The organism is Marinococcus sp. LNSP9103-4 (assembly GCF_056034345.1).
This window is the reverse complement of record NZ_JBQLIA010000009.1, coordinates 1-56,860: the sequence shown is the minus strand read 5'-3', so window position 1 is coordinate 56,860 and position 56,860 is coordinate 1. Positions and strand designations below refer to the sequence as shown.

General features: G+C 47.0%; 60 protein-coding genes. 22 read left to right on the top strand and 38 right to left on the bottom strand.

The annotated features are described in order from the left end of the window. Nucleotides 1-357: 357 nt before the first annotated feature. Nucleotides 358-993 (bottom strand): FMN-dependent NADH-azoreductase, encoded by a 636-nt coding sequence (locus ACTRXG_RS08260; protein ID WP_474277585.1) that lies wholly within the window; start codon nt 991-993, stop codon nt 358-360. A gap of 248 nt (nt 994-1,241) precedes the next feature. Between ACTRXG_RS08260 and ACTRXG_RS08255 the strand changes: the two genes are divergently transcribed. Beyond that, nucleotides 1,242-1,601, top strand: coding sequence for a winged helix-turn-helix transcriptional regulator (locus ACTRXG_RS08255; protein ID WP_474284595.1), 360 nt, complete (start codon nt 1,242-1,244; stop codon nt 1,599-1,601). A gap of 57 nt (nt 1,602-1,658) precedes the next feature. Here ACTRXG_RS08255 and ACTRXG_RS08250 read toward each other — a convergent pair whose 3' ends face one another. Then, a complete protein-coding gene (locus tag ACTRXG_RS08250) occupies nt 1,659-2,546 on the bottom strand; it encodes an SDR family oxidoreductase (RefSeq protein WP_474260698.1) in 888 nt (295 codons plus the stop codon). 252 nt (nt 2,547-2,798) lie between these two features. Between ACTRXG_RS08250 and ACTRXG_RS08245 the strand changes: the two genes are divergently transcribed. Continuing rightward, complete coding sequence (locus tag ACTRXG_RS08245; protein WP_474260697.1) at nt 2,799-3,233, top strand: VOC family protein; 435 nt, start codon at nt 2,799-2,801, stop codon at nt 3,231-3,233. A gap of 93 nt (nt 3,234-3,326) precedes the next feature. Here ACTRXG_RS08245 and ACTRXG_RS08240 read toward each other — a convergent pair whose 3' ends face one another. From ACTRXG_RS08240 to uxaC, 10 genes are all read right to left on the bottom strand, one after another. Beyond that, nucleotides 3,327-4,655 (bottom strand): TrkH family potassium uptake protein, encoded by a 1,329-nt coding sequence (locus ACTRXG_RS08240; protein WP_474284593.1) that lies wholly within the window; start codon nt 4,653-4,655, stop codon nt 3,327-3,329. 284 nt (nt 4,656-4,939) lie between these two features. Further along, a complete protein-coding gene (locus ACTRXG_RS08235; protein WP_474284660.1) occupies nt 4,940-5,569 on the bottom strand; it encodes a class F sortase in 630 nt (209 codons plus the stop codon). Then, nucleotides 5,538-6,374 (bottom strand): DUF4397 domain-containing protein, encoded by an 837-nt coding sequence (locus ACTRXG_RS08230; RefSeq protein WP_474284592.1) that lies wholly within the window; start codon nt 6,372-6,374, stop codon nt 5,538-5,540. The genes ACTRXG_RS08235 and ACTRXG_RS08230 overlap by 32 nt, the downstream gene beginning before the upstream one ends. Before the next feature lie 237 nt (nt 6,375-6,611). Beyond that, entirely contained in the window at nt 6,612-8,564 is a 1,953-nt protein-coding gene (locus ACTRXG_RS08225) for a fructose-specific PTS transporter subunit EIIC (protein WP_474284591.1), read from the bottom strand. A gap of 58 nt (nt 8,565-8,622) precedes the next feature. Beyond that, nucleotides 8,623-10,569 carry a BglG family transcription antiterminator gene (locus ACTRXG_RS08220; RefSeq protein ID WP_474284590.1) on the bottom strand — a complete coding sequence of 649 codons (1,947 nt, stop codon included), beginning with the start codon at nt 10,567-10,569 and terminating at the stop codon, nt 8,623-8,625. 338 nt (nt 10,570-10,907) lie between these two features. Then, nucleotides 10,908-11,912: a sugar kinase gene (locus ACTRXG_RS08215; protein ID WP_474284589.1), complete on the bottom strand. Its 1,005-nt coding sequence runs from the start codon at nt 11,910-11,912 to the stop codon at nt 10,908-10,910. Nucleotides 11,913-11,915: 3 nt separating this feature from the next. Continuing rightward, nucleotides 11,916-12,545 carry a bifunctional 2-keto-4-hydroxyglutarate aldolase/2-keto-3-deoxy-6-phosphogluconate aldolase gene (locus ACTRXG_RS08210; protein WP_474284588.1) on the bottom strand — a complete coding sequence of 210 codons (630 nt, stop codon included), beginning with the start codon at nt 12,543-12,545 and terminating at the stop codon, nt 11,916-11,918. 11 nt (nt 12,546-12,556) lie between these two features. Then, nucleotides 12,557-13,402, bottom strand: a complete 846-nt coding sequence (locus ACTRXG_RS08205; protein ID WP_474277556.1) for an SDR family oxidoreductase — start codon at nt 13,400-13,402, stop codon at nt 12,557-12,559. Nucleotides 13,403-13,405: 3 nt separating this feature from the next. Then, nucleotides 13,406-14,443: a mannonate dehydratase gene (gene uxuA, locus ACTRXG_RS08200; RefSeq protein ID WP_474284659.1), complete on the bottom strand. Its 1,038-nt coding sequence runs from the start codon at nt 14,441-14,443 to the stop codon at nt 13,406-13,408. A gap of 14 nt (nt 14,444-14,457) precedes the next feature. Beyond that, complete coding sequence (gene uxaC / locus ACTRXG_RS08195; RefSeq protein WP_474284587.1) at nt 14,458-15,855, bottom strand: glucuronate isomerase; 1,398 nt, start codon at nt 15,853-15,855, stop codon at nt 14,458-14,460. Between the two features lie 113 nt (nt 15,856-15,968). On the opposite strand from uxaC, the gene ACTRXG_RS08190 reads away from it, so the two are divergent. After that, a complete protein-coding gene (locus ACTRXG_RS08190) occupies nt 15,969-17,141 on the top strand; it encodes an ROK family transcriptional regulator (RefSeq protein WP_474284586.1) in 1,173 nt (390 codons plus the stop codon). Nucleotides 17,142-17,149: 8 nt separating this feature from the next. Here ACTRXG_RS08190 and ACTRXG_RS08185 read toward each other — a convergent pair whose 3' ends face one another. From ACTRXG_RS08185 to ACTRXG_RS08165, 5 genes are all read right to left on the bottom strand, one after another. Further along, a complete protein-coding gene (locus ACTRXG_RS08185; RefSeq protein ID WP_474260686.1) occupies nt 17,150-18,448 on the bottom strand; it encodes a TRAP transporter large permease in 1,299 nt (432 codons plus the stop codon). Beyond that, entirely contained in the window at nt 18,445-18,939 is a 495-nt protein-coding gene (locus tag ACTRXG_RS08180; protein ID WP_474284584.1) for a TRAP transporter small permease, read from the bottom strand. The genes ACTRXG_RS08185 and ACTRXG_RS08180 overlap by 4 nt, the downstream gene beginning before the upstream one ends. Nucleotide 18,940: 1 nt before the next feature. Next, complete coding sequence (locus ACTRXG_RS08175; protein ID WP_474284583.1) at nt 18,941-19,930, bottom strand: TRAP transporter substrate-binding protein; 990 nt, start codon at nt 19,928-19,930, stop codon at nt 18,941-18,943. Nucleotides 19,931-19,966: 36 nt separating this feature from the next. Next, a complete protein-coding gene (locus ACTRXG_RS08170) occupies nt 19,967-22,321 on the bottom strand; it encodes a glycoside hydrolase family 31 protein (protein ID WP_474284582.1) in 2,355 nt (784 codons plus the stop codon). Nucleotides 22,322-22,528: 207 nt separating this feature from the next. Next, nucleotides 22,529-22,720, bottom strand: a complete 192-nt coding sequence (locus tag ACTRXG_RS08165) for a hypothetical protein (protein WP_474284581.1) — start codon at nt 22,718-22,720, stop codon at nt 22,529-22,531. Between the two features lie 186 nt (nt 22,721-22,906). Between ACTRXG_RS08165 and ACTRXG_RS08160 the strand changes: the two genes are divergently transcribed. From ACTRXG_RS08160 to ACTRXG_RS08140, 5 genes are read left to right on the top strand one after another with little or no spacing between them, the layout of a single operon-like run. Continuing rightward, complete coding sequence (locus tag ACTRXG_RS08160; RefSeq protein WP_474284580.1) at nt 22,907-23,707, top strand: hypothetical protein; 801 nt, start codon at nt 22,907-22,909, stop codon at nt 23,705-23,707. Nucleotides 23,708-23,711: 4 nt separating this feature from the next. Continuing rightward, on the top strand, nt 23,712-24,092 hold the full coding sequence (locus tag ACTRXG_RS08155) for a GntR family transcriptional regulator (protein WP_474284579.1): 381 nt from the start codon (nt 23,712-23,714) through the stop codon (nt 24,090-24,092). Beyond that, on the top strand, nt 24,079-24,783 hold the full coding sequence (locus tag ACTRXG_RS08150; protein ID WP_474284578.1) for an ATP-binding cassette domain-containing protein: 705 nt from the start codon (nt 24,079-24,081) through the stop codon (nt 24,781-24,783). Before ACTRXG_RS08155 ends, ACTRXG_RS08150 begins: the two co-directional genes overlap by 14 nt. 2 nt (nt 24,784-24,785) lie before the next feature. Next, on the top strand, nt 24,786-25,709 hold the full coding sequence (locus tag ACTRXG_RS08145) for an ABC transporter ATP-binding protein (RefSeq protein ID WP_474284577.1): 924 nt from the start codon (nt 24,786-24,788) through the stop codon (nt 25,707-25,709). 5 nt (nt 25,710-25,714) lie between these two features. Further along, nucleotides 25,715-26,644 (top strand): ABC transporter permease, encoded by a 930-nt coding sequence (locus ACTRXG_RS08140; RefSeq protein ID WP_474284576.1) that lies wholly within the window; start codon nt 25,715-25,717, stop codon nt 26,642-26,644. Nucleotides 26,645-26,944: 300 nt separating this feature from the next. Here the strand turns inward: ACTRXG_RS08140 and ACTRXG_RS08135 are convergent, their stop codons facing one another. Beyond that, a complete protein-coding gene (locus tag ACTRXG_RS08135) occupies nt 26,945-27,952 on the bottom strand; it encodes a class F sortase (protein WP_474284575.1) in 1,008 nt (335 codons plus the stop codon). A gap of 30 nt (nt 27,953-27,982) precedes the next feature. After that, nucleotides 27,983-29,365 carry a copper amine oxidase gene (locus ACTRXG_RS08130; protein ID WP_474284574.1) on the bottom strand — a complete coding sequence of 461 codons (1,383 nt, stop codon included), beginning with the start codon at nt 29,363-29,365 and terminating at the stop codon, nt 27,983-27,985. Between the two features lie 336 nt (nt 29,366-29,701). On the opposite strand from ACTRXG_RS08130, the gene ACTRXG_RS08125 reads away from it, so the two are divergent. Then, nucleotides 29,702-30,325, top strand: a complete 624-nt coding sequence (locus ACTRXG_RS08125; protein WP_474284573.1) for a CHRD domain-containing protein — start codon at nt 29,702-29,704, stop codon at nt 30,323-30,325. Between the two features lie 261 nt (nt 30,326-30,586). On the opposite strand, the gene ACTRXG_RS08120 is transcribed toward ACTRXG_RS08125, so the two are convergent. After that, nucleotides 30,587-31,258: a DUF1129 family protein gene (locus ACTRXG_RS08120; RefSeq protein WP_474284572.1), complete on the bottom strand. Its 672-nt coding sequence runs from the start codon at nt 31,256-31,258 to the stop codon at nt 30,587-30,589. After that, nucleotides 31,259-31,585: a PadR family transcriptional regulator gene (locus ACTRXG_RS08115; RefSeq protein ID WP_474284571.1), complete on the bottom strand. Its 327-nt coding sequence runs from the start codon at nt 31,583-31,585 to the stop codon at nt 31,259-31,261. Between the two features lie 439 nt (nt 31,586-32,024). Here ACTRXG_RS08115 and ACTRXG_RS08110 point away from each other — a divergent pair, with 439 nt between their 5' ends. The 4 genes from ACTRXG_RS08110 to ACTRXG_RS08095 all read left to right on the top strand — a co-directional run bounded on the left by ACTRXG_RS08110 (nt 32,025) and on the right by ACTRXG_RS08095 (nt 33,580). Then, entirely contained in the window at nt 32,025-32,318 is a 294-nt protein-coding gene (locus tag ACTRXG_RS08110) for a hypothetical protein (RefSeq protein ID WP_474284570.1), read from the top strand. A gap of 34 nt (nt 32,319-32,352) precedes the next feature. After that, nucleotides 32,353-32,529, top strand: a complete 177-nt coding sequence (locus ACTRXG_RS08105) for a hypothetical protein (RefSeq protein WP_474284569.1) — start codon at nt 32,353-32,355, stop codon at nt 32,527-32,529. Nucleotides 32,530-32,683: 154 nt separating this feature from the next. Then, complete coding sequence (locus tag ACTRXG_RS08100; protein WP_474284568.1) at nt 32,684-32,878, top strand: bacteriocin-like WGxF protein; 195 nt, start codon at nt 32,684-32,686, stop codon at nt 32,876-32,878. A 114-nt stretch (nt 32,879-32,992) separates the two neighbouring features. Then, a complete protein-coding gene (locus ACTRXG_RS08095) occupies nt 32,993-33,580 on the top strand; it encodes a hypothetical protein (RefSeq protein ID WP_474284567.1) in 588 nt (195 codons plus the stop codon). A 31-nt stretch (nt 33,581-33,611) separates the two neighbouring features. On the opposite strand, the gene ACTRXG_RS08090 is transcribed toward ACTRXG_RS08095, so the two are convergent. The 5 genes from ACTRXG_RS08090 to ACTRXG_RS08070 form a co-directional block, all read right to left on the bottom strand. Then, entirely contained in the window at nt 33,612-34,085 is a 474-nt protein-coding gene (locus ACTRXG_RS08090; RefSeq protein WP_474284566.1) for a peptide-methionine (S)-S-oxide reductase, read from the bottom strand. Between the two features lie 138 nt (nt 34,086-34,223). Then, a complete protein-coding gene (locus ACTRXG_RS08085; RefSeq protein ID WP_474284658.1) occupies nt 34,224-34,442 on the bottom strand; it encodes a GNAT family N-acetyltransferase in 219 nt (72 codons plus the stop codon). A gap of 116 nt (nt 34,443-34,558) precedes the next feature. Further along, nucleotides 34,559-34,681 carry a hypothetical protein gene (locus ACTRXG_RS08080; protein WP_474284565.1) on the bottom strand — a complete coding sequence of 41 codons (123 nt, stop codon included), beginning with the start codon at nt 34,679-34,681 and terminating at the stop codon, nt 34,559-34,561. 194 nt (nt 34,682-34,875) lie between these two features. After that, nucleotides 34,876-35,013, bottom strand: coding sequence for a hypothetical protein (locus ACTRXG_RS08075; protein WP_474284564.1), 138 nt, complete (start codon nt 35,011-35,013; stop codon nt 34,876-34,878). A gap of 519 nt (nt 35,014-35,532) precedes the next feature. Beyond that, entirely contained in the window at nt 35,533-35,886 is a 354-nt protein-coding gene (locus tag ACTRXG_RS08070; RefSeq protein WP_474284563.1) for a helix-turn-helix transcriptional regulator, read from the bottom strand. Nucleotides 35,887-36,294: 408 nt separating this feature from the next. On the opposite strand from ACTRXG_RS08070, the gene ACTRXG_RS08065 reads away from it, so the two are divergent. Then, nucleotides 36,295-36,729: a universal stress protein gene (locus ACTRXG_RS08065; protein ID WP_474284562.1), complete on the top strand. Its 435-nt coding sequence runs from the start codon at nt 36,295-36,297 to the stop codon at nt 36,727-36,729. Between the two features lie 73 nt (nt 36,730-36,802). Beyond that, on the top strand, nt 36,803-37,696 hold the full coding sequence (locus ACTRXG_RS08060) for a diacylglycerol/lipid kinase family protein (protein ID WP_474284561.1): 894 nt from the start codon (nt 36,803-36,805) through the stop codon (nt 37,694-37,696). A 218-nt stretch (nt 37,697-37,914) separates the two neighbouring features. On the opposite strand, the gene ACTRXG_RS08055 is transcribed toward ACTRXG_RS08060, so the two are convergent. Then, nucleotides 37,915-38,343, bottom strand: coding sequence for a DMT family transporter (locus ACTRXG_RS08055; RefSeq protein WP_474284560.1), 429 nt, complete (start codon nt 38,341-38,343; stop codon nt 37,915-37,917). A gap of 28 nt (nt 38,344-38,371) precedes the next feature. After that, complete coding sequence (locus ACTRXG_RS08050; protein ID WP_474284559.1) at nt 38,372-38,734, bottom strand: hypothetical protein; 363 nt, start codon at nt 38,732-38,734, stop codon at nt 38,372-38,374. Between the two features lie 114 nt (nt 38,735-38,848). Between ACTRXG_RS08050 and ACTRXG_RS08045 the strand changes: the two genes are divergently transcribed. The 3 genes from ACTRXG_RS08045 (at nt 38,849) to ACTRXG_RS08035 (ending at nt 41,490) form a co-directional block, all read left to right on the top strand. Beyond that, a complete protein-coding gene (locus ACTRXG_RS08045) occupies nt 38,849-39,718 on the top strand; it encodes a LysR family transcriptional regulator (protein WP_474284558.1) in 870 nt (289 codons plus the stop codon). Nucleotides 39,719-40,064: 346 nt separating this feature from the next. Further along, the gene (locus ACTRXG_RS08040; protein ID WP_474284557.1) at nt 40,065-40,634 is read left to right on the top strand and encodes an HD-GYP domain-containing protein; all 570 of its coding nucleotides are present in this window, start codon (nt 40,065-40,067) and stop codon (nt 40,632-40,634) included. Nucleotides 40,635-40,665: 31 nt separating this feature from the next. After that, nucleotides 40,666-41,490: a GGDEF domain-containing protein gene (locus ACTRXG_RS08035; RefSeq protein ID WP_474284556.1), complete on the top strand. Its 825-nt coding sequence runs from the start codon at nt 40,666-40,668 to the stop codon at nt 41,488-41,490. A gap of 196 nt (nt 41,491-41,686) precedes the next feature. Here the strand turns inward: ACTRXG_RS08035 and ACTRXG_RS08030 are convergent, their stop codons facing one another. The 8 genes from ACTRXG_RS08030 to fadX form a co-directional block, all read right to left on the bottom strand. Further along, a complete protein-coding gene (locus ACTRXG_RS08030) occupies nt 41,687-41,881 on the bottom strand; it encodes a hypothetical protein (RefSeq protein ID WP_474284555.1) in 195 nt (64 codons plus the stop codon). Nucleotides 41,882-42,042: 161 nt separating this feature from the next. Beyond that, a complete protein-coding gene (locus ACTRXG_RS08025; RefSeq protein WP_474284554.1) occupies nt 42,043-42,567 on the bottom strand; it encodes a hypothetical protein in 525 nt (174 codons plus the stop codon). A 108-nt stretch (nt 42,568-42,675) separates the two neighbouring features. After that, nucleotides 42,676-43,119, bottom strand: a complete 444-nt coding sequence (locus ACTRXG_RS08020; protein ID WP_474284553.1) for an Lrp/AsnC family transcriptional regulator — start codon at nt 43,117-43,119, stop codon at nt 42,676-42,678. A gap of 824 nt (nt 43,120-43,943) precedes the next feature. Further along, nucleotides 43,944-45,131 (bottom strand): thiolase family protein, encoded by a 1,188-nt coding sequence (locus ACTRXG_RS08015; RefSeq protein ID WP_474284552.1) that lies wholly within the window; start codon nt 45,129-45,131, stop codon nt 43,944-43,946. Between the two features lie 32 nt (nt 45,132-45,163). Further along, complete coding sequence (gene fadB / locus ACTRXG_RS08010; protein WP_474284551.1) at nt 45,164-47,422, bottom strand: 3-hydroxyacyl-CoA dehydrogenase/crotonase FadB; 2,259 nt, start codon at nt 47,420-47,422, stop codon at nt 45,164-45,166. 46 nt (nt 47,423-47,468) lie between these two features. Beyond that, nucleotides 47,469-48,674, bottom strand: a complete 1,206-nt coding sequence (gene fadE, locus ACTRXG_RS08005; RefSeq protein WP_474284550.1) for an acyl-CoA dehydrogenase FadE — start codon at nt 48,672-48,674, stop codon at nt 47,469-47,471. 44 nt (nt 48,675-48,718) lie between these two features. After that, a complete protein-coding gene (fadD, locus tag ACTRXG_RS08000; RefSeq protein WP_474284549.1) occupies nt 48,719-50,242 on the bottom strand; it encodes a long-chain-fatty-acid--CoA ligase FadD in 1,524 nt (507 codons plus the stop codon). Continuing rightward, the gene (gene fadX, locus ACTRXG_RS07995; RefSeq protein WP_474284548.1) at nt 50,232-51,830 is read right to left on the bottom strand and encodes a fatty acid degradation protein FadX; all 1,599 of its coding nucleotides are present in this window, start codon (nt 51,828-51,830) and stop codon (nt 50,232-50,234) included. Before fadX ends, fadD begins: the two co-directional genes overlap by 11 nt. A 367-nt stretch (nt 51,831-52,197) precedes the next feature. Here fadX and ACTRXG_RS07990 point away from each other — a divergent pair, with 367 nt between their 5' ends. Then, nucleotides 52,198-52,575 (top strand): tubby C-terminal domain-like protein, encoded by a 378-nt coding sequence (locus ACTRXG_RS07990; RefSeq protein WP_474284547.1) that lies wholly within the window; start codon nt 52,198-52,200, stop codon nt 52,573-52,575. A gap of 1,142 nt (nt 52,576-53,717) precedes the next feature. On the opposite strand, the gene ACTRXG_RS07985 is transcribed toward ACTRXG_RS07990, so the two are convergent. Continuing rightward, nucleotides 53,718-54,308 carry a TetR/AcrR family transcriptional regulator gene (locus tag ACTRXG_RS07985; RefSeq protein ID WP_474284546.1) on the bottom strand — a complete coding sequence of 197 codons (591 nt, stop codon included), beginning with the start codon at nt 54,306-54,308 and terminating at the stop codon, nt 53,718-53,720. Nucleotides 54,309-54,466: 158 nt separating this feature from the next. Between ACTRXG_RS07985 and ACTRXG_RS07980 the strand changes: the two genes are divergently transcribed. The 3 genes from ACTRXG_RS07980 (at nt 54,467) to ACTRXG_RS07970 (ending at nt 56,432) form a co-directional block, all read left to right on the top strand. Next, on the top strand, nt 54,467-55,462 hold the full coding sequence (locus tag ACTRXG_RS07980) for an acrylyl-CoA reductase family protein (protein ID WP_474284545.1): 996 nt from the start codon (nt 54,467-54,469) through the stop codon (nt 55,460-55,462). Nucleotides 55,463-55,565: 103 nt separating this feature from the next. After that, entirely contained in the window at nt 55,566-56,015 is a 450-nt protein-coding gene (locus ACTRXG_RS07975; RefSeq protein ID WP_474284544.1) for a hypothetical protein, read from the top strand. A gap of 63 nt (nt 56,016-56,078) precedes the next feature. Continuing rightward, complete coding sequence (locus ACTRXG_RS07970) at nt 56,079-56,432, top strand: hypothetical protein (protein WP_474284543.1); 354 nt, start codon at nt 56,079-56,081, stop codon at nt 56,430-56,432. 218 nt (nt 56,433-56,650) lie between these two features. On the opposite strand, the gene ACTRXG_RS07965 is transcribed toward ACTRXG_RS07970, so the two are convergent. Then, on the bottom strand, nt 56,651-56,860 hold a 210-nt coding region (locus ACTRXG_RS07965; protein WP_474284542.1), incomplete at its 5' end, for a hypothetical protein.

Here is a 56,860-nt window from a genome sequence, read left to right as displayed (position 1 = left end):
CCATGTCGCTTCAGCCCCATTGATGCTTTCCTTTGCCCCACCGTTGTAATTCCATATGAGCAAAACATTGGCTATCAATAATAACGGGAAGGATAGGGCGGTGTTACCCAGATAGCTTTGTCAGGTGAAATTCAAAATGTTGATGACAAAAACCCAAATAAAAAATCAGACCATTAAACAAGAATATCAGCGTCGTGCGTATTCGATTGTGCCCCGATTCCGTGCCCTCCCCCTACTTTTTATAACCTAAAATATTACAAAGTATTGCAGCAAAAATTTTCTTTTCTTCCTACCTCTCCTATGCTTTCCCATAAAAAAACCGCCGGCAGTTTCCTGCCGGGCGGATTGATTGATTCGTTATACTTTTTGGTACGCCACGCGGGAAGCAGCTTCCGCAACTTCCTTGAGTCCAGCGTCGATGATTTCCTCTGCCTGATCCGGGTTGGCATTATGGCCTTCGATTACTACTTCATCCACGATATCCATACCGTACAGACCGCCAAAAATGTTCTGCATGTACGCAAGCGCCATGTCCATGCCGGCCATTTCCGGAGCGGAATACACGCCGCCGCGGGCGTTCAGAAAGATTACTTTTTTCTCCGGCATCAGCGGAATCAACGCACCTTCCGGGCTGTATTTAAACGTGTAGCCGGCTTCAGCGATATAGTCAATAAAGGTCTGAAGCTTAGCAGGAATTGTCAGGTTCCACAGCGGAAAGGCAAATACGACCAGATCAGCAGCGCTGAAGGCGTCCTTTGCCTTCTGCTTGGCAGCAAGCACCCGGCGGTCCATCTCGGTTGGCTCGCCGTCTGTCGCAAGGCGGCCGAAAGCGTCAAAGAAGTCCTGGCCGAAATACGGGGTATCCTCTTCAAACACGTCGTAGGTCTCGACGTTCAATGCGCCCGCATTCTGGACGTTTTCCAGAAACGTTTCGTACATTTTCGTGGAAATGCCATCCGGGCGGTTATTTGCTTTTACTAGTAATACGTTCACAGCTATCCCTCTTTTTCTTAAATGTTTAATTTTTCTCTGCTCCTATTATTTTAGTTGCTCCGTTCGCGAAAACAAGTACGCACTTAAAAGTGGTATAGTTCCCTTGAGGGTACCAATGACGGATTTCAAAGAGCTTAAGCAAAAAAGTTCGCTTTCATGGTGGAACATGGTAGTATGTACATACTGAATTGCATGCAAGAAAATACTTACATACCTGCTTTGTAAAATCATACTAAGGAGTGGCATTAATGAAAAAAGAAGTTGAATTCTGTCAGTTTCAGGAGGCGCTCGGTATCCTAGTCGGAAAATGGAAGCCTGTCATCCTTGTGCATCTGCTTAATGACGGTACGCAGCGCTTCAGCGTATTAAAACGAAAAATGCCGGGCATCACCCAGCGCATGCTCACCAAGCAGCTGCGCGAGCTCGAGGATGAAGATATTATCCAGCGCGTCATTTATCCGGAAATTCCGCCCAAGGTAGAGTATTCCATTACCGAATACGGCCGGAGCCTGGAGCCGATACTCGAAGCGATGCACGAGTGGGGCAGCTCCCACGTTGCCCGCAAGCAGGCAGAAGAGCCTGAGACCCAGGAGGCAAAACTCTCCTAAAAATTAAGCACCCATCTCCCGCTAATCCGGGAAATGGGTGCTTTTCGTCTGTATTTATTAATTTGCGTTCAAGCCGCCGGTCGCGCTGTATACGTGACCGGTCACATAGCTTGCCTGGTCGGAGGCGAGGAATACGTAGATGCCGGAAAGCTCCGCCGGCTGACCGGCACGTCCAAGCGGTGTCTCCGGCGTTTCTTCCCCAAATTTCGGGATGTTTTCGGCCGGCTGGCCGCCGGAAATCTGGAGCGGAGACCAAAACGGTCCCGGCGCGACCGAGTTTACCCGGATGCCCTGGGAGGCTACCTGCTTGGCCAGTGCTTTCGTAAATCCGATGATAGTGCTTTTGGTCGCCGCATAATCCAGAAGCATTGGCGACGGATCGTAGCCTTCAACGGACGTCGTTGTGATGATCGATCCTCCCTCCGGCATATGCGGCAGTGCTTCCTGTGTCATCCAGTACATGGAAAACACGTTCGTTTCAAACGTGGAAACAATCTGTTCGGTCGTAAGGTCTGCAATGTCTTTCACGGCCTGCTGTTTGCCGGCAACAAGCGCGAGAATGTCCAGTCCGCCGAGTTCATCCACTGCGGACTGTACGAGTTCGCGGGAGAACGTTTCGCTTCTCAGATCTCCCGGCAGAAGAACCGCTTTACGCCCGGCCTGTTCAATCATTTCTTTTACGTCCTGGGCGTCCGGCTCCTCGTCTGGCAGATAGTTGATCGCCACATCAGCACCTTCACGGGCGTACGCAATCGCCGCCGCCCGGCCGATGCCGGAATCGCCGCCGGTAATGAGCGCTTTTCGCCCCTTCAGCTGTCCGGTGCCCTCATAGCTGCTTTCGCCGCAGTCCGGCTGCGGATTCATATATTTCTGCACACCAGGCGGGTCCTGGTACTGCTTTGGATAATCGTCATGATAATACTGTTTACGTGGATCCTGTGTCATGCTGAAAATCTCCTTTATTTACATAACTTATTTACATGGTTTTTCATTTCCTTTTCATGACAAATTGAAACATTCAATAGTATTTTCACCAAAAAATTTACATAATGTCTGCTATGCAGCATCCTCCAAATGAGTTTTTTAGGAATAACCTGAAGAAGAAAGGGAATGTAATATCAAGAGCAGAAATAAGTCATATACATGCGATTACCTATTCGAAAAGCAGCCTATTAACCTATAGAGGGAGTGTGTACTATGGTTAGTGTTGAAATCGATATGGTAGTAACTGATAGTTTAAAAGCCCTGGAGCTGTACGAAAAAATATTTGAGATTGAAACAATGGAGGTGTCAGACTTTCCCCGGGGTGAAAATGAAGTACTTTTCACTCTGTATGATGTCCCGTTCCATCTATTGGATGAAAACCCGGCCTTCCATTTGACCGCTCCCACCCTGGATGACCCGAAAACACTCTGGTTCAACATCACGGTCCCAGATATCGAGGCGACATACGAAAAAGCCATCAACGCTGGCTGCAGTGAAGTACAGCCGGTCACGAATCTGCCTGATCACGGCGTAGCAAATGCTGTTTTTATGGATACCTTTGGTTATATCTGGATGCTGCATCAGGTGTATGAGGAAGTGAGTATTGAGGAGCGTAAGCGGCTCTGGGAGGAAAAACGTGCGAATTAACAAACAACGAATCAACAGTTATTCTGCAAAATAAGCAGCCGCTTCCTGAAAATTAACAGGAAGCGGCTTTTTTTATATTCCTAGGCTTCAGGCTTATCCGGTAAAAATATCGCCCTGCGGGTAACGCACGTGCGTTTTTTTCGGTTTGGCCAGTGAAAAGGCGAGCGTCACTGAGCCTATCCGGCCGACAAACATAATGAGGATAATTACTACTTTTCCAATCATGCTTAGGTCCTCGGTGAGTCCCATTGTAAGGCCGACCGTACCAAATGCTGAGAACACTTCAAATACGATGTATTCAAATGAAGCCTGCTCGGTGAGCGATAAAATAAATATCCCCGAAAACACGACGGCAAATCCAAGTACAGTAATCGCGAGCGCCCGTTCAATAATGGACGGAGCGATGCGGCGGCGGAAGGCGGTTAGATCTTCCTCTCGTTTAATGTATTTCACCGCAGCCAGAATGATTACCAGAAATGTTGTCAGTTTAATCCCGCTTGCGGTCGAAGCGCTGCCGGCACCGATGAACATAAGCATCATAATGAATACGATTGTCTGAATCTGCATATCGGCAATGTTGACGGTATTAAATCCGGCAGTCCTCGGCGATACCGCCTGGAAATAGGATGTCCACAGCTGCTCCCCGAGCGAAAGTGATGTTGTTGTCTGTGGATTAATATATTCAAACAAAAATACAATAGTTACGGCTGCAACGTTCAGTGCCAGTGTACCGACGATCATCAATTTCGAATGCAGCGTCAGAGTGCGGAATTTTCGTTTTTCCCACACATCATACAGTACCGTGAACCCGATACCGCCGATAATAAACGAGGAAGAGATCGCAATATTCACCGCCGGATTGCCGGCGTACTGCATCAGATTGCTGTCCCAGAGCGCGAAGCCGGCGTTGTTAAAGGCAGAAACCGCGTGAAACACGCTGTAGTACAGGCCTTTGCTCCACCCGTACTCCGGCACCCACTGGGTGGCAAGTGCGGCGGCTGCGAGCGATTCCACGCTCAAAGAAAAAATCACAAGAATCTGCACAAGCTTCACGATTCCGCCCATCGCCGGCTGATTCAGTGACTCCTGAACGAGGAGCCGGCTGCGCAGACCAATGCGTTTACCGAGCAGAAGCACAATAAACACCGTAACCGCCATAAACCCAAGCCCGCCAAGCTGGATCATGACCATAATTACGGTCTGGCCGAACACCGTAAACCCGTTTCCCGGGCTGACCGTTACCAGGCCGGTTACGGTCGTTGCAGAGGCTGCCGTAAACAACGCATCAATTACGCTGATCGGGCTCGTGACGGATACAGGAAGCATTAACAGCGCCGTCCCCAGGGTAATGACAACAAGAAAGCCCGAGGCAAGAATCTGCGGAGGCGTCATGCTCCGCATTAACCATGATAGAAAATTCATTTCACATCGCTCGATTCTGCAAAAGGTAGTACTGCGGTTGAGAAACTATTTCTGGCTTGAAAAATATTCCTTCTGTTTTTTCTATCATACAAAAATCTCTGCTGTTTAACTATCTTTTTTTATCTGCTTTTACTCTCTCTTCGATTCCTACTTGCGCCCCTCCCCGCCACCGGGTGTAACCTTCCAAAATAGAACAACTGTCGTTAAAAACAAAAAACCCGAATCGTGGACACTGGTTACTGTGTCCACGATTCAGGCTTTGTTTAACCAAAAGCAGGCTTTCATTATTCATCCACCACCGAGGCGGTGACCACCAGTCTCTCCCGATGAGTGCCGGCGTCATTGTCAAACTCTCCAGTGCATGTGATCAGCTGCAGCGTCCGTTCGCTGGAGGCGCCAAAAATCTGCTGGATGGGAGCATCGTCATACGGATAAGATGCGGCTGATTCCACTTCAAACGTAATCGTTTCTCCGTTATCACCGGTTACTTCGATTAAGTCTCCCTTCTTGAGTTTATCGAGATGGTAAAATACCGCAGGACCGGAGCGGTCATTCACATGGCCTGCGATGACCGCATTTCCCTGCTGTCCCGGTTTAAATCCCGGCGAAAACCAGCCGGTGTCCTCCCCGTTATCCGGTACTTCCATGCCGCCGTTTTCCGTGTATCCCATATCATTCACTGCCGCTTTTAGGTCAATTGAGCTTATTCTGATTTCTGCCGGTGAAATCGACTGCGCTGATGAAACTGTTTGTGTTTCTGTCCGCTTCCCGATTCCCGAAGCTTTTTCCCCTTCTATCGACGCTTCTGAATATGCCGTTTCCGCTTCCGTAAATTCCTCTGAGCTTCCGGTTAAAAAAAGAATCAGGATAGCGAAGAGAATGCTATGAAGAAGCGCCCGCGCGGCGGCGTGCATAGTATCCAACCCCGAGACCAGCTGCCAGCAGGCCAGCCAATCCATACATTATCATGTTATCTGTTCCAGCTGCTCCAGTCTGTGGCATTTCAGATGGCATACTTTCACTGGAAGGGGTTGCCAGTATAATTGCATCAAGTTCCGGATCGCCCTCTGCAAAACCAACCGCAAGCACGGAATAGTTCATGCCTTCTTCAAGCTCTGTTCCAGCAAGGTCGAGTACTACATCCTCGGTTCCTGTCGGACGTACTTCGAGATCATAGGATCCGGCTTCCACTTCCATATAATCCGTCACTCCGGTAAACGGAGCGTCTTCAAACAAAATGTCTCCGTCTGTTACCGCGACATCAACATTTGGAGCGTCAGGAGAAAAGTGTGCGACTCTTACGTTCGCCATTCCCTCTGCTGCTTCCTGATTGTCCTCGAGCACGCTCAGCTCAATGTCTTCCAGCGTGTTTATGGCTGCTGCTGTGTAAGCTTCGCCCTCTTCCACATCAAGTGTGCCGGACAATACAGGATCGCCTTCGCCTTCTTCACCAGCAGCAAATATTTCTACCTCGCGCTCACCTTCCGGTACTTCCAGATAATCAGTTGCATCCTTGAAGGCCGCCCCTTCGACTACAGCCTCTCCATCAACGTAAACATCAACCTCGGGTGCATCAGGAGAAGCGTGAACAATTCTTACCATCCCGCTGTCTTCCGAGGCGCCTTCCTCCGTATCATGACTGTCGGCCAACGCTGTGCCTCCTCCAGCTAAACTAAACACCAGCGCACCAGTTAACATGGATCCAGCAACCTTTTTCATTTCTCCGCCTTCTTTCCAAATAGGATGTGTTTCTCCGGGGCGGGTACTATGCAACCAATTATCAGAAGCATAGTTGGTTTTACTATATCCTTTTTTGCTAAGCTTCAAACGTTGATTTCACAATTTTCAAACAAATATTTCTGCATAAATATAAAAAGAGGCATCGACTGCCAATGGAATGAAAAAAGCACCCTGCTGCCAGGATGCTTTTCTCAGGTTGGACTTATTTAATTGCCATTATTGGATCGTTTTTAACAGCTCGTAAGCCTCCTCGTCAGAAGCAGTATTTAATAACTGCTCCCGGAAGGAATCATCCATCAGCTTTCTCGACAGCATCTGGAGTATTTTCAGATGATCCTCTCCCTGTCTTTCTACAGGGACAGCAATCATAAAGATGAGATTGGCTTCTGTCTTATCCGCACTGTCCCAGTCGACGCCCTTCGTCTGTCTTCCAAAGGCTACCGCAGGCTCCTTCACAGTATCCGATTTTCCGTGAGGTATAGCAATTCCCATTCCAAGTCCTGTACTGCTTTCTTCCTCTCTCGCCAGAATCGCGTTTTTGAACATTTCCTCTGATTCTACTATCCCCTGCCGGTCGAGCATGTGTATCATTTCATCCACTACTTCATTTCGCGTCTGGCCATGCAGGTTTGTATTTACAAGATCAGGCGTCATAATATCTTTTAACTGAGTAATCTGCTTATCCTTATTATGATTCGTTTCCGGAGCAGGAGCCGCTTCTGCAGAAGTTCTTTCAGCGACCTCCGTGGAATCATTTTCCTCAGGGATCCCGGCGTACGCTACATCCCGTTTCAGGGTGTTAATCAGCAGCGCCGTCACGATGGTACCGACAATCGCAGCTACGAAGAACATGAGAATGTTATCCACCGCGCCGAGCACGGCAACGATAGGACCGCCGTGGGCCACCCGGTCGCCGACTCCGGATAGCATAGCAATTACAGAGCCAGTCATCGAACCGACAACGATACTCGGTATTACCCGAAGCGGATCCTGAGCCGCGAATGGAATGGCCCCTTCCGTGATCCCAAACAGACCCATCGTAAACGAGGCTTTTCCTGTTTCGCGTTCGGCCTGCTGGTATTTCCTTTTGTTTAAAAATGTCGCAAGCCCCATGCCAAGCGGTGGAATACAAATGGCTACAGCAATGGCCCCCATGATTTCGTAATTTCCTTCGGCAATCATGGCAGCTCCAAATAGAAATGCTACTTTATTAAAAGGTCCACCCATATCGACGGCAATCATTCCGCCCAGTATCAGTGCAAGCAGAAAGGAGCTGGCCCCCTGCATGCCCTCAAGCCACTGGGTCAATCCTTCAAAAATGCTCGCAACCGGTGCTCCGATAATGAAAATGAACAGCAGTCCGACCGCTAGTGAAGCAAGTATCGGAATGAAAATAATAGGCATTACAGGCTGTATGGCCTTTGGCACCTTGATTTTCTTAATACCGAGGGCGATATACCCGGCGAGAAAACCAGCAATAATACCGCCGATGAATCCGGCCCCGGCCTCACTTCCGTAGAAGCTCCCGTTAACGGCAATGTAGCCTCCGATAATCCCCGGAGCCAGTCCCGGCCGGTCCGCAATGCTTACTGCGATAAAGCCGGCCAGTATAGGAACCATAAAACTGAAGGAGGCTGCCCCGAGATTTTCAATCTGTTTCCAGAAGGAATCTTCAGGAATTTGTATCCCTTCCGGGGTCTGGTTGCCGCCTAAAGCTAAAGAAATAGCAATAAGCAGCCCCCCGACCACAATAAACGGAATCATATAGGAAACACCATTCATTAAGTGCTTATAAACGGGGTTTTCCTTATCTTTCTTTTTGGCTTTCACTGTTTCCGCATTTGGCATCGCACCTTTGTAAACGGATACATTTCCTTCCATAATTCGCTCAATTAAATCCTTTGGCTGGCGTATCCCGTCCTGCACGCCTACCACCAGTAAAGGCTTTCCGCCGAAACGCTCTTTGGAGACTTCCTTGTCACTGGCAATAATAATGCCGTCTGCTTCCGCAATATCCTGCTCTGTTAGTTCATTTTCCACACCGATAGAGCCCTGGGTTTCCACTTTGATTTCAACGCCAAGCTCGCTTCCGGCTTTCTGTAGATTTTCAGCCGCCATGTATGTATGGGCAATGCCAACCGGACAGGCGGTGACCGCTAGTACCTTCATCCGTTTCCCTCCTTCGTAATTTCTGTTTTCATCATAAAACGGAAATTACAAAAAATAATCATTCATTTTTACCGCTGCTCCGGTAATACGAATGATTATTAAAGATGCTCTCTACTTCTTCGAGCGTTTGTGCCTGGTTCAGCTGCTCAAGAATGCTCGCATCCGTGCCCATTCTCGAAATCATATGCATAAGCGAGCGTATGCTCCCCTGGTCCTTTTCGGCAATCGCAAGCAGGAAAACAATCGTCACCTGTTCCTTTCCCCATTCAATCGGTTTATTAAAAATTGCAAGAGACACCGATGACTCGTAGATCTCCTCCGGCGGGGCGTGCGGAATCGCAATCCCGTTGCCAAGCGACGTGGAGGATGTTCTTTCCCTCATTACCGCCCGCTGTGGAAAATCTTCCGACACGGTGCCCTTCCTCACGAGCTCCCGGCCGAGCTTCTCGATCAGCTCGTACCGGTGCACCGGCTCTATACCGATCGCTGTTTCCCCCTTTTTCAGCCAATCTGCCATGGAGCTGGAAAACAACGGCTTTTGCTCTTCGTATTGAAGATAGTTATCCAATTTCCTCCGGTCCTCCGCCTGGAGTAATGGAGAGATAACCAATACAGGCACCCTTTGGTTCGTCAGTTCTCTCGTGGATAAAACGAGATCAACCGAATAGGTTTCGAGCATATCATCAAGCTTCTGCGCTGCGATGCTGCCGATCACCTCCATCCCTTTATAGTTCTGTTCAAGCTTCGCTTCAAGCAGATGGGACATACCGACTCCCAGTTCACAAACGATCAGGACTTTCTTTTTCTGCTCCCGTTTTTTCTGAAGACGTTCAACAGACGCCTGGAAATGAAGCACCAGATAGGCAGCTTCATCCTCCGGAATGTAAATGCCATAGCTGTCATTCACTTCTTCAAGCGCCATCACCACCATACTGAACATATAGGGGTACATTTTCTTTATTTCCTCAAGCATCGGATTTCTGATCGCAAGCCCATGCATGACGCGATGGATGGTCGAAGGCAAATGAACCTTCAGCCCCTCTAGAAGAATTAAATCCTCTTTAAAATTGGTCATCGTCAAAATCTGCAGCTGGGTCGTGAGCTGTTCGAGAATACCTTTCATTAATGCTTCTTTATTGCTGTTTTTCCGCAAAAAGTAGGAATCCGAGCAGCTGATCAAATGAAGCGTAAAGTATACCTTCTCCGATTCAGGAAGCGATAATTTCAACTTGTCTTTGATAACCTCTGCGAGCTCTTCCGCCATCGTATATTCCCCGGCATCTCTAGCCTCTTTTCGCTCATTTTCCTTCATCACAATTGTCGAAGACTGCCTCACACGCTTCATCATGATGAGCGCATGGATCATCAGGTTTTCCCGTTTTTCGGCTGATATCTCCCAGTTCCATGCGTTTAGCCTGTCAGCAATTGCTTTTCTTATAAAGCTGACCTCATGCTGAGGGAAAAGCCGGACAAGCGAGTCCGAAGCCGTTTTATCCTTTGCTACAAGCTCAGATAAATGAGCAACAGCACTTCGTCGCTTCAATTCGTCTCCCGCGATGGTGAGGCCGAGCCGCTGTCTCGATATCAGTTCAAGCCCAAACGTTGCCAGCCAGTCCGAAATGACCGCCATGCTTTCTTTAATTTCTTTGACTGACATAAAGAATTCTTTTGCCAGCCCCTGTATGGTCTGGGGCTTTTCTTCGACGAGCAGACGGTAGCCTATTTCCACCAGGTGATCGGTCTCTTCATGCGAGGATCTTTTATGTAAAAGGCTTAAAATATGATGTTTTTCTTCTTCCGTAATGACTACTTGAACGCCGAGACCGGGTTTTCGCAGAAGCTCAGCCTCCGAGTGCTCACCGAGAAAATAGTGCAGCGTTTTCAAATCATTCCGTACGGTTTTTTCCGAGCAGTGTAACTCTTCTGCCATCGTCTGAATATGCGTAAAAGCCTCCGAATAAAGTAATAGTTTCTGCAGCAGCTTTATCTGTCTTTCATTGAGCATCGCTTTATCCCCCCTTCATCTGTTTTTTTCAGGTTCATCCATCCTTAATATATCATCCATTATAACTTTAGTTTTTTTGTTTGGGAGAGTAAGGTTAATTAAATTTTGGCATCATCCCTTCGGCTGTCTTTAAAAAAAAGACTGTGGACCCATGCCCTGCACCACTATATTAAAGACGATGGATGTTTTAAAGCAGGGCCTGTTACAAAAAACAGCCTGTTCAGGACCCGGCACCGGGCCGGGTCCTGAACAGGCTATGATTCAAAGCCGCTTACATCGGCAAACCACTTTACGTTAAAAAATCAGCAGAAACATGGGCCGTTTATTTTTCCGCTTTTTTACCGTTTCACATCATTTCCCTGGTTCTGTACAAACTGAAGCACGTAGGCCTCGTCAAACTGGTTGCTGTCACCGTATACCATATGCTTGAGCACGCTTGAACCGGTCGCAAATTCAACGACCTGCTGCGGCTCCCAGTCCTCCTGCAGTACCCCGTGCAGAATGCCGGAGGCAAAGCTGTCGCCGCCTCCGACCCGCTCCAGCAGATCAAACGAATGCGTGGCACTGGCATGCAGCCCGCTTCCATTATAGTAGTAGCCGGTCAGGCTGTTCGAACTGGCCGATGCCGCCGTCCGGTGGGTGCTTGCCATCAGGGATATATTATACGTACGGGCAGCCTCTTCATAGAACCGTTCGAGCTGCTCCGGCGAAAACGCTTCGTGCCCGTCCATCCCTAACAGATACACAAAATCCTTATGGCCGATGAAGCAGACATCCACATACGGCAAAATTTCTTCAAAGGAGGCTTTCGCTTCCTTCGGGGACCACAGCTTCGCGCGGAAGTTGCAGTCAAAGCTCACATGCACCCCGCGACTTGAAGCCTCCTGTACGGCGGTCATCGTCAGGTCATGCATCGCCCGGCCGAGCGCGGGCGTAATGCCGCTCACGTGAAACACCTCCACCCCGGCAAGCAGCTGCTCCCAGTCGAGATCAGCATCTGTAAGCTCCCACACGGATGAATCCTCCCGGTCGTACATGACTTCCGCGGGCTTGACGGAATAGCCAGCTTCCACGTAGTACAGCCCGAGACGACGGCCCTGATCCACAATCGTGTTCGTGTTGACGCCAGCTGTACGGAGACGGCGTTTGGCGGCCTCCCCCATCGCATTTGCCGGGAGCGCCGTCAGAAACGCGGTCTCGTGCCCGAACTGGCTCATGTTCATCGCCACGTTGGCTTCGGCCCCGCCAAAATACACGTGAAAATCGTTGGTCTGGACCAGCCGCTGGTGGAACGGAGGTGTGAGACGCATCATCAGTTCGCCCATCGTCAGGATTCGCGCCATCGGTTACACCTCCTCCGCGAGCCGCTGGAATTCGGCGGCAAGGCGGGTGACTTCGTCGTAATCGCCAGTCTTGGCCGGTCCGGTAATCGATCCCCCGGCCCCTATCATGATGGCACCGGCCTGCAGCCAGTCCTGTACGTTATCCAGGTCCACCCCGCCGGTCGGCATCAGCTGCACGTGCGGGAGTGGTCCGCGGATCGTCTTGATGAACGAGGGCGCATACATTTCTCCCGGAAACAGCTTCACCACCTGCGCACCGTAGCTAAGTGCTTCCGTGGCCTCCCGAACGGTCATCACGCCCGGCAGATATGGTACCGCATAGCGGTTGCAAAGCTTCGCCACCTCAGAATCAAAGGACGGGCTCACGATAAACGACGCTCCCCGGACAATGGCGAGTCGGGCGGTTTCGCTGTCGAGTACCGTTCCCGCCCCGACTACCACGTCCGGATACTTCTGTCGCAGCTTCCGCAACACATCATCGGCCTCCGGCACGGTGAAGGTGACTTCAAGCGTTTTAGAACCGCCCTTCACGCAGGCATCTGCGGTTGTCAGCGCCTGGTCCGGACTGTCGCCGCGAACGACGACCGCTACTTTGTTTTCGATCATTTGATTTAGGATATGAAATACTCTCATTATTTTCTCCTTTATACTCCAGAATAAGCGGAAAACCCACCGTCAATTGGTACGACAATGCCGTTCACAAAGCCCGAGGATTTTTCATCAACGAGCCACAGCAGGGTGCCCACCAGCTCCTCTGGCTCCCCGAAGCGCTCCTGCGGCGTCTGGGACAGGATTTTTTCCGCTCTCGCACTCAACACGCCTTCTTCCGAAAACATCAGCTCCCGGTTCTGGTCCGTCAGGAAAAAGCCCGGTGCCATGGCGTTTACCCGCACGCCGGATTTGGAAAAATAGACGGCAAGCCACTGCGTGAAGTTGCTGACAGCCGCCTTTGCCCCGCTGTAGGCAGGGATTTTTGTGAGCGGCCGGTACGCATTCATCGATGAAATGTTAATGATCGAGCCCGGCCGGTCATACACCATGTCGCGGGTAAATACCTGCGACGGAATCAGTGCCCCGAGAAAGTTCAGCGAAAACAGCTGATCCACCGCAGCAGGATCCAGGTCAAAAAACGTGCCTCCGCTGTCTGGCGCTTCCGGATCGAAGTATTCCTGTCCGGTTGTCGCCTTCGGATTATTACCGCCCGCTCCGTTCACGAGAATATCACACGGCCCGAACCGGCTTTTTACATCTTCGTAAATGGTCTCCATCGCCTGCTTATCCGTTACATCGCCGCTGTAGCCGGCGGCTTCTCCCCCGCCTTCGATGATCCGTTCGGCCACCTCTTCGACCTTTTCTTTGTTGCGGGCGATAATCGCCACCTTGGCTCCATTGGCAGCCAGCGCCTCTGCCATCACAGAGCCGAGCACGCCGCTACCGCCTGTGATGACGACAACCTTATCCTCCAGTGGAATTTGAAATGGTGTTTGCATCGTTTATCTCCTTTCCCGCTCAGCATCGATAATGCCATTAAGATATACTGCCCCAAGCGCGCGGTCGTACAAACCGTAGCCCGGCCGACCTTCTTCGCCCCAGATCATCCGTCCGTGATCCGGCCGGATCGGGCCTTCGTAGCCTACTTCGATCAGCTTCTGCATAACGCCGACCATATCGAGTGATCCGTCGTGCACGGAATGCGACGTTTCCTGGAACGATTTTTCGCTTGTCCATCGTACGTTTCTGGCATGCACAAAATGAATGCGGTCCTTCAGATGTTCAATCATGCTGATTAAATCATTATCCCGGTCCGCGCCGTAGGAGCCGGTACAGAAGGTAATCCCGTTGTGCCTGCTGTTGACACGCTTCAGCATCGTCATGACATTGGCTTCGTTTGTAATAATGCGCGGCAGGCCGAAAATATCCCAGGGTGGATCGTCGGGATGGATCGCCATCAGCACGTCTTCTTCCTCCGCAACCGGAATGATGCGCTCCAGAAAGTAAATCAGGTTTTCCATCAGATCCTCTTTGGTTATTTCCTTATATTCCTCCATAATGACCCGCAGATCATCCTTCTGGTAGGACAAATCCCATCCGGGAAGCGTCAGGCTCCCGTCGAGCGGATCAATCTGCTGAATCAGTTCTTCATCATACATTAGGGAATGGGATCCATCCGGGAGCGGGGCGTCGAGCTTGGAGCGGGTCCAGTCAAACACCGGCATAAAATTGTAGCAGATGGTCTTAATGCCTTCCTGGGAAAGGTTGCGGATCGTTTCCTGATACTTTTCAATCCAGCTGTCTCTCGTGCTTTTGCCCATTTTAATGTCTTCATGGACCGGTACGCTTTCCACCACGTTCCATACGAGCCCGCGCTGTTCGATTTCTTCTTTTACTTCACGGATTTTCTCCCGCGGCCACGTTTCGCCCGGCGGCAGATCATAGATTGCAGACACTATCCCCTTCATCGCAGGAATCTGCTTGATTTGTTCGAGCTTGACGGGGTCTTCGGTCCCGTACCAGCGAAAGCTCATCTCCATCATTCATTCCTCCTTTAAATTGAAAAATATTTTTTCGCGTTATAGTAGCAGATATTTTCAACATACGTACGTAATAGCTTCAAGTCATGCGGCGCTTTTCCTTCTTCCACCCAACTACCAATTAAATTGCATAGAATGCGCCGGAAATATTCATGGCGTGAAAATGACAAAAAGCTTCTCGAATCGGTCAGCATACCAATGAAATTGCTGATTAAGCCGATATTTGCCAGAGACTTCATATGGCTTTCCATTCCGTCAATATGGTCATTGAACCACCAGGCGGTGCCCACCTGCACCTTGCCGGGAATGTCACTGTTTTGAAAGCTGCCGGCAATTGCCGCGAGCGTGTTGTTATTATTGGCATTGACGCTGTACAACACTGTTTTGGGAAGCGCATTGCTGCTTTCCAGATGATCCAGAAAAGCAGCAAGCGGACGGGCAGGCAGCTGGTCATGAATCGCGTCAAAACCCGCGTCCCCGCCGAGCTTCTGAAACATAGTGGTATTGGTATTGCGAAGCGGATGCAGGTGGAGCTGCATTACCCATTCTTTTTCCGCATACCTTTCAGCCAGATGCAGCAGCGTATACGTTTTGTATTGGGCTGCCTCCTGCGCCGTAACCGCCTCTCCGTTCAATCGTTTTTGGAAAACGGCTGCTGCTTCCGCTTCGCTCGCTGGTTCATACACCATTTCGGTCAGCCCGTGATCGGAGCTGCGGGTGCCGAGCGCATCAAACGCTTCGATTCTTTCATCAAGCGCGGCTAAAAGCTCACCGTAGGAGGAGATGCTTTTCCCTGTCAAATCTGCCAGCTGCCCGACCCAGCCTGGGAAGCTGTCCTTTTCCAGGTGCAGTGCCTGATCGGGGCGATAGGAAGGAGAGACCTCAAATGGCAAATCGCTTCGCCCGAGCTGCTCGTGGGGGGTTAACGCGTCTGCCGGGTCGTCTGTCGTTCCCAGGAACACGACGCTGTCCTTCTGGAGAAGCGACTGGGTGGAAAACTCCGGTGACTGCAGCTTTTCCCGGGTTTCGTTCCAGATTCCCTCCGCCGTGTCCTGGTTTAACAGCGTATGGATGCCGAAGTACGAGGACAGCTCCAGGTGCGTCCAGTGGTACAGCGGGTTCCCAAGCGTATTCGGCACCGTTTCTGCCCATGCCAGAAATTTTTCGTAGTCGCTTTTGTTTCCGGTAATGTATTCCTCCGAAATCCCGTTCGCCCGCATGGCTCGCCACTTGTAGTGGTCTCCGCTCAGCCAGATCTCGGCCAGGTTATCAAAATTTTTGTCGTTTAATATTTCGCCTGGCGGCAGGTGATTGTGATAATCGATGAGCGGCAGATGCTTCGCATAATCATGATACAGCGTGCGTGCCACTGGTGACCGAAGCAAAAAATCTTCGTGAATAAACGCAGTCATGGTCTCATCTCCTAATTAATTTGTTTACTATGCAAACTATTAAATTTATACTTTTAACACAGAAGCATTCGTATTACTACCATACACAGCACGAATAGAAAGAGGGATCTACCTTGCATAAAGGTGACTGGAACTATATCCGAAACTTAAACCGCCGGCTGATTCTTGAGGAAATCGTGAAGAATGCTTCCCTTTCCCGGAGTGAGCTTGCAAGAATTACCGGTTTAAATAAAGCAACCATTTCCACGCAGATTCATGATCTGCTCGAGCAGGGACTCGTGATTGAAACAAGAACCGAAGCACTCGAGACTCCCGGCCGGAAGCCCATTATTATCGAAATGAACGAACGAGCCGGCTTTACGATCGGCATTGATATTGATGAACTGAGCACCAATATCATTTTTTGTGACCTGAAGGGCCGCCGGCTTCATCAAAAGCAGTTGCACCTGGACACATATCATTTTGAAAGCATGCTTGAAGAATTAATTCGACAGCTGCAGACAGAAATTGACGTATTCCGGAGCGGCACCTCTGATGCCCCCCTTGCTGGAATCGGCATCGGTATTCACGGCATCGTAAATAACGACAGCCAGATCGTTTACACCCCGAAGCAGGAATGGGTGGATCTCGACGTGAAGACCCGGCTCGAAGAAGCATTTGACACCCCCGTTCACGTGGACAACAGCGCCAATTTGGCGGTGTATGCCGAACATGTTTACGTAGAACACGTACCGGACCTGTTCTGCCTGACCCTGTATTCCGGCATCGGGCTTGGCATGGTCAAGGATTCGGTCATTTACCGCGGGCATCAGGGCTTTGCGGGTGAAATCGGCCATATGATTATTGAGCCAAACGGCAAGCCCTGCCCTTGCGGCAATCATGGGTGCTGGGAGCTGTACGCTTCCAATAAAGCGTTTTTTAAAATGCTTCACGATAACGGCACAGACTTTCATACCCAGGAGCAGGTGCAGAAGCATTTGGAAACGGCAAACGCCGAACAGATGATTAACGACTACATTTTCTACCTTTCAATCGGGGTAAATAATGTGATTAACATTTTCAACCCGGAGCGCATCATCATTAACAGCCCGTTGTTTGCCTCTAAGCCGGAGCTTTTAGACCGGGTCGAGGCATCTCTGCAGTCCAAGTTCAACAACTACGAGCAGCTGAAAGTCTCGAGCCTGAACGAAGATGCCTGCGCTCTCGGCGCCGCAGCGCTTGCGTTCAAAAAGTTTCTCGGCGTGCACCACGTGGACCACTCCGCCTCCTTTATCAAAAAGCAGTAAATATAAAGCTACATCAGATCAAACAGCTGAGGCAGGAACAGGCTGAGCTGCGGGATAAAGGTAATGGCTAGCACCATGACAATCAGTATGATGAAATACGGCACCAGCGCTTTGATGACGCTTTCGAGTCTTGCGTTAGCTACACTTGTACCAACAAATAATACGCTTCCGACCGGAGGAGTAATGTTGCCGATACAAAGGTTGAACGCAATAATAATGCCAAAGTGAACGGGATCGATGCCAAGCTCGGTAACGACCGGTAAAAAGATCGGTGTGAAAATAAGCACGGCCGGCGTAATATCCATAAAGGTTCCCATGACGAGCAAAATCACGTTGATGAGCAGAAGAATGACGATCGTATTCGCGCTGATTGAAAGAAGCGCGCTGCTGATCCCTGCTGGAATCTCGGTATAGCTCATTACGAGCGAAAACAGGGATGATGCCGTAATTAAAAGCAGAATCATACCGGTAATTTCAATGGTTTCCTTGAAAATGTTTTTAAATTGCTCTTTTTTCAGCTGCTTGTATAAAAGCGACAGCAGCAGGGCGTAAATTACGGCTACCGCCGCGCCTTCGGTGGCGGTAAAAATACCGGCAACGATCCCGCCGATAACGATGATAATCAAAAGCAGACTTGGAATTGCGTCAAAGATGATAAACATTTTATTCTTCCAGCTGACTTTCTCGGATACTGGATATTTATGTTTTCTGGCATATACGTACGCAATCGCCATCACAGAGAGGCCCCATAAAATGCCTGGAATGTAGCCGGCCATAAACAGCGCTGCAATCGAAGTTCCTCCGCTGACCAGGGAATACACAATCAGCATCGAGCTCGGCGGAATTAAAAGTCCTGCCGGTGCCGACGCGATATTTGTCGCGGCAGAATAGCTCAGGGAATATTTCTGTCTCATTTCCATCGGGGTCATGATTTTCCCCATCGCAGCCGCCGCTGCTACACTTGAGCCCGAAATCGAGCCAAACAGCATATTTCCGACGACGTTCGTATGGGCGAGCGACCCTGGCAGCCTTCCCACAATAATTTTTGCCAGGTTAATGAGCCTAAACGCGATGCCTCCGTTGTTCATAATAATACCTGCAAGCACAAACAATGGAATCGCCAGAATGGTAAAGTTGTCTACGCCTGTTGCAAGGCGCTGGGCGGTAATAATGATACTGACGTCAAATGGAATGACAAGTGAAATGGTTACCATCGCACTCAGCAGAATCGCGAGCGCAATCGGCACTCCGAACACGAGCAGTATCCCGAGCGATGCAAATAATAAAATTCCGGCTGTAACTGTCATCCTTTTTCCCCCTCACTGGCAGTGCCGATCCGGCTGCTGCCACGAAGCATATCAATCAGCGCGTACAAAACGATACATACGCCTGAAACCGGCACGGCGCTGTAGACAAACAGCATGGACATCCCTGTTGCCGGGGCCGTTTCCGAGTATGTATACGTAAGCAGAATGATGCCGCCGATGATCATCGGTACTATCCCTAAAAACGCCCATAAGACATTGATCGCAAGGTTAATCAAGCGCTGCGAACGTTCCCGGAACTTTTCCACCAGAAACACAATGGCAATGTGCTTTTTCTGTCCAAACACGTAAGCAGCCGTCAGCAGCGTAAACCAGATGAGCATAAAGCGTATGATTTCTTCGCTTGTGGTACTCGGCGCATCCAAAACGTACCGGGTAAACACCTGCCAGATCGAAAGTAAAGCCATGCAGGTAATTAATACGGCGTTAACAATTAATAGCGCACGGTCGAGAATCATTTTGACCTTTTGCATCCTACTCGGCCTCCTTTATTTTATTGTAAATATCAGAGGTGTCCGGGTCGTTCTGGAATTCTTCATGCAGCGGCTGAACCTCGTCAATAAACGATTGTTTATCTACTTCATAAAACTCTACGTTCATTTCCTCTTCGGCCGTAGCCTTGGCTTTTTCTACTGTTTGATTCCAAAGATCTTCATGGTAGCTGGTTGATTCTTCTGCAGCCTCTTCAATGACCTCTAGTTCACTATCTGAGAGGTCTTGCATCGTATTTTCATTAGCAATCAGCACGTCGGGAACGATAGCGTGTTCGGTGTAGAAATAGTTTTTCGCCACTTCCCCGTGGTTGCTGTTCGTAAGCGCCGTCGCATTGTTTTCGGCGGCATCAATGACACCTGACTGCAGCGCGGTGTATACTTCCCCGTAGCTCATCGGCGTTGGGGTGCCTCCCATCGCTTCGATCATCTGTACACTCGTCTGACTCGGCTGCACTCTCGTTTTTAAGCCGCTCATATCCTCACTTGTTTCGAGCATCGTATTTTTCGTATAAACGTTGCGGACACCTGCATCATAATACGTCAGCCCGCGGAACCCTTTATCAGCAGATTCCATGTAAATGTCGCTGGTCACTTCTTCATCGTTCATGACACGCTTAAAGCTTTCCTGGCTTTCAAATAAATACGGCAGGCTGAAGACCGAATACGCCGGTTCAAAGCTTTCGAGAGCACTCCCGCTCACCTTGCTGAAATCCACGGCGCCGGTCTGAGTCCCTTCAATTACTTCCCGCTCGCTTCCAAGCTCCCCGTTCGGGTAAATTTTAATGCTCATGTCTCCATCCGATTTTTCCTCCACAAGCTCGGCAAACCGTTCAAGCGATTGGTGCACCGGATGGTCCGTCGGCTGGTTGTGTGCGAGCGTGAAGGTCTGTTCTTCCTCCCCGCTTGCACTCTGGCAACCTGTCAAAGCAATCAGGGCCGTCATCGTGGCAAGACTTATCCATTTTTTCACTGTTGTTTCCCTCCTTTAATTAACGTTCAGCGATACTCACTTCCATGAAAACCACGTGTCTGCTTTTCCGTTAATAATAACCTGCCTCGTTTCATCCTCCGGAAGCTGGAAGTGCATAGACGTAAAACCATTCCTGTACGACCCTTCCTGAAGGACTTCAATGTAAATACCGCCTTCGCCAGGCGTCATGGTACATGTAATCGAAAGCTCGTCGGTATCGTGAAGCTTGTCGTTGTCGTCGTAATACGTAAACGATGTCTGTTCACCGTTTTGGCCCGGATACACCTGCATGTCGATCCGGCTTTCGGCATCGTTTTCCACCGGCAGCAGGCTGCCGCCCTTTACCATCACCGGCGTATACTCGAGCGGAGCAGGAACCGTGACCCTGCGTCCCCCTTCGTACCACTGCCCGGTATACATGTCGTACCACCCATGCAGATGAGCAGGCAGGTACACTTCACGTTCACGCTCTCCCGGACGTACAATGGTGCATACTAGCAGCTCTTCGCCCAGCATAAACTCGTCGTTTTCGACATGCGTCGCTGCATCGTCGCCAAAGTCAAAGAAGGTTGGCTTGATCACCGGCTCGTAGCTGGCCGACGACTTGTGAAGAAGCGAGAATATATACCCGGACAGCTTCTGGTGCCAGTGAATGGCGTCGGAAACCTTGTCGACAATCTCCGGGTACATCCACGGTTCGTTCACCGTCTGGTCGTCATTCCAGGAATGTATTGTAAACCGCGGATAATAAATGTTGCTCTGAATCCAGCGTAGAAACAGCTCCGGCTCCGGCGCGTCGCCGGAGAAACCGCCCGTGTCATGTCCGAAATTGTAAATGCCGGAAAGACTTAAGCCGATCGCCATTTTAATGTTGTACTGGAGCGTTTCCCAATTAGAGTAGTTGTCTCCGGTCCACGTCTGGGCGTACCTGCTGAGGCCCGCGCTTCCTGCCCGGCTGATCAGGTACGGGCGTTTTTCACTGTCAAACTCGGTCTGGGCTTCGAGCGAGCTTTTCGTCATCAGCATCGGGAAAATTGCGCGGTAGTCCTGAAACCTTCCGCCCTGGCCAAACAAATGAATCACTGCTTCGGGATCCCAGATTTCAAATTCGTTGTTGTCATTCCAGGTAGCGTCGATCCCGTTTGCGAGCAGCTCCTTTTTCACGTTTTCCTTCCACCACTCGATGGTCTGCTTGTTGGTAAAGTCCAGGTAGACGCCCATATCGTCCCAGAACTGCTGCAGGAGCGGACGGTGTTTGTTGTCTAGAACAATGTAGTCGTTGTTAAGTACTTCTTCATGCTTCGGGTGATCGATCAACAGGCTCGGTTTAATGTTGGCAATGATGCGGACGCCGTTCGCATGAAAATCTTCAGTAAATTTTACTGGATCCGGGAATTTTTCATAGTTCCAGTTGAAGACGTATCGTTTATGGCCAATAGATGTATATCCCGAGGAGAGATGAAAGGATTCGCATGGTATGTCGTGTCTCTGGCAGTCCTCCACAAAGTTCATCAGACGCTCCTGAGACTTTTCTTCATCGGTATAGGTCATCGTCGACCCGGAGTAGCCGATGCTCCATTTTGGCATAAGCGCCGGCCGGCCGGTCATCCAGGAAAAGCTGCGGGTGACCTCGGCTACCGTTGGCCCGAGAATGAAGTAGCAGTCCAGAAAATGGGAGCTGGACTGAAAAAATCGGTACTTCCCGTGGTAATTGTCCTTTTCCCGCCCCATGTCGAAAGCGCATTCATTATAGTCATCGTAGTAGAGTCCAAAAGCCACTCCGGTTTCCGGCGAATGCGTAATATAGTACGGAATATGCTTATAAAGCGGGTCGGTTTTTTGGGCATCGTAGCCCATCGCGTCAATGTTAAGCATGCGAAAGCGCTCCCCGTACTTATTGACATTTCCTGTTTTTTCCCCGAGACCGTAGTAACGCTCCCCTTCATTTCGTTTTAAGTAGTGGGCTGTCGGCGCCGTTTCAGCAATCTGAAATCCGTACGCCTGAGTATTTCGGTCTTCGGCAACCAGCTTTTCTTCTCCGGCTGTTTTGTCAAACCAGCTGCAGTGCAGCTTCGTTTTATTGATTATCAGCTTGAGTGAAGCCGTTTCAATTACATATTCTTCAGGATTCTCTGCCATTTCATAGGCTGGGAGCGAAAAATAATCCGTGATACGATTCCGGTCGAGTCCTTCAAACGGCATCTCCGTGTCTCCCGGGGCCACAGCCCATGTATGTATCTCCATCTCCGGCTGTTCCTTCGTCAGCGTAACGCGGAACAATTTTTCTTCGAGTACATAAACCGAAAAGTACATTTCCTGCACATCGGATTCAAAAGTAAGCATATTGTTCTTCTGGGCAGATAAATAAAACTGGTCTTTCGTCGTTAGCATATGTTCACCCTCTTTGGATTAATCACTTGCCTAAATAATTAATTTGTAGTGTAAACAAATTAATTATTTACTTTATGATAAGGCTTTCCTGAACGTTTCGCAACCCCCGGTTTATTTGATTATTTATTCTCTTGTGCTTTCGTCTTTATATTAAAAAATGGTTCCCCTCTCTGCCCCGGAGAACCATCGTTATGCAATACTGCGCTGCTACTCTTCTGTTCGTTTCCTGTGATAAAAGAAATTACATATAAATAGCACTGCCACCACCGCAGTCATAAATAAAACACCTTCTATCCTGTACGTTGCATCGTAATGGGTCTGGTCCAGTAAAAGCACCAGGTTCCATGAAACAAATAAAAATATTCCATACAAATAAAGAACGGATTTTGTACTTTTCATCCAATCCCTCCATCGGCTAGTATTGCTGACTTTTTTCTGTTCCCTTCCCCTTTTCGGCTAAATCGTTAGAATTGAACTTTATTAAAAATTTTTTAAGAAATGACTCCCCGTTATAAATATTGTTGACGTTTCTTTTGTACCAGTGTACTATTTAATTAATACACTAATACAAAGGAGCTGTGCTTTATGACAAGCTGGTTACAATTATGGAAAAAAGAATTTGCGCTGACGCGATCCGTCTTTTATTGGTGCCTGGCGCTGATATTCATCGTAGTCATCTTCGCCATCGTCATGAACAGCGGGAATTTTTTCTCCATCAATACGAACAACCCCGCCCAGACGGTGGGAAGCGTGGTGCTAGGTGCTCTCAGCGCCGGTATTTTTGCCCATTTTGTTTATCTTCCCATTTATATGATTGTGAGCCTCGAGCTCGAACGCCGCCAGCTGCACCTCTGGCTCTATCAGCCGCAGCCGGTGACTAAATTGCTCAGCGCCAAATATGCAAGCGGGCTCGCATGCGCTTCGATTTCGCTTTTTATTAACGGCCTTCTGCTGCTTATTACTTCCTGGTTGACCCCGGGCCTCCCTCCCTTTTTCGGACTGCTCGAGGAAGGGGTAACATGGCTGCAGGTGCTCGCTTTATGCCTGCTTTGTTCAGTTTTTGTGCTTCTCGTCTCTCTTTACTTCAGTGTTTACCTGTTATTTATTTACTCGTTTGACTTTGCGTATCGGCACACCGTAGGTAAAGGGCTTCAAATCGTGCTGGCGATAGCCGCTATTTTTCTCCTGAGCGTTCTTGCCAATTTAGGGCTTGGTGATGTGTATCAGGCGATCACCAGCTGGGGCCAGTTATCGCTCACCGGACTGGTGAATGTGGAATTTTTTAACCTCAACCTATATGCCGGCGTCATTCTTTTTCATGCCGTAGTTGGCGCAGTCCTCTTTATCCTGTCCGCTCAGCTGATTGATAAGAAAGCGGAGGTATAGACTCATGGCTTACACATTTGATAACTCCAGACCCATTTACCAGCAAATCATTGATACGATCCATGGCAATATCATTCGGGGCGAATGGCCGCCGGGGACGAAGCTTCCGTCCGTACGGGCGCTCGCCGTCGATTTTGGCGTAAACCCGAATACCGTATCCCGGACATACAGTGAATTAGAAAGGACAGGAGTGTTGGAAATGAAACGGGGACAGGGAACCTTTGTAACAGAAAGCGAAGCAACCATTCAGCAGTTAAAGCAGCATCTGATGCGCCAGCGGATTCAGGAGTTTATGAACGAAATGGAAAGCCTCGGAATGAGCAGAGAAGAAATTCGCCAGGGCATTGATTCCTACCGAAAGGATGAGGACCATGATAACCTTTGACGGTGTAACGAAGAAATTTTTAAGCCGCACTGCTCTCGAAAACGTGACGATCGAAATCCCTTCGAGCGGCGTGACAGGCGTGGTCGGCGAAAACGGAAGCGGTAAATCCACCCTCCTTAAGCTTGCCGGTGGGCTGCTGCGTCCGGACAAGGGGTCGGTTTCTTATAATGGACAGCCGGTCTCACGAAAAGACAGCTCCCGGATCGCCTATTTATCGGAAAACGACCACATGTACGCTTTTTTCCGAATTGACGAATTAATTGATTATCAGACTTCCCAGTTTCCTGATTTCAACAAACAGCGCGCTTATGACATGCTGTCGTTTATGAATCTTGACCCTGCACAAAAAATCAAAACGCTCTCCAAGGGCAACCGCGGCCGGGTAAAAATTGTGATTACGCTGGCCCGGGAAGCCGAGCTGCTTCTCCTCGACGAGCCGCTTTCGGGACTCGACCCCATCGTACGGCGCTCCATCATCCAAAGCCTCGTATCCTTTGTTGATGTCGAAGCCCAGGGCGTCCTGATCAGTACGCACGAAGTGAGTGAAATGGATCCCCTGCTCGACCGGGTGCTCGTCCTCCGGCAGCAGCACGTGCTGGACCTTGAAGACAGCGAAGCGATCCGCGAGCGTTTCGGCGTTGATACAGCCGGATGGATGGAGCACATTTATGCCAGGAAAAGGAATGTTTAATCATGAACCAGCATCCCGTACTGCAGTTGGAAGGACTCACCAAGTCCATTCAAAAAACAACCATCGTCCATCCCCTTGATTTACAGGTGTACGCCGGAGAGGTGTTTGGATTTATCGGGCCAAACGGGGCAGGCAAAACGACCACCATCCGCATGATTCTTGGTTTGATTAAAGCCACCGGGGGCGACATTTATATCGCTGGTGAAAATGTGCGGACCAATTCTTTAACCGCTATTTCTCACGTCGGAGGAATTATTGAAAGCCCGGAAATGTATGATTATTTAACGGGCGAGCAAAACCTAAAGCACTATGCCCGGCTTGCCGGTAATGCTGCAGCCAATAACATTTGGGATGCTGCCGAACGGACGGGTATCGCTTACGCCTTAAAGCGAAAACTGAAGACCTATTCCCTTGGCATGAAGCAGCGCCTGGGGCTTGCGCAGGCACTGCTCCACCAGCCAAAGCTATTGATCCTGGATGAATCGACAAATGGACTGGATCCGGCAGGTATCCGGGAACTCCGCCAATATTTGCGGCAGCTCGTTGAACAGGAGCAAATGGCAGTGTTCATCTCCAGCCACCAGCTATCGGATATGGAGCAGATGTGCGACCGCATCGGGATTATTCACCAGGGACACCTGGTGGACGTCCAGCCGGTGCAATCCTTTGTACAGGGAGACCATCAAAAACAGGTGGTCACCATTGTTACCGATCAGCCCCGTGAGGCTTCCACGGTGCTAAAACCATTTACACAGGAGCAGACGACCGTGATGGAAGCTTCCTCTCTCCGGGTATCTCTTTCGCCCGACGATGTTCCTCATTGTATAGCCACACTGGTCGAGCACGGCATCCGTATATACGAAGTCTCCGTACATCACCATTCACTCGAGGACCAATTCTTGAAAGTAACCAATGGAGGGGTGTAAGCATAATGTGGGCTATCTGGAAAAACGAAAACATAAAATGGACGCACAAAACAAGCACCTGGATCATTGGGGGACTGGTGGTGCTGATGATTATCGGCGCGGCCCTGCTTAGCAGATGGCACGGCGTGGAGGAAGAGTCGCAGTGGCGGACCGATTATGAACAGGCACTAACGCAGTACGAGGAAGGTGGAGAGCAGACCGGAGCCTCTTTAACGCCGGAGCTCGCTACTGAATATGAATACCGGCTGCAGGAGAACATTCCTCCACTTGCTGCATACGGACAGTGGAACTATGTAGATGAAATGACATTAATGATCTCGTTTATTACCCTGTTTTCCATTATTGTTACATCGACGCTGGTCGCCAGCGAATTTCAGACGGGTTCGGTGAAGCTCTTATTTATCCGGCCGATCCCAAGATGGAAACTGCTCATAGGCAAATACCTTTCCGGAATGACATTTGCGGCCCTTCTCACTATGTTCACACTCGCTTCCGTATACATCACAGGCGGTCTGGTGTTTGGGTTTTCGCCGCTCGATGCACCTTATCTTTACAGCAGCGAAGACCTGCTGGAGAGAAACGCAGCGGTTCACATGCTCAGCACGTTTGGCCTTGGCTTCATTCAGGCAGCTGTCATGACGCTCTTTGCCGTGATGCTTGCCTCTCTGTTTCGCAGTAATGCTATGGCCATCGGCGTCAGTGTGTTCAGCATGTTTTTCGGAACCACCGCCACCAACTTACTGGCACAGCTCAACGAAACACTGGCGTCCTACAGCCTGTTTGCCAACAATGATCTTACGGTTTTCATCAGCGATAACATCCGCCAGCTCGTTGAGGTCGGCCCGTGGTTTTCAATTATGGTCTTAAGCTGCTACACGTTATTGTTTGTAGTATTAGCATTGGTCAGCTTCACCCAAAGAGACATAGCAATCTAATACAGGGCCCTGGTCTGGCCACACGAAAACAGCCGGTGTTGTATGAATAAACGCCAGCTGTTTTTTCAATAGGAATGCTCCGATAAATAATAATCCAGTTGGACACGAAGCTGTCCGTTCCAGAGCCGTCAGCGTATTTTTTGTTTCTTGCCTGTTTATTTACTTCCGTCCCCCACTTTCTTACATTTATGGCCATCGCCTCCCCCTGTTCATGCCTTTCTCCCTATGATGGAACAACAAAGACGATGCCGCATTATACGTTCATCGTCCTGTCGTTGATCTATAGTTCTTTCTCTGTCTTTACTCTTCCATGGATACGTCTTCCGAAGGCTTCGACTCTACTCCTTCGGTGTCAACAGCCGTCACATGGTACGTGAAGGCTCCTTCCTCTGTTTCCGTGTAGCTTTTGCGCTCATGTGCATCCACGCTCGCGACCCGGGTGAAATCATCCCCGCCCTCTTCTTGGCGGTATACCCGGTAACCGGCAATGTCCTCATCCCGCACCGCATGCCATTTCACCAGCGATGCCTGGAGAGAGACATTGTCAGGGGACGGCGGCGGTTCCGATGCTTCTTCGCCATCGTTCATCAGGGCTTCTTCGCTCTCCTCAGTGAGCTCGGTATAAACGACCAGCCGTTCATCGTGCGTGCCCTGCTCCTGATTAAAGGTGCCGGTGCACGTAATCAGCTGCAGGTGCCGGCCGTCGCTGGCACCAAAAATATTCTCAATCGGTGCATCCTGCCGTGGATAGCTCACCACTTTTGTCACCGTAAAGGTCAGCTCCTGGCCGTCCTCATTCGTGACATTCACATCGCCTCCGGCTTTCATGTCCTCCAGATCGAAAAACACTGCCGGGCCGCTTTTACTGTCCACATGGCCGGCCATTACCGCGTTGCCTTCTTCTCCCGGAGTGACACCCGGTTCAAACCAGCCGACCCCTTCCGCAGAATCCGGCACGCCCATCTGGCCGTTATCCAGAACGCCCACGCCCTCAAGATCCGCCTCCACATCAATTGATGGAATCGAAAGCATCGAAGGAGCGGCCAGCTCCAGTTCCTCTTCTTCCTTTGTTTTCTCCGTAGTTTCGGTTTGATCTGTCACCTGCACAAACTCTTCCACATTCTGTGAGGAAGAACTTTCATCAGGTTCTTCTTGTTCTTCCGGGCCCGAAACACCCTCTCCCTCGGATAAAACCGTTGTTTCCGCAGGAGAGGAGAACAGGGTCTGCTGCGCATATTGAACCCCCAGGCCGGTGGCCACAAATATCATCGCAGCCAATATGAGGAACTTGATTCGTCGTTTGGTCACCGTTCTCCTCTCCTTTCCTATCACTTCTGCTTATTTGGCCAGGTTTTTACGGAACATAAATGCTCCAGCAAGAGCCGTCATCGCGACAGATGCGAATACCCAGGCCCATGGACTGTTGCCATTCGCTGTACCGCCCATGCCGGTTTGCGGCATTTCCGCCGGCATCATTTCGCCGTCTTCCATCATCATGTCTGTGCCGAACTGCTCCGGCGTTTGCGTGGAGATGGCACCTCCGAGGTTCTTGCCGATGCCAAACATAAAGGCGTAGCCCTCCCGGAACGAATCATAGGTGGCTTCATAGTCTTCGTTCACATAGTTATCGTACGTGTCGAGCACCTGGCTTTCATGCATCCATACGGCATCCTGCGCGGCTTCGGTCGGAAGGTTTTCCTCCGTCGCTCCGCCTAAGAAGGCCCCAAAGTCCTCCGAAAACATTTTCAGCTCGTCCTCGGCAGCCTGACGTGCTTCATCGTCTTCCTCCAGGGTCGCAGCGACGATATCGCTCTGGGCATCAATATGCTCGCCCTGCCAGATGTCCATGAACTGCACGCCGGCTTCCTCGCCGTAGATGGAGGTGATCGCCGCCCGGAAGTCTTCGGTATTGCCATCCTCGGCCCAGGTGACAAAGTCATAATCGTCCTGTTGGTTCACGCCCTTCTGCATTTCCAGGACGGCCAGGCTGAAATGTTCGCCGGCCAGCATGTTCAGGTTCGAACGAAGATCATCCGCGGCGGTGTCGGTCGTGCTCTGGTCAAACTGCTCCGGCATGCCTTTCACGACGGCGTCTGAAACGGTTTCACCGATATCAAACATACGGGCATAGCCTTCCCGGTAATCCGTGTAGGCTGCTTGATAGTCTTCCGCTACGTAGTTGTCAAAGGCACTCTGCACGTCATCTTCATGAGCAATCAGGGCTTCTTCAGCGGCTTCCTGCGGCAGTTCTCCGCCGGTCGCTTCGGATAACAGCGTGCTTAAGTCATCGGCAAAGGTTTGAATTTCGGCTTCGGCTTCTTCCAGACCGGCTTCATCATCATTTTTGGTAGCCTCCACAATGTCGGTGGTGTATTCGTTATGCTCCCGGAACAGGTCACCGAACTGCTGGCCGGCTTCCTCTCCGTACAGAGACGTAATCGCCATCTGCATGTCATCGGCGTTCTTGTTGAGGTTCATTTGAACTTCCTCCGCATCCGGCGCGTCGTCATACTGCTTCTGCATCGACAGCACGGCTAAGACGAAGTGCTCCGATAACAACTGGTCAAACGATGCCCGGACGTCCCCGGCGGACATTTCCTTCATCTCCTGCATATCGGCCATCGGCATCTGTTCGCTGGAGTCATTGTCTGCCGCCATGGCGGTGGTCGGTACCATCAGGGTAGCCGCTGTTGCACCTAAAATAAATTTTTTACCAATCATGGAAAAACCCTCCTCATTTTGTATTCATACAGGCTAACGAGAAGAAAAATGGTTTGGATCACAATTAATCAATATCTTTTAAATGCTTCTTACAATTCTCTCAACAGTAATTTCAAATTTTTCCTTATTAATAGTCACGCGCACTGAACTATTTTAAGTATTGAAAATGCTTATTTACATAATTTTAAAAAAATTCTATCAATTGGTGATCTATTTTCTTCTAATGCTTGTAGTCTTTATAATTGGGTGCTTCATTTTAGTCTGCATTCATCAAAGGGGGCGCGACTGGTACGTCAGCGATTGTTCCATTCCATTATCAAAAAGGGGGAAATGAGAATGAAAAAACGCGTTATTGTACCATTAGCATCAGTATTTGCGGTTACGAGCTTTGCCGGTACCGCTTCAGCCGACCACGAGGGACTTGAATTTATGGTGGACTTAACGCCAGAGGCGGAAACCAAGGACGTCGACAGCGATGCCATGGGTGAGGCTCACTTTGAAGTGAGCGAAGACGGTGAGTCCATCATGTATTCGGTCCATGCTGAGGATCTGGATAACGCTGTTGCCGGACACCTGCACAGTGGTGCTGAAGGCGAAGACGGTCCAGTCGAATTGTTTTTATTCGAAAATGGTGAACCAATGGATGTTGACGGGGAGATCGCTACCGGCACACTGACCGAGGATGATCTGGTCGGCGACATGACCTGGGAGGAATTCTCCATGGGACTTGTCTCAGGTGATGTTTATGCGAATCTCCACACCGAAGAATACCCGGATGGCGAGATCCGCGGCCAGCTGGATGAAGAAGCACAGGAGGCAGCCATGATGCCGGAGGAAATGCCTCAAACCGGTATGGGCGGAACCAGTGACACTGGCGGTATGACCGGACTCTGGGCAGGTATTGCTGCCTTGGCAGTTGGCGGAGCAGCACTATTCATGCGCCGGAGAAGTGAAGCTTAAAATTCCAGCAGATAAATGTTTCGAAGCCGTTCTCTTTTAAAAAGGAGAGAACGGCTTTTTTAGAGCATTAAAGCTGGTCAAAAAATCATTTTGGATAAAACAAAGTGCCGGACATTTTTAATTTGCTACAGCTCAAGCGTTCATGCTTAGGTTTTTTACTTACATATGTTCAAGTTCTATGTTTTATTCTAGATTTCGCTTTTGCGTTTAAGTCTCAGCATCATTAACGTATGAAATAATAAAATTTATTTCTCGTTTTTGCTAAGCTTTCCTCCGCAATATTTCAGCCATCAATAGAAACACTGCTCCAGCTATCCCCAGCCAATACACCGGAACGGTTAACGTCGGTCCCAGCGCAGGCAGCCAGTAATACATTGCAAAAAATACTGTTCCCGGCACGACTGCAAATAGAAAACCTGAGACCAGGAATTCCTTTATTTTCGAAATATCCCGGAAACAGGACCACTTGATATAACGAAACACACTGTAACCCACGAGCGATATTGTGATGCTTCCAAGAACAATAATTATTACAGTCGTGCCGAGGCTGTACGATTTTGTTGGCTCCAACTGCTGAAAACCATATGAAAGAATCGTTCGAAGAACCCCACTAGTCAGCAAATATACACTTAAAAAATAACAAATGCCCATTACAAGCAACTTCATCATTTCTTTGGGCACTGTCTGAGGAAGCTCGCCGACAATATCTTTTGCATACTGCCTTGGGTCGGAGCCAAAAAGCTCCGAACTGTCCCTCCCCTCTGCCTGCAGAACGAGAAGATGATCCAGTAGTTCCATCAGCACCTCTTCGGTTTCCTGGTCACTTTTATTAAATGAAAGACGGATATACACCATCATATCTTCATATATCTTCTTGTTTTCTTTATTTAATTGGTTTCGCTTTTCGTTGTTTTCCTCTACCAACGTACTCACCTATGACTCCTCCTTGTCCAGTAATTGATCAACGGGCTGCTTCAGGGCCTTCCAGTTCTCCCGGAACGCCTTCAGTGAAGCTTCTCCCGCCGGGGTCAGCGTATAGTATTTTCGGTTCGGTCCACTGCCTGAAGCCTTCATTTCCCCGCGAATCAGCCTTTCCTTCTGCAGCCGCAGGAGCAGCGGATAAATGGATCCTTCCTTAACATCGATCCCCTGCTTCTGCAGCTTGACCGCCAGCTCGTAGCCGTATACGGTCTCACGGGAAATAATAGCTAAAATACATCCCTCCAGAATCCCCTTCAACAGCTGGCTTCGCTCATTCATTTGCTCACCTGCCTTGCAATACATGCTAGTTATTTAAAAAAATGCCGCACGGAATTAACGTCAGGGCGACTTAGCATAAGAAACATTCTGCTACCTTGTATAACAATATAGTTTTACCATAAGTTACATTTTTTGAAAAAACAATAGTAATTTTTTCTAATCATCATAGGGGTTGTATTTTCGGTGTATTATATTTTATCCTGCTCCTTTTTGTATGCGGATTGATCGGGTTTGGTTTATTTGGAGTTGGTTTTACGAGTTCGCTCAGCCCTTCTGCGTTCCTTTTCTTCTTTTCCTTCAGTGTCATATGGACGGTCAGCTACGTAGGCCATCTTCATCACCTCGGGCGCTGGGATCTGCGTCTTGCCTTATGGGTATGTACAGTCCTTGGCCTGAGCCTACTGTTCGCTTCAGGGGCAGAAATAATGGAGGTTATTCGATGAAAAAATGGAATCTTGCCATGCTGCTGCTATCCGGAACGTTTTTAGTGTACGGTCTTGGATTGGTCTCCCTGTTCACCCTTGGCATTTTCAGCAGCATCAATCAATTTTTCAGAACCGTCGGTATGGCCGCCGTCCCTCTCGTCCCCTTTTCCCTGTGGCTGTATCTGCTGTACCAGTTTCATGTCAAAAAAGACCATCAAAATTATTACATTGGTATTGGATGTCTTGAGCTTCTGATATTCGCTTTCGTATACGATGTGCAGATGCTCCAGCGCTATGCTGCCTGGTGAGATTCTAGATTTTGCCAATAAGGAGGAAATAGAAATGAGCGTCGCCTGGAAAACGGGGTTACTGGCAGGTATTTTAACATTTGTGGTTTTATTTGTTTTAAACGTTCTTTATCCCGATCTGCCGCCTTTACTCGAATTTTCCAGCGATGCCATGATCGCTTTCCTTGCGATCGTCATCGCCTATACTGTCTTCGAGCAAAAGGATTCATGAAAGCGAGCTTGGCGCTCAGCATATTAATGTACCTGTGATTCCGGGATACCCGCTTCAGCGGGCTGAGGAAAAAATAAAGGGTTGCCACTTTAATATATGTATATTATTGTTTTAAATGTAATTAATTTACATAAAATTGAAGGAGTCCGAATTTATGCGCTATTTAATACTGGCATTGGCTAATTGCCTGATTTTTATTACGGCAGGAGTTGTTCATCGCTTCTCCATAAGGGCGTTAAACATCCCGTTTGATCATGCGGTGTTGTACTGGGGATCGTTCATTGGAGTGGTGTTCGTTATTACGTTGCTGCTGGTTCCCCTCTTTAATAAACAGTTATCAGCAGTATAAAATGTCGTTGATGAGACAGGAACTTTCAGCGCTTATGGTGATGTCATATACCAGGCTGCCAGTGGTCTGCCTTTTATCTTTTATATTATTTTTACGGCGTCAGGAGGGCTTTTCATGTTTACATCCATCCTTCAACTTCCTTTTCAGCCCAGGAAACAATTCGCTTTTTTAACAGATCATTACCGGCTCCCCCTGGTGGCAGCAATTATCCTGGGCGGCAGTCTTATACATACGTTTATTACGAATTATATTTTCCCCGATACTAATCAATCTCCAATCTTTTCCGATAATCTCTGGCTTTTAGTGTCGGAGACCCTGTTTGCGGGAATTGCTGTTTTTATATTATCCTTGATTTTGAAAGGCGCGGGCAGCATTCATAATCATCCTCTCTCCTATCAAAAAGCTTTTTGGGTTAATATTTTAACTGTTATTCCTTCTCTATTTCTGCTCCCAATTGCACTTATTGGATTGTTCCTGTTTCTTGCGCAGGGAAGTACTTCGTCAATATTTACGAGTGTTTATACAGTACTGGAATGGCTTTCTTTTGTTTGGGTATTTGTCGTTGCCGTCAGCACGATCCAGGTTGCGGCAAATACGACCAGACCGAAAGCCTTAACGATCGCTTTCACGTACTTATGTTTTACCGTGATAGCTGCTGTCGTCGCGGTTTTATTCCTGGGAGGCTTTTACGCAGCGTTCTAGCCTCCCCGCTGTCTGACCGATAAAAAAGGTTTCACCGATTATATTTACGCATTAACCCTTCCGGAATATGGCAATCATCGTCGGGATATTTATCCAGCCTCTCCTGATGTTCTTCGGCGCTTTTGATGTAATTGGTAAGAGGCAGAACCTCAACCATTATAACGTCGTAATCGTCCCTTTCGCTGAGAAACGCCTTCGCCTCTGCTAAATGTGCCAGGCTTTCACTATATACCCCGGTTCTATATTTCTTCCCGACGTCCGGTCCCTGCTGGTTTAAGCTGTAGGGATCAATAATTTCAAATAAATATTCCATTATCCCGCTAACGGTTAACACATCCGGGTCAAATTCCGTTTTCACGCATTCAGCGTAGCCATCGTAGTCACCGTTAAGAGTTTGGCTGCTTCCGTTCGCTCTGCCCGCCTCAGTAAACTCCACACCAGGCAGCTTTTTTACAAACGCCTGTACGCCCCATAAACAACCGCCTGCAAGGTAAATTGTTTCCATATAAACACTCCTTTTGATTCCAGCATCAAGACTTTATTCAAAGATAGTAATCATTTCCTGCCGCTTATGTTTCATTTAGGAGAATACTTTTATGAATGTAGTCTTTTTCTTTAGTATTACATTAAGTCAATCATTCCTCTATAAAATATCGCTCCAATTTTTACCGATCTCTTTAAATCCTAATTTTTTATATACGTGTATAGCTGGTTTGTTATTAATATTGACTACAAGATGCAGTTGCTCATAATCATTTGTCAAAAGTTTATCCATACTTTCTCTTATTAGAAAAGTCGAATAACCTTTACTGAGAAAACGAGGATTTGTAACTGTATCAGCTAATAATAGAAAAGGCTGTATACGTATAGGATTATTCTATCTCGCTACGAGATATTTCTGCCTCCTGATTTAGAGCAAGTCACATGCCATTTAACTCGAAATAAGCCGTATTCCTACCCTTCACCAACAATTTAGCTTCAAAAATACTTTCGCTCGATCCCGAAATCGCAATATCCCTCCTGGGCGAACAATTTTGCCAGCTCCAGTCCTAACCCTGAGGAGGCTCCTTCAATCGTAGTAAAAGGACATTCGTTGGACATATTATTTACTCCTTGCTTATTTTTCCAATAATTATCTGTTAAGAAATACATGCTGTCACAAACAATGACCCATACTTCTAAAAGCCTAAAAGCACAGCCGGACTAGCTCTCAGAAAACTTGCTAACTATTCAGTGAAAGCTATTATTTAAAGAAAGATTGGTCAAAAAGTTTTATTGATCCTCGTGCCTATCTGTCAATCTTTAGGATTTTCCTGCTCAAACTTGGCCTGGATTTCCTGAAGGCGTTGGTGAAAATCGTTGTAGGGCACCTTACCCTGATTATAGTCTTCCTGCAGCGCCAATTTTTCTGTGAGTAAGTGTGCTTTATTCATGGCGGGGTATCTTTTCTCGTGATTAATAGTACCTCTTTACCTATTTTACGGAAGGCAGTAAACCTCTTCTTTCGCTGGAAGAATCAGAAACAAATTTATTCACCACACTATTTCACAAACTTTTTAATTGATCGGGTTTAAAAATGCCGAAACCCTTTCGGGCTCCGGCATTTTGATTTGACTATTATTTCAATAAATCCTCTACGTTTTGATCACTCTGCCCTATCCGGCAAAAATAAAATTTTGCAAGCATTCTTTTTCGTGCATAACGAAGAGGCGGCTTTTACCGTTAGTCTTTTTCCGTACGGAACAGTGGACCGGGCAGCAGCGCAATTCCACTGTTGTCCTTGTTAAAACCCAATCAACGAAAATACAGCGAATATCGACGCTCAGCCGCTAGCTGCACTGTTCTTCGAACAACAGCCGCTTTTCCAGCTGTCGCTTCATGGAAATATGATAAATTCATTTCCGCTCGTTCCTGACCGAAACTTTTTTTATCCTCCACGGCCTCAAAAGCTCTCAGGATTGATATCCATATCGGTACGCACTGGGAGACAGGCCCTGATGAATGCGAAATTGGGCCGTAAAGTAATCCTGGCCGTTAAAACGAAGCCGTTTGGCAATTGCACGAATGGAATAATCAGTTTCGACCAGCAGGCGGGCAGCGACTTCAATACGCCGCTTTCGGATGTAACCGGGAATCGTTTGGCCCAGCGAAGTATTTACTACCTGGGACAATATGTAAGGCTTGGTTTCCAACGCCTCCGCCAACTGGGGCACCGCGAGCCGGTGCTGAATATTGTCATCGACATACTGCATAAACATGGCAACCAGGGGCTGGTCGCATCGGGAATCATATAGCTGTTGTGGCATAGGTCGGCCCCCTTCTATTCTTCATAACTGTGGCTTTTAAAAAAAGAACATATGTTTTGTTTAGTATATCATCTTAAGTACGAAAAATCACCCTTAGCATCCCTCTCTTAAGTACTTATTAAGAAATAAGTTTAACAACGATTAGTGCCCTCGCATGTTTTACCGCTTCACTTACCGGGTAAACCTTTCGAGAAAGGATTTTGGTTCTTCTAAAGAGGGACCAGTCCTTCCCCTCATATGCGGCAGCAATGGATAGATATTAAAGCTAGGCCATCAGCCAGAAAAAGAGTACTTTCTCTTTTTCTGGTTTTTTATTGTTTTATGAAACCATTTTCATTTTGACTTTTTTATTTTTCCCCCTGGAAAAATAATATGCACTAATGTTTTTAATAGAAAGGAAGACCAGCTATGGAACAATTTCACCGTATACTAGTCGGGGTTGAAACTCTTGAAGCCACCTCACACGACCCGCTTGCACAGGCTGTGCAATTAGCACAGGAGCACCAGGCAACGTTACTTATTGCCTTTATGATGGATACTAAAGGATACACCTCCTTCGAGCGCATGGATCCGAACGGCTTCCGCCGGCTTCAGGACCAGGCTTCCTCCCAGCTTCAGCGCTCCAAAGAATGGGCCGTCGAACAGGGCGTTCCTCACGTGGAAACCGTGATGGAACCCGGTCTGCCAAAACGGGACATCGGAAAAATTTGTGCCAGATATGAAACAGATCTAGTTGTTCTCGGGGAATCAGGAGCTTCCAAAATCGACCGGGCGTTACTCGGCAATACAGCCATAAGCGTACGAAAAAAGGTTGACTGCAACGTAAAAGTTATTTCAACGTAATCCAGGAACGAATTTCGTCTACGGGCGTTCCCAGAAAACCGCTTCCCTATTTTTTATGAAAAAAGAGCTTTTAATGTCAAACGCCATGCTCATCATCAACCCATCTTCCGGTAAAGAAGAAGCAATGTCCTATGAAGCTTCTGCCATCGAGGTATTACAGGAATTGTATTCCAGCGTTACGATTCGCTACACTAAACAGAATGGAGACGCCAAAGATCTGGCCCAGCAGGCAAGCGAGCAGGAATTTGATGCCCTGGTCTCTTTAGGCGGTGACGGCACCATTAATGAATGCATCAACGGCCTCGCCGGCAAGGTCTATCAGCCGGCTTTTGGCTTTCTTCCGCTCGATACGGTCAACGATTTTGCCCGTGCCCTCCAGCTGCCCTTAGGTCCAGCTGAGGCTGTACAGGTGCTTCGACACCAGCACATCGTTCCTGTCGATATTGGACGTATCGACCAAACGTATTTCATGAACGTTCTGGCCATTGGTGCCATCGCAGAAGCCGTTTATAACGTAAGTCCTGAGCAAAAGTCCATATGGGGGCCGTTCGCCTATGTGATGGAAGGCACCAGGGCATTTCGACACCATACGCCGTTTTCCCTGACGCTCACGCACGATAAGGGAGTCTGGGAGGGGGATGTTTATCTTGCTCTCGTCGCTTTAACCAACTCTGTAGGAGGCATCGAGTCCCTGGCCCCACAGGCAGAGATCCACGATGGGTGTTTCCACGTATTTATTGTTAAGCAGCTCGGGTTAACCAATGTTGCCCAGATGATCCCAGAGCTCCTTCAGGGAAATCTTTCTCATCATCAGGATATTGAATACTTCACCACCACCACGTTGCAGGCACGCACCAATGAGAAGCACATCGTCAATATTGACGGAGACGAAGGACGCCCGCTTCCTTTCAGCGCCGCCGTCCTGCCTCATGAACTCCGTATGTTTGTGCCGCCGGACGATCGATAAAAATATTCATAATTTATTGCAAAACCATGTTTGACTTTATATAATGGAAGGAATGTCCAATATGTATATATTTATCCAGTATATACGCCCCTTTATGCTATCTAACGCATAAGCTTATGGTAACCCCGAGCGCTCGACGTTTCGGGGCCTTTTTTATGTACTGCGCTTGTTGAAACAATCAGACCAGAATAGCTGTCTGTTGCAATGGATAAATTTTTTCAACGGTAAAACAGATACAGCGCCATTCCAATTAATCCCAACGCGGCCAAACGCGAAGCATCCACCGGGATTTCCGGTGTGCCAAAGGCCCCAAAATGATCCAGAAGCATGCCGAGTAGTAATTGTCCGGCAATGCCGGCGGTAATTGCCGCTGATGCTCCGATCCTCGGAACCGCTAAAATGATACATACAATATAAAAAGCGCCCAGCGCGCCCACGGTCCATTTCCACAACGAGAAGGAGGAAAGCGAAAATGAGAGACTCCCCTGCACCAGGGTGCTCACGAATAAGCAAGCGGTCCCGACAAAATAAGCGATAAATGCTGCCTCCAAACTGCCTACTTTGCTCCCAATTTCTCCGTTCACACCGGCCTGAAACGCGAGCGCTGCCCCTCCGATAAAGCATAATATTATTAACAGCCAGGCCATTTTCGTTATCCCCCTTTATTTCTAAAGCCTATTGATCGTATTGTTCCTCTTCCCAGCGTTTCTCGCTTTTTAGCTTATGACGTTTCTGATACAACACATATCCCGTCCAGCTCAACGCACCCGGCAGGACCCATAATAACGTCAAATATATCGTGCCGAGCACCGCAACTCCGGCGGCCCAGGTTGCAGCCTGAGGCCTCCGGTTTAATGCCAGAACCGCAAGAATAAAAGAACAGACAGGCATTACGATCTCTCCGCCACCTGCCGTCATCCCTATCGCTGTCCAGCCTGGAAATTTCTGTGTCGCCTGCCATAGCCACGGCCAGCATATGCCGATCCCAACCCCCAGGGATCCCGCAAGAATCCAGCACGTTCGTTCCTCCTGATGCATGCTCCTCCGCTCCCTTTTACTATGATAGGTTCTACAATACATCACCCAACTGATCATGAATAATGATAAAATAATATGGAAGCTATCATAAAAACAGATATCTGGAGGTAAACCATGGACATTCAGACACTACAGCTGTTTCGTGCCCTGGCACATGAGCAAAATATCTCTAGGGTCGCGAGCAAATGGAACTATGTGCAGTCGAATGTGACCGGCCACCTGAAGCGCCTGGAAAACGATCTCGGAGTTCCTCTTTTCCACCGGCATTCCAGAGGCCTCACGCTCACTCCGCAGGGGAACTATGTGCTTGCCTGCGTCGAGGACATGCTTGCCTCGTGGGAGTATTTACAGGCTACGGTCTCCCATTCATCACTGCCCTATGAACCCCTGGTGCTCGGCTCTATCAATTCCATGGCGGCTACCCACCTGCCGGCGTTAATGTCGTCGCTTCATCAGGCCCTTCCCTCCATCGATGTGACCCTGCGCTACGGCATTACAGAAGAATTAGTTCAGCAGGTGCTGCAGCATGAATGCCAGGGGGCATTTGTCACCGGCCCCGTACGTCACCCTGCCCTCCATCAGCACGTATATTCCACGGAAACTCTTACTCTCGTTTCCAATCCGCTGGTGCTCCCCATCGAGGATCTCCAGAACGTGCACCAGCAAACCGTTCTTGTACTGGAGCCAGGATGCATGTTCCGGGAACGCCTGCTGCAGATGATTCATCAGGAAGGCATAATCCCGAAACAGGTAATCACCTTTTCGAACCTCGAATCATTATTGGGACATGTCCGGGCCGGGATGGGAATCGCCCTGCTGTCGGAACGGTATGTACGTTCGTTTCAGGATGATTACATCGCATGCACCCCGGTGCCACCTGCCTATAACCGGGTAGATATTTCCTTTATCTATTCTCCGGCAAGCGAACAGCACCGCTCGTTTCAGGCTTTCCAGGATATCGTTTACGAATCGCTGGGCTCTTAGACGAAAAGGAGAAACCATTTTTGCACAATGGTTTCTTTTTTATCCATTTTTAATTCAGTACCCGGTTAAAAACCTTTCATATGTACTGATCTGACAAGGATCAGAATGGAGATGTAAAAACCAAATCGACAGACGCTTTGGTTTATTTATCCTTTCCTTTGTGCTATAACAAAAGTACCATTTTAACAAGCATGCGGTGCTTTCTATTGAGTTCCATGACCGTGGATCCTCTTCTTTCCCGAACGTATTTACATCAGCTTTGGCAAAGGCAATGGCCAGATAGAGCGAACCTTACACAAAATTCGCAATTGGCTTTTCAGCAATACGAATCGTTGTTTCTATCGCTTTGCCGGGAGAGCCGTATCCATCCTTTGATAGCCGGGTTACAATCTTTGGGACCAGAAACGTATCATCATTCGTTAGATGTGTTTCTCCTTGGAAGTGTGCTGGCGGATTATCTGCAGATGGACAGCGCGGAACTTGCGCTGGTTTCCTGCTGCATGATGTGGGGAAAACATACATACCACCACTTATTCTTCAAAAATCGGGCACTTTGACACCGGAAGAATGGGAAACTGTTCAGGAGCACCCCATACAGGGATATCATTTGCTCAAGGCGCATGGGCTGAAGGATTCAATAGCTCACATGGCTTTATATCATCATGAACGCGGTAACCAGATGGGCTACCCCTTCGGACTATCGGCATGGGAATTACCCGCCCCGCTTCGATTGCTTAGTATCGTAGATGTGTATTCGGTCCTGAAGCTTTACCGTTCCTACCGGAAAGCCCTGACGCCGGCTCAGTCGTTGAGTCGTCTTAGTCAGCATACTGAGGAGCTGGATACTGTCTATATTCATGCCCTTCTTAATATTTTACACACCCATGAACCAGACCCCGGAAATCCTCCCTCCTAGCATCTAGGAGCAGCAGAAAGGAAGGAACTATATGCGATACAATTATCTTCACGGGATGGCGCTGGTCTACTTAAGCTTTGGCATCGTGGTGGGCATTGCTTTTTCTCTAATCATGCCGCTTGTGATTCCAGTTCCCTCCGAACTTCAGCGTTTATTTACCATCGCCTCCATTATCGCGGGCGTCCTTTTAGGCGTGTTAAACTTTTGTCTCTTTTTTGCCTTCGTCCGCCGTTGTATCACTCACTTTCAGTCCGTCTTAACCGCGGTTCGTGCCGGTGATTTAAGTGCGCGCGCTTCCTTTCGTTCTTCCGGGATAATCGGCCGGATGACCCGGGATTTGAATCGAACGATTGCCCACCTGGAGAAAACCCGCAATGATGGGCGCACGGACGACCTGACCCGCCTGCCAAATCGGGTAGCACTGCAGCAGGTGTTCCGGGACCACACATTTCTTCCGACCTCACGCTATGCCCTGTATTTTTTGGATGTTGATCAATTCAAAATTATTAACGATACATATGGTCATCTCACCGGCGATCGTGTACTCCGATGTGTGGCCGATGCACTGCAGCATACAATTGAGAATGAGCATACCGCCTACCGATTGAGCGGAGATGAGTTTATTGTCCTGGGGCCGGTTTCCTCACACGATCTGTCGAACGAGGAATGGGCGGAACGATTGCATAACCGTATCGACCAAACCTGTGCAGTAAGCATTGATACCTTTACCGTGCGGGTCAGTGTCGGCCGGTATGATTTCTGCCCACGGGAGACCGATTTTTTAACAGTACTGGCTCAGGCGGACGACACCATGTATCAGGCCAAACAGCAGCGCTCCCCTTCTGTTTTAACTTGAGCAGATGGCCGGCCTGTCATATCGTTACTGGCCGCAGCTTTTTTCAACAAAACAAGCATCCTTGATTTTGCGTAAAACCAAGGATGCTTGTTTTCTATTTTTTATGCTTAATAGCTGAAAAGATGATTTGCCTTCATGCTGCTGTGATAATGCATCTTATAGGCATATCTTTTAGCAACTATCACCAGGAGTGCCTTTACTCTGCTTTTCTAAGTTTTTGTATTAAAAGAACACTGGCAACGATGCCTCCGCATACCCCGCCTATAAAGGCTACATCAAAATTATGATCCCACGGCATGTTCGTTATCATGTTTCTAAGAATTCGAAAGCTTAAGCCTACAATGATGGATGCAATAATGAGTCCTATAAAAATAGCCAGCGTTTTCATCATTCATATTCTCCTAGTTATAAGGGTGAAGTCAGAAATATTTCAAAGGCGTTTATCCTCTATGCTTTGCAACGGAATGCATCGACTATGTTAAAAATTGAAAATAAACAAAGCAGGGCCGTTTCCATTTTAACAGGGAGACGGCCCTGCTTCGGGATGTGTGATTATTCTTCCCCCTGGCCAGTGTTTCTCGCCCACCGGTTGTCTCCAAGGACCATTGGAGAGTCGTATGAAGAAGCGGCGTCTGTTTCGATATACATGTCCTGTACGTAATCAAGACTCTGGTGCAAAATGACTTCGATGTGGCGGTTGTTGCCATTTACTTCATTCGTGTAATTGGAAACGATATAATAATCGCCATTCGGCAAATGGTAAACAAGAGACTGTTCAAATGCATCAACCGTCAGGACATGGTCGGTTCGGTTAAAAATATCATTCATACGGTCCTGATACTGCTGAAAAATCGCGCGGCACTCGGAGGTGCCACATGGCCGGCGTTGATCCTCCGAAATATAGCTTTCGGTACGCAGGGCGTGTCCGCCGTTAGTTGTTATTTCTTGCATCGATGGTTGATTCAGACTGGCGCCGCCAACAACGGCTACATGTGCGGCTTCGGCTGATGTTTCTAATATGACCGAAACGACAGATGCAAGTAAGAGACTGGAAATTGTGGTAGTGAGCATCTTCATACGCTCTCTCCCCCCTTTTCGAAAAATGTTGCTTTAGTATAACGAAAAAGAAAGGAAATGAAAACCATATATTGTAATAAAAGTAAAAATTTTTACTATTTGTCGTTTTTAGTAGGAAAAACTGTCTTTGTACTGCTTCAGCTCCACATTGACATCGACGTCTAATATGCCTTCGAGTGAGGCTAAGTCGGCATTAATGAACGAGACTAAATCATCGTTGGTCGAAAAATAGGCTTGAATCATTAGATCGTGATTACCGGAAAAGGCTCCGACAAAACGTACAGCTTCAAAGGTTTGCAGCTGAAGGGCAACGTGCTGTTGTTGGCCGATCCGGGTGTTAATACCGATGATAGCCTGCACGTCCAGGCCGATTTTTTTCGGATCGGTGTGAACAATAAAGTCAAAAACCCCGGTATCAAGCATTTTTCGAATCCGGGTTCGAATCGTTCCTTCACTTACCTCTAAGGATCGGGCGATCATGGAGTACGATTCTTTGGCGTTTTTCTGCAAGGCACGCAAAATAGCCCGGTCGGTAGCATCGAGTGTTGGCATGGTGGTGGGCCTCCTTATGATCATGTGCCTTCATGGCAGAATGAATTACTATAAAATAACTAAATTATACAAAAGAAAAAGGAAAAAATTCAACGATAAATTTCTAATTTTTTTAAATAAGGAATTATTGGTATAAAAAATGATTTAAGGCATATTAAAAACAGGAATGCTTTTCAAGCACTCCCTTAATACTTTGTATTATCCTGTTGTATGTATTGCCTTATTAACCTTTATGACCGGGTCTTTCTATTTGTTTTTTTATGGAAGCTAACGTTTCTCCCGGTGGATCTAAGTTGTAAGAAAGAAAATAGATGTATCATAATGGATGGAACATTCCTATTAAGGCTACGTTCTTTTCATTTATTACGCTTAATTTTGCCTAATTAAAATAAAAAACTTCCACTACTTATTAATACCGCTAATACATAAAAAAGCTCCTTTAATAATCACCTCAATTTCCATCATCTGTGGAAACACTTGAGTGTTTTCGTTGAAGGTAAAAGAAAATCCCAATCGAAATGGCCAGAATAAGACATAATAGTATAAATAATTCTCCCGATATATCAATGATATGGCGCAAGTCCATCAGAATCAAAGCAAATGATATAGTGCCAAATAATTTGTAAGCCAGTCTTAATACCTTCATGTTCCCCTCCCTAAATTTTTTCTATAATTAAGCAATTTATTTTCTCCCAATGCTCCAGTCAGCGTGTAAACAAAAGTGGGGATGTCCCAAAAATAGGACAGCCCCTTGGTTATTTACGGATACCTGTTAATTATTTAGGCGGACAAAGATAACTAACACATTAAAACTTCGGAGTTAACTATCTGATGTATTCAAATATCCCTGCGGCTCCCATACCTCCACCAATGCACATGGTTACCATGCCATACTTGGAATCTGGTCTTTTTTTCATTTCAGAAAGTAGTTTTGCAGTCAGCATTGCTCCTGATGCCCCGAGAGGGTGGCCTAATGAGATGGCGCCTCCATTAACATTCGTTTTAGTCATATCTAACCCTGTCTGTCTGATAGAGGCAACCGTTTGTGCTGCAAATGCTTCATTTAGTTCGATTAAATCCATATCATCAACTGTTAGGTCAGTTAATTTTAACACATCCGGAATTGCATAAGCCGGACCAATCCCCATGATTTTTGGATCAACACCCGCTGCCTTGAAGCCCACGAATCGTGCAATCGGTGTGACGCCTAATTCTTTAACTTTGTCTCCTGACATTACAACTACAAAACCTGAGCCATCTGTAAGCGGGGCAGATGAACCGGCTGTTACTGTCCCATCGGCTTTGAATACAGTGGGCAGCTTCGCTAAATCCTCCATATTGGTATCAGGGCGCACCAGTTCGTCCGTATCAAATATATCTTTTGTTACTACTGGGCCGTCATTATTGTACGTGACCTTACTTACATTGACGGGAATAATCTCGTCATCGAACTTTCTTGAATCCTGGGCATTTTTAGCACGCTGATGACTTTGCACTGCATAAGCATCCTGATCTTCCCGTGAAACGTTATATTTTTCGGCTACCATCTCGGCCGTCAGCCCCATTGGGTAGGATACTCCGGCCTCTTCCTCCTGGAGTATTGGACTGTTGACCGGCTCATTTCCCCCCATCGGAACGGCACTCATCAGTTCGACCCCGCCGGCCGCTATGATATCTGCCTGGCCAGACACGATCTGATTAGCCGCCATCGCGATTGTTTGAAGCCCTGAAGAACAATAACGGTTCACAGTCTGGGCCGGAACGTCTTCCGACAGCCCGGCAAGCAACGCAATCGAACGTGCGATGTTTTGTCCCTGCAGGCCTTCAGGAAAAGCATTACCAACGATAACATCCTGTACCATGTCTGGATGGAATTGACCATCTACCCTATCCAGCACCCCTTTTAGTACCTGTGCTGCAACTTCATCAGGTCTCTCGTGAGCCATAGCACCATTTAACTTTCCTTTAGCTGAAGCAGAACGTCCATAAGCTACTATATATGCATCTTGCACTGACTTTCACCCTTTCTCTGCTGCCACCATTTTTAATTTCGTAAAGGCTCGCCTGTAGCCAGCATATGAGTAATCCGATCGTACGTTTTTTCGTTTTGTAACAGCTTTAAGAATTTCTGTTTTTCAAGTTTTTGAACGTATCTTTGATCAATATAGGTGTTACGCGGAAGATCTCCTCCGGATAAAACATCGGCAACACTCAAAGTGATTGTATAATCATGATCGCTAATGAAGTTTCCGACACGCTGGGCATCCAATTGGCCTTGAGCGAGTGCTTTATAATCTCTTCCTAAAGCAAAGTATTTCAACTTCGGCTGGGGAACATAATTTGTCTCCGCTTCAAACCGTGCCCGGTTTAATGCTATTTCCACTCTTTTCTCTGTATTTAATATAATGGAATCGGTTTCTCTTAGATAACCGTACCTGAGCGCTTCATAAGCATTCGTTGATACTTTTGCGAAACCTACATTAGTCAGTGCTTTCGTCATCGATTCTTGTTTATCATTGTGCTTATGGGTTGTGCCAAGAATCCGGTCCGCCATTTCGGCAAGGCCGCCACCGCTAGGAAGCAGTCCTACCCCCGCTTCCACAAGTCCCATGTACGTTTCACTTGCAGCTACTACAACAGGTGAATGAAGAACCAATTCACAGCCTCCGCCTAAAGCTTTGCCATGAACAGCTGTCACGACTGGTTTAATCGCATATTTAAGACGGTTGAAGCTCTTGTGCAGTTTTTCAATTGCAGGCCCCACCGTTTCTTCCACTGTGTTTTCTTCATGTGCTTTTTTCATCAGATATAGGTTGGCACCGACACTGAAATTGTTTCCTTCTGCATAGATGACCATGCTCGAGTAATCCTCATTTTCCAAAAGATCGATAGATTCAATTAAATCATCAGCAAAGCCGTCGGTAATAATATTATTCGTACTTTGTAGTTTGAGCAGCAGCTGATCACTATTTGCAACAAAAAGACTGGAGTCTTCCCTGTTCCATAGTTCACGCTCTGTAAACGCTGACACCGGAGTTACACGCTCTATCGACTCACCTTCAGCATAAAATGGTGTACTGCGTTTTTCTATCCATTCCGGTAATGCCCCCAGCTCCCGTTGCATGCGTTCCTTGACGCGTTTGAATCCCATCAGGTCCCACAGCTGAAAAGGCCCTTTTTTCCAGTTGAACCCCCATACCATGGCCCGGTCTATATCTTTAAAGTCCGGTGCCGCTTTCGGCACATTCAGCGCACTATAGTAGAAATTGTTTCTAAGGGTTTCCCATAAGAACCTGCCCGCTTCATCCTCAGCATTAAAGATTTTATCCATATTTGCTTCCAGGTCTTTACTGAAGCTGTTCAGCAGCTCAAAATCGGGTTGTTCGGGTTTTACATATTCATTGCTTTCATGATCAAAAACAAGGAGTGATTTCCTTTCTTTCTTATAAAAACCCTGCTTGGTTTTCCTGCCCAATGCGCCATTCTCCAGCAGTTTTTCTGCCGTACGTGTATTATGGAAAAATTCTTTTTCTTCTGGAACCTGCTGAAGGCCCTTTATCACAGTTGTTGCAATATCCAGCCCTACCAAATCAACGAGCCCATACGTTCCCAGGCTTGGCCTTCCGATACCCCGTCCCGTCAGTGCATCGACTTCCGTAATGGACAGGCCTTCTTCTTCTGCACGATACATAACATCATTCATCGTCTGTGTCCCGATCCGGTTAGCAACAAATGCGGGAACGTCATTTGCGATAATTACACCTTTACCCAGTACATCTTCAGCAAAAGCCTGGACTTTGTTTGTTACTTCAGAGGACGTATTAGGACCCGGAATCACTTCTACCAGCTTCATAATACGGGGCGGGTTGAAGAAGTGCATGCCGAAAAATCTTTTCTGCTCTGTCTCCTCAAACACTTGGGATATTGCCTTTATTGGGATACCAGAGGTGTTTGTTGCAAATAAGGCCTTATCTTTAGCAACGCTTCTCACCTGGTTCCAAATGCTATGCTTTATCTCCAATTCTTCTTTTACAGCTTCAATAAAAATATCCGAGTCATCCTGCTCAGACAAATCCTCTGTAAAGTTGCCATAGGTCAGATTAGAGGCAAAATCTAAGTCAAATAATTGCGGCCGTTTCGGATCGGTAATCATATCATAGGATTTTTTTGAAATCTTGTTTGGATCATTTTCATCAACTGCCATGTCCAGCAGCTTTACTTTTAAACCTGCATTTACCAGAAGGGCAGCAATTTGGCTGCCCATTAACCCCGCTCCTAAAACGGTTGCTTTTCTCATCGTCATGAAATAACCTCCATATTTCTGAAATTTATTTAGCCATTCCCTGCAATCAGATAAACGCAGAGTCCCCTGTTAATGCTCTCCCAATAACTAAAGCATTAATTTCATGAGTTCCCTCGTAGGTGTAAATGGCTTCGGCATCAGAGAAGAATCTAGCGATATCATATTCGGCAAGAATACCGTTGCCTCCTGTAATCCCCCGTCCCATTGCAACAGACTCCCTTAATCTTAAGGCGTTCATCATTTTTGCGGTTGAGGTTGCCACTTCATCATATTCTCCGTTCCCCTGCATCCGGGCAAGCTGTGCAGACAGGCTCATTGCATGAGATAGGTTTCCCTGTATCATTGCCAGCTTCTCCTGAATTAACTGGTATTTGCTAAGTTCCTTGCCGAATTGTTTACGTTCGGTCACATAATCCAGAGTTGCCCGCAGGGTCCCGGCTATCGCTCCTGTCGCCATATGGGCCACACCAGCACGTGTGGAGTACAGCACTTTCGCAATGTCTTTGAAGCCGTTAATATTTTGCAGCCTGTCTTCTTCTTGGACGACAACGTTGTTTAAGTGAATATTAGCATTTGGGACAATTCTTAAAGCGATTTTATTTTCAATGATATCTATATCTACGCCATCCTGGTCAGGCTTAATGATAAATCCCTTTGGTTTACCTGTCTCCACATCTGTAGCAAAAACTGGTATGACATCCGAAAGAGTGGCACCGCCTATCCATTTTTTCACACCGTTTATTACCCATTTATCACCCTCACGCTTAGCCGTCGTTGCTAAACCTCCAGCTACATCCGATCCATGTTCAGGTTCAGTTAAAGCAAAGCAGGTCCTCAGTTCGTGAGATTGTAATTTGGGCACATAGTACGCCACTTGTTCTTTACTTCCGCCAAACAGGAACGCATTGTGTCCTAAACCTTGATGCACGCCCATCAAAGTAACTAAGGAAACATCAAACCTTGCCACTGTATATAGCATGAAAAACTGAAACAGCTGACTCGCAGTCCGTTCGCCCTCCCGCCCTTCAAACAGCAATGGGTTATTGAAATAATTCAATTTACCCATATCATTAAAAAAGTCTTCAGGCACTGTTGCATTAGCCCAGTGATCATTAATTGAATCCCGGTATTTATCTTCGAGCAGATCATTGAGTTGTTTTAAAAACTGTACTTCTCCTTCAGTTAATTCTTTAGAAATATTTAATAAATCTTCAGGATATAATTCTTTTATCAGTGCTTGTTTTTCAGCCATAGTATAGCCTCCAGTATATTCTGATAGCGCTTTCAAAAAGTCGCTTAAAGTAATTCGTTTTCTTGATTTTCCTCCTGTGCTTTTTGATTCGCCATTTTTTGTAATTCTAATCTGTCAGGTTTCGCGGTAGAGTTTAATGGTATATCTTTAATTTTCAAATACATCCGCGGTATTTTGTAGCCTGCCAGGTGCTCTCTCACATGTTTGTCCAGTTTAGCTTCGAAATCCGGATCGTCCTCCTTCAATTGCACTACTGCAGAAACAGATTCTCCAAATTCCGGACTTTCATATCCCACTACTACCGTTTGCCTCACAAGCGGGTGCTCTGATAGTACACCTTCCACTTCGGAAGGCAGAACATTTTCACCCCCGGTAATAATGAGTTCCTTTTTCCGGTTAATGATAAAGATATCTCCGTCTTCATCCTGCCTGGCTAAATCGCCTGTTAAGAAATACCTGCCTGCAAATGATTTTTCTGTTTCTTCCGGCTTGTTCCAATAGCCTGGTGTAACGTTTTTACCGTGGATGGCCAATTCTCCAATTTCACCAGTTTCAACATCGTTATGATTTTCATCCAGCAGACGCACATTCATATACATGACAGGTTTGCCAATACTCATCGGTTTTTTCATTGCGTTATGAGGTGTATTAACCATAACAAGTGGAGCTTCAGTTAAACCGTAGCCATTGACTAATGTGTACCCCATACTTTCAAATTTTTTCTGTACAGCTGGAAGCGGTGAAGAGCCACCCTGTATTAAGAACTCAATATTTTTGAAGCCCTGAATATCAAGATTGCCAGCTGCCAGCATTCCGTAATACATAGTTGGTATGAGCATTAAATAATCGGGCTGGTATTTTACCATCAGATCATTTAATTCCTTCCCGTCAAAATAGCGATGCAGAATCAATGTTCCGCCAGCCATTAATAACGGCAGCGACAAATCATTAAATCCCAGTACATGAAACATTGGAGTAGATACAATCGTTGTGTAACCGGCATGTGTTTTATACGTCAATGCGGTATTGATCATGTTATTAACAAACGACTCGTAGGTGAACATAACCCCTTTTGGTAATCCTGTTGTCCCGCTCGTATATATTAAAGATGCAAGGTCGTCGCTTTCTACATCGACACTCTTAAATGGGCGGTGGCTGTCAGGGTTAACAATGTCATCATATTCCGACGAATCGACATCCATATGGATTAGCTCCTGGGGGATTCCTCTCAGGGACTCCAGATGATTGGAGGCGTAAAAAATCAGTCTGGCATTAGAATCCGAAATAATGCTTTCAATCTCTACAGATTTCAGCCGCCAATTAATAGGAAGGAAAACGGCACCCAGTTTAAAGGAGGCGAACAGCACATCCAGTATCGCAACATCATTTGGTGCGAATATACCGATTACATCCCCGCGTTTTACTCCCTGATCCTGCAAATAATTCGCTAGATTCTCTGCACGGATGTTTAAATCCTGATACGACCATTCTGTACCCTTGCCCGGATCAATAACCGCTGCTTTTACTCTGTCAAAATCTGATCTTGTTTTAATCCAATCATAATTCATATTTATCTTCTCCTTTATCAATATGATTCCGACGTTGGATCGATTGCTTCAATTCCCCCCAATCATTTTGATAAATAGTTTGGTCCGTAATTTTCAACTCGTCAGAAATAATAGGGTCAAAATCCATCTTTGATAGAACATCCTTTTGCAAATCTAACCCCGGACTGATTTCAATTAATTTTAAGCCTTCATTCACCAATTGGAATACAGCACGTTCAGTCACATAAAAAACCTGTTGATTCAGTTCTCTCGAATATGCTGCGTTGAAATCCATACTTTGTACAGTATTTACAAATTTATGCGAGTGACCTTCTTCCTCAATGATCAACTGGTTATTTTCACAAGAAGATTGGCTGCCCGCAGCCAGGGTTCCCGAAAAAATAATCGTCTTCACAGTTTGACTTATATCTATAAACCCGCCACTTCCGCTCATTTTATTACCAAAACAGGAGACATTTACATTTCCAAACCGATCGATTTCCGCAAAACTGAGATAGGCTATATCATGGCCGCCATTGTATATAAAATCCCATGTCAGCTCATGGCGCATTCTCGCGTCCAGGTTATAGTTCATTCCAAAGCGGTCCTTGCTGCCGATAATTCCTCCGAATATGCCGGTATCAATATTAAGCTGAACCAAATCCTCCGCTTGTTCTTCTATCAATACATTTGGCAGCTCATTATTTATACCAAAACCAATACTGACTACATCCCCTTCGCTTAAAAACTGGGCAGCCCGTCTTAAAATAATTTTACGGGAGCTAAGCTTCATAGGCTGCTCCTGTATCTCACTCACCCGGTAGTGGCCTGATAAAGCAGGGTCATAATAAGTTTGCATCACCTGCTTATGATAGTTGGGGTTTTCATTTATAACAACGTAATCCACAAGTTCACCGGGTATAAACACGTCTTGGGGCGGAAAACTGCCGCCTGGAACAATTTCTTTAACCTGAACAATCACCTTACCACCATTTTTATGGGCTGCAGCCGCTACACTATATCCTTCTCCTAAATGGGACTCATGAGTCATAAAAATATTCCCTTTTTCGTCAGCATAAGTTCCACGTAAAAAAGCTACATTAATGTCAGGGAAGTCATAATGTAAATATTCTTCTCCCTTGATTTCTAATACAGAAACTAAATCCCCGGTGGTAATATCATTCGCCTTTCCCCCCGAGTTTCTAGGGTCGACGCTCGTATTTAAACCTATTTTTGTAATCATACCGGGCGAAGAAAAGGATTGGTTTCGATATTGTACTGCGAGAATCCCCTGGGGTAAAAAGTACGTCTCAATGGCATTATTTTTAATCGCATCAATAGTAGCTGGTGAAGCTGTAAGCAAACTCGTTATTAACCGTCTGACCATGCCCCGCTTAACGAAAGCATCAAGATCAATTCCGTCCTCGTAATCACTTATATCATTTGCGATAATAAACGTAAGATTATCCGGACCTCCAGTATCATCGTACTCATCAACTATTTTTTTTAATATTTCTGCTGGTAAATTTCCGACAGATAAGGCTGCGATGGAAATAGTATCTCCAGTGTTAACAATGTTTTTTAAATCCTTGTAAGAAATAATATCCATGTCTTAACCTCCATATGTATTTATTCTGCTAAAATTTCACCATATATATATACCCCCTTATTTACCTTTATCTTACAAGTGTAATTTTATCATTGTATACAAAAAAAGTAAACGCTTTCATATAGCAATAGACTCTCCTATGGAATTGGACAAATCAACGATGTCATAAGTGGTTTAAGCATTAGGCAATGTTCCAGCGTCCAAAGTTTGGCTATTCGAGGCTGTGACGCAGGAATAGCAACAGCAAAGTAATAGATGGCTTCATCGGCGACGTGTAGATAAAATGCTCGGACCGACAGTTCCTCGCTCCAGGCCATTACTGTGTGGGAATACCCTCGCCTCGCAAACTGCCGTATGGAGTATTATTGTGGAAAATGTTCATGTATTCGATAAGCAAAACAACTTTCTCGCTTATGCCAAACAAGTGGAACAGGCGCGAGACAGATGGAAAATTGTCTACGGAAAGCATCAAGAACAAGTCGCTACCATGACAAACACCTCAACCATGAATACCTATATGCGGCTAACGATCCGTTACAACGGGAACGAGTCCGTTATTAAAAATGATACGGAGCATAAAATCTTTGTGCTAAAAGCTCAGGAAAACGTATTAGCCACCATGAAGATCCAGAACCCGTCGTTAACCCATCACGAAGTGACCTATGATCCTGCCGCCTTGGATATGGCCGAGGAGTTGTTGGTGGCCGTGTTTTATACCTTCAGCCTGAAGCATGTGAGGCCTTAATCCCGTCAAAATGAGCTGTACGAAAAAAGTATAGTCTTCAAACATGAAAAGAAGCATTTCTGCTGGAAAAAATGCTTCTTTTAGAATTCTAAATTTCTTCGTCGTCGAAAAAATTTATAGGTAATTCATGGAAATAATTCTTCAATAAATGCTAATTCGTAGTCGAAAATTATTGAAGTGGTGCCGTAAACCATAAAAATTCCTATTGGCCATTTGTCGAACTTGCTTTCTTTTTCTCGAGGTTGAAAAGAATCTTCCCTATGTTGCTTTCGATCCTTATACCTGTAGAAAGGAGAAAGTTTAAGCTTCTTGATATTCATAAATACGAAAAATTTTAGTTATAAAACAAATGATTCTTTGCTCCATTGAAATCATAAAACAAATAATCAAAAAATTTAATATTATATCCACTTAACGTGTTGGTAATAAACTGGATACAATAATCAGTATCTATCAACATAATGACGATTATCAGCAGTTTTCCACTATTAACGAGCTTCCTTAGTCCTCAAGGAAGCTCGTTGCTTTTATTGGATGCATGGTTCTTTTCAAGACCGGTATTGGTTAGGTGGAATGGATGACCAATAGGTATTGGGCTTCTTGGGCATCGCTTTGGTTTATAAACCGATGCTCCACGTGGGCTTCATAATAAAACGATTCTTGTTCCGGTAGATGATAAGTGCTGGTTCCCAACTCCACCATCATGCTTCGGGAACTTGGGATAATCCCAACGTTACCCACTTATCAATCGCTCGGGAAGCACCCTTGCATAGATACGATCGGCTTTTGCGTCACTCTGACAAAGGTCCGCGATTTTCCTAGCGGTCGATATATTGCTTTTTAATGCGAGACAAAAGATAAGCAATACTTCTATAGAATGATGAATATAAGAAAGACAGCCTAAACGCTCATGCTTTAGGCTGTCTTTTTCTATCTATCTTTATGGAATTATTTATGAAGTTTTGGATTATTTTTCAGTTTTTTCATAACATTCTCAACTTCATCTCGGGCAACACCCCGCTAAAAAAGCCTGCAAACAATTTTTGGCCAAGCGACCTACGCATATAATTAATAGCTTCACTATTTAATCAATTGAGGTAAAAATTATTAGGGGACCTCGCTCCAGTGATATTTAACATGGTTCATTGGGCTTTTAACATGCGGAGAATCGCATCCCAACAAAGTTTCCGGTAATATCCATGCAAATCATCATCATCCCGCATCAACCATTGAATCAAGCTCCCGTCGATCATACAGCGGAGCGTAATGGCTGACTGTTCCACATCCTCTACGTCAAATGCTCCTTCTTGCTGTCCCTGATTAATGATATTTCTTCCAAGCGACCAGCAGTTCTCATAAAATTGCTGGTTAATTTCCTGATATCGTGCGTCATGCTTTATTTGGGTCAAAAAATCCAGGTATACCCGGTAAAAGGCTTTGTTTTCTTCCGGGCTGATAAATACCTGGTTGATATATGCCTCCAGTTTTTCTACCGCCGTAGGTTTATTTTCCACCGAAGCGGCTTCCTTTTCATAAATTTTCGTTGTCAGCCATGAAAATAATTGCGCAAAAACATCGGCCTTGTTTTGAAAGTAATAATTGATCACTCCTTTACTCACGCTTGCTTCATCGGCGATGTCCTGTAGGGTTACCGATTCATATCCATGCTCAAACGCCGCTTGAAACGCCGCTTTCAACAGTTGCTTTTTTCGTTGTTCTGCTTTTAGGGCCATAACCGGCAACTACCTCCATTGCTTTTTTTCTTATTGTACTAAAGGAACATGACCGAAACCAAATTTTTATATTATCCGGACAAATTAAATTGACCAGTCAGTATAATTTTGGTTATACTAATATCAATTCATACTTGATTGTTGAAAGGAGTTTTTCCATGACAACCCAGTTTCAGGCACTTATGGTCAACCAAACAGATGATCACTTTACCAGTCAATTAGAAAATTTATCTCTTGTCGATCTTCCCCAAGAAGACGTCACTATACGCGTGCATTATTCCAGTGTCAATTATAAGGATGGCCTTGCCGCTCATCCGGAAGGAAAGGTCGCTCAATCTTATCCCCTCATTCCAGGTGTGGACCTCGCTGGAACAGTGGTTTCTTCGGAGGACAAGCGTTATCAGATCGATGACCGGGTGATTGTGACCGGGTATGGATTAGGCGTCTCTCACCACGGTGGTTATAGTGAGTATGCCAGCGTCCCTGGGGACTGGATCGTCCCGGCTCCAGACAATCTCACGCTGAAGGAAGCCATGACGCTTGGTACCGCTGGTTTTACCGCCGCTTTATCCATTTACCAGTTGGAAAACAACGGCCTTACTCCTGAATCAGGAAACGTATTAGTCACCGGGGCTACGGGTGGAGTCGGCAGTATGGCTATCGCAATGCTTGCTAAAAAACACTATCAGGTGACCGCTAGCACCGGGAAAACGTCCGAACATGCTTATCTCCGGCAGTTGGGAGCTCAGAACATTTTATCCCGAGAGGACGTGGCCCCGGAAAAGATTCGTTCCCTGGGCACTCAACAATGGGCCGGGGCTGTGGACGCAGTAGGTGGACGTACCCTAGCTTCCATTTTAAGCAATACCATGTATGGGGGTAGTGTAGCTGTCAGCGGCCTCACCGGCGGTGCTAACGTTCCTACGACCGTGTTTCCTTTTATTCTCCGGAGCGTTAATTTGCTCGGTATCGATTCCGTCTATTGTTCCAACAAGCTTCGGGAGCATTTATGGCACCGTCTGGCTACCGATTTAAAGCCAGAAGCACTCGAGGCGATGAGCCGGGAGATTTCTTTTCAGGAACTCCCATCGGCTTTATCCGCTATCCTCGAAGGCCAGAGCCGTGGCCGAACAGTGGTGACTGTAGCCCGTTAGATTCTGTCTTTTGTTTATTTCAAAAAAGAAACAAGCTTCAAAAGTCATTGACGCCCATTTCAGAGCGGGCAACAACAATAAGCAACGAGCAAGGAGGGCTTTTATGAGCTTTAACGATCAGCCTCGTGATAGTGAGCATATCCTGCAGCAACTCGAGCACGATTATGTCAAAGCCATCGATAACAACCAAAGTACCACTGTAAAACATTTCATTGAACAATTCTTGTATGATTCCTGGACGTATAATGATCAAAATTTTGCAGACATTCAATTAGTCCTCCGGGACTATTCGGATCAAACCATGGATCCGGCGACATTTAGCCGATCCTTTCAATACATGGTTCAGTGCCTTCAAACCAAACTGGCAGACTTGGATCAAGCCAGGGAGTATCCTATGCTTCACACGTCTTACGGAGCTTCTTTAGTAGTTGCGACCGTCGACGGACTGATTGTGCAATACTATGCCGGCATATATGACGTGGAGCAGCTACGAACGATGACTCCTGGATTAACAGCTATAGTGCTGCAGTCGCTAAAAACCGAGCTTGTTTGATCACATGCTGGCAGTCCCATCGTGTAATCTCAACCACCATTTCTTTTGACAAAGGAGACAAACATGAACACTCCCCTTCAACAATTGAGAGAATACAAGAGCAAAGTAAACGAGTGGCTCGAACAGCTGACCATTCTGGCTCGTCATCCCTCCGAGAAACCGAACCTGGTGCCTAAGATCATTAAGGAGATCAAAATCATGGAAGAGCAGGAAGCGACTCAACAATTGGCCCACGAGGTGCTCTCCTCCCCATTGATTCACCTTCATGCGTCATTGGTCAATCTGAATTCTATTTCCCAGCGCTTACCTGAAACGGAAGAAATAAAACAAATTCAAGCTGACATGGAAGCATTGTTAGCCAACATTAACATCAATATTGACTATTATTTGTACCAGGCACGGGATTCGTCGTCATGAACGAGTGATTTGCCCTCGTTCCCTGTTTTTTCAATCCCCCCTCCAGGAAGCGATAACGCTTCCTGGAGGGGGGATTTCATATGATGAAAAGGCGACCATCCTGCCTTTCGTTTATACCAAGCTACTATAGCTATTAAAATCTACGAATGATTTGACTAAATGAACAGTCATTCTATTTTATAGAAGGAACTTAACGATAAATGAAAATTTCTTGATTATTAAATAAATGTTTTTAAATCAGCGTATTCTTCCAACATATAAGTTACTAAAATTCTTGCCATATAACCTTTGATTCCTTTCAATAAAAAAAGAGTAACCCCACTTGAATAGGGGGTTACTCTCAGAATATTATTACCAGCGGGCGGTGACCATTTTCTTGCGGGTGTAGAACTCCACGCCGTCCTTGCCGTTCGCATGCAGGTCGCCGT

What these genes read in the sequence shown, in the direction of transcription:
- ACTRXG_RS08255 (WP_474284595.1), top strand. Translation starts at nt 1,242, where the DNA reads ATGAAAAAAGAAGTTGAATTCTGTCAGTTTCAGGAGGCGCTCGGTATC.
- ACTRXG_RS08250 (WP_474260698.1), bottom strand. Translation starts at nt 2,546, where the DNA reads ATGACACAGGATCCACGTAAACAGTATTATCATGACGATTATCCAAAG.
- ACTRXG_RS08245 (WP_474260697.1), top strand. Translation starts at nt 2,799, where the DNA reads ATGGTTAGTGTTGAAATCGATATGGTAGTAACTGATAGTTTAAAAGCC.
- ACTRXG_RS08240 (WP_474284593.1), bottom strand. Translation starts at nt 4,655, where the DNA reads ATGAATTTTCTATCATGGTTAATGCGGAGCATGACGCCTCCGCAGATT.
- ACTRXG_RS08235 (WP_474284660.1), bottom strand. Translation starts at nt 5,569, where the DNA reads ATGCACGCCGCCGCGCGGGCGCTTCTTCATAGCATTCTCTTCGCTATC.
- ACTRXG_RS08230 (WP_474284592.1), bottom strand. Translation starts at nt 6,374, where the DNA reads ATGAAAAAGGTTGCTGGATCCATGTTAACTGGTGCGCTGGTGTTTAGT.
- ACTRXG_RS08225 (WP_474284591.1), bottom strand. Translation starts at nt 8,564, where the DNA reads ATGAAGGTACTAGCGGTCACCGCCTGTCCGGTTGGCATTGCCCATACA.
- ACTRXG_RS08220 (WP_474284590.1), bottom strand. Translation starts at nt 10,569, where the DNA reads ATGCTCAATGAAAGACAGATAAAGCTGCTGCAGAAACTATTACTTTAT.
- ACTRXG_RS08215 (WP_474284589.1), bottom strand. Translation starts at nt 11,912, where the DNA reads ATGGCGCGAATCCTGACGATGGGCGAACTGATGATGCGTCTCACACCT.
- ACTRXG_RS08210 (WP_474284588.1), bottom strand. Translation starts at nt 12,545, where the DNA reads ATGAGAGTATTTCATATCCTAAATCAAATGATCGAAAACAAAGTAGCG.
- ACTRXG_RS08205 (WP_474277556.1), bottom strand. Translation starts at nt 13,402, where the DNA reads ATGCAAACACCATTTCAAATTCCACTGGAGGATAAGGTTGTCGTCATC.
- uxuA (WP_474284659.1), bottom strand. Translation starts at nt 14,443, where the DNA reads ATGGAGATGAGCTTTCGCTGGTACGGGACCGAAGACCCCGTCAAGCTC.
- uxaC (WP_474284587.1), bottom strand. Translation starts at nt 15,855, where the DNA reads ATGACTGCGTTTATTCACGAAGATTTTTTGCTTCGGTCACCAGTGGCA.
- ACTRXG_RS08185 (WP_474260686.1), bottom strand. Translation starts at nt 18,448, where the DNA reads ATGACAGTTACAGCCGGAATTTTATTATTTGCATCGCTCGGGATACTG.
- ACTRXG_RS08180 (WP_474284584.1), bottom strand. Translation starts at nt 18,939, where the DNA reads ATGCAAAAGGTCAAAATGATTCTCGACCGTGCGCTATTAATTGTTAAC.
- ACTRXG_RS08170 (WP_474284582.1), bottom strand. Translation starts at nt 22,321, where the DNA reads ATGCTAACGACGAAAGACCAGTTTTATTTATCTGCCCAGAAGAACAAT.
- ACTRXG_RS08165 (WP_474284581.1), bottom strand. Translation starts at nt 22,720, where the DNA reads ATGAAAAGTACAAAATCCGTTCTTTATTTGTATGGAATATTTTTATTT.
- ACTRXG_RS08160 (WP_474284580.1), top strand. Translation starts at nt 22,907, where the DNA reads ATGACAAGCTGGTTACAATTATGGAAAAAAGAATTTGCGCTGACGCGA.
- ACTRXG_RS08155 (WP_474284579.1), top strand. Translation starts at nt 23,712, where the DNA reads ATGGCTTACACATTTGATAACTCCAGACCCATTTACCAGCAAATCATT.
- ACTRXG_RS08150 (WP_474284578.1), top strand. Translation starts at nt 24,079, where the DNA reads ATGATAACCTTTGACGGTGTAACGAAGAAATTTTTAAGCCGCACTGCT.
- ACTRXG_RS08145 (WP_474284577.1), top strand. Translation starts at nt 24,786, where the DNA reads ATGAACCAGCATCCCGTACTGCAGTTGGAAGGACTCACCAAGTCCATT.
- ACTRXG_RS08140 (WP_474284576.1), top strand. Translation starts at nt 25,715, where the DNA reads ATGTGGGCTATCTGGAAAAACGAAAACATAAAATGGACGCACAAAACA.
- ACTRXG_RS08130 (WP_474284574.1), bottom strand. Translation starts at nt 29,365, where the DNA reads ATGATTGGTAAAAAATTTATTTTAGGTGCAACAGCGGCTACCCTGATG.
- ACTRXG_RS08125 (WP_474284573.1), top strand. Translation starts at nt 29,702, where the DNA reads ATGAAAAAACGCGTTATTGTACCATTAGCATCAGTATTTGCGGTTACG.
- ACTRXG_RS08115 (WP_474284571.1), bottom strand. Translation starts at nt 31,585, where the DNA reads ATGAATGAGCGAAGCCAGCTGTTGAAGGGGATTCTGGAGGGATGTATT.
- ACTRXG_RS08110 (WP_474284570.1), top strand. Translation starts at nt 32,025, where the DNA reads ATGAAAAAATGGAATCTTGCCATGCTGCTGCTATCCGGAACGTTTTTA.
- ACTRXG_RS08105 (WP_474284569.1), top strand. Translation starts at nt 32,353, where the DNA reads ATGAGCGTCGCCTGGAAAACGGGGTTACTGGCAGGTATTTTAACATTT.
- ACTRXG_RS08100 (WP_474284568.1), top strand. Translation starts at nt 32,684, where the DNA reads ATGCGCTATTTAATACTGGCATTGGCTAATTGCCTGATTTTTATTACG.
- ACTRXG_RS08095 (WP_474284567.1), top strand. Translation starts at nt 32,993, where the DNA reads ATGTTTACATCCATCCTTCAACTTCCTTTTCAGCCCAGGAAACAATTC.
- ACTRXG_RS08090 (WP_474284566.1), bottom strand. Translation starts at nt 34,085, where the DNA reads ATGGAAACAATTTACCTTGCAGGCGGTTGTTTATGGGGCGTACAGGCG.
- ACTRXG_RS08080 (WP_474284565.1), bottom strand. Translation starts at nt 34,681, where the DNA reads ATGTCCAACGAATGTCCTTTTACTACGATTGAAGGAGCCTCCTCAGGG.
- ACTRXG_RS08075 (WP_474284564.1), bottom strand. Translation starts at nt 35,013, where the DNA reads ATGAATAAAGCACACTTACTCACAGAAAAATTGGCGCTGCAGGAAGAC.
- ACTRXG_RS08070 (WP_474284563.1), bottom strand. Translation starts at nt 35,886, where the DNA reads ATGCCACAACAGCTATATGATTCCCGATGCGACCAGCCCCTGGTTGCC.
- ACTRXG_RS08065 (WP_474284562.1), top strand. Translation starts at nt 36,295, where the DNA reads ATGGAACAATTTCACCGTATACTAGTCGGGGTTGAAACTCTTGAAGCC.
- ACTRXG_RS08060 (WP_474284561.1), top strand. Translation starts at nt 36,803, where the DNA reads ATGTCAAACGCCATGCTCATCATCAACCCATCTTCCGGTAAAGAAGAA.
- ACTRXG_RS08055 (WP_474284560.1), bottom strand. Translation starts at nt 38,343, where the DNA reads ATGGCCTGGCTGTTAATAATATTATGCTTTATCGGAGGGGCAGCGCTC.
- ACTRXG_RS08050 (WP_474284559.1), bottom strand. Translation starts at nt 38,734, where the DNA reads ATGCATCAGGAGGAACGAACGTGCTGGATTCTTGCGGGATCCCTGGGG.
- ACTRXG_RS08045 (WP_474284558.1), top strand. Translation starts at nt 38,849, where the DNA reads ATGGACATTCAGACACTACAGCTGTTTCGTGCCCTGGCACATGAGCAA.
- ACTRXG_RS08035 (WP_474284556.1), top strand. Translation starts at nt 40,666, where the DNA reads ATGCGATACAATTATCTTCACGGGATGGCGCTGGTCTACTTAAGCTTT.
- ACTRXG_RS08030 (WP_474284555.1), bottom strand. Translation starts at nt 41,881, where the DNA reads ATGATGAAAACGCTGGCTATTTTTATAGGACTCATTATTGCATCCATC.
- ACTRXG_RS08025 (WP_474284554.1), bottom strand. Translation starts at nt 42,567, where the DNA reads ATGAAGATGCTCACTACCACAATTTCCAGTCTCTTACTTGCATCTGTC.
- ACTRXG_RS08020 (WP_474284553.1), bottom strand. Translation starts at nt 43,119, where the DNA reads ATGCCAACACTCGATGCTACCGACCGGGCTATTTTGCGTGCCTTGCAG.
- fadB (WP_474284551.1), bottom strand. Translation starts at nt 47,422, where the DNA reads ATGACGATGAGAAAAGCAACCGTTTTAGGAGCGGGGTTAATGGGCAGC.
- fadE (WP_474284550.1), bottom strand. Translation starts at nt 48,674, where the DNA reads ATGGCTGAAAAACAAGCACTGATAAAAGAATTATATCCTGAAGATTTA.
- fadD (WP_474284549.1), bottom strand. Translation starts at nt 50,242, where the DNA reads ATGAATTATGATTGGATTAAAACAAGATCAGATTTTGACAGAGTAAAA.
- fadX (WP_474284548.1), bottom strand. Translation starts at nt 51,830, where the DNA reads ATGGATATTATTTCTTACAAGGATTTAAAAAACATTGTTAACACTGGA.
- ACTRXG_RS07985 (WP_474284546.1), bottom strand. Translation starts at nt 54,308, where the DNA reads ATGGCCCTAAAAGCAGAACAACGAAAAAAGCAACTGTTGAAAGCGGCG.
- ACTRXG_RS07980 (WP_474284545.1), top strand. Translation starts at nt 54,467, where the DNA reads ATGACAACCCAGTTTCAGGCACTTATGGTCAACCAAACAGATGATCAC.
- ACTRXG_RS07975 (WP_474284544.1), top strand. Translation starts at nt 55,566, where the DNA reads ATGAGCTTTAACGATCAGCCTCGTGATAGTGAGCATATCCTGCAGCAA.
- ACTRXG_RS07970 (WP_474284543.1), top strand. Translation starts at nt 56,079, where the DNA reads ATGAACACTCCCCTTCAACAATTGAGAGAATACAAGAGCAAAGTAAAC.